Origin of the sequence: Saccharothrix deserti (assembly GCF_009769385.1) — a bacterium.
GTDB classification, from domain to species: Bacteria; Actinomycetota; Actinomycetes; order Mycobacteriales; family Pseudonocardiaceae; genus Actinosynnema; species Actinosynnema deserti.
In genome coordinates this window covers 56648-113178 of sequence record NZ_ML775960.1, presented here as the reverse complement: position 1 = coordinate 113178, position 56531 = coordinate 56648, and the positions used below count along the sequence as shown (strand labels likewise).

55 protein-coding genes and 3 pseudogenes (2 of these 58 running past the window's edge) are annotated in these 56531 nt (G+C 70.4%); 32 read left to right on the top strand and 26 right to left on the bottom strand.

Features of this window, described 5'->3' with window-relative positions; translation table 11 throughout:
• The 6 genes from FM051_RS02705 to FM051_RS02680 all read left to right on the top strand — a co-directional run.
• On the top strand, positions 1-369 hold the 3' portion of the coding sequence (locus FM051_RS02705; protein WP_158840274.1) for an EcsC family protein. It extends 330 nt beyond the left edge of the window; 369 of the gene's 699 nt are visible here — the last part of the coding sequence; its start codon lies beyond the left edge, outside the window; the stop codon is at positions 367-369.
• A 390-nt stretch (positions 370-759) separates the two neighbouring features.
• Positions 760-1056, top strand: a complete 297-nt coding sequence (locus tag FM051_RS53630; protein WP_338019443.1) for a hypothetical protein — start codon at positions 760-762, stop codon at positions 1054-1056.
• A gap of 181 nt (positions 1057-1237) precedes the next feature.
• Positions 1238-1390, top strand: coding sequence for a hypothetical protein (locus tag FM051_RS02695; RefSeq protein WP_158840272.1), 153 nt, complete (start codon positions 1238-1240; stop codon positions 1388-1390).
• A 32-nt stretch (positions 1391-1422) separates the two neighbouring features.
• Positions 1423-1617, top strand: coding sequence for a hypothetical protein (locus tag FM051_RS02690; protein WP_158840270.1), 195 nt, complete (start codon positions 1423-1425; stop codon positions 1615-1617).
• Between the two features lie 294 nt (positions 1618-1911).
• Complete coding sequence (locus FM051_RS02685; RefSeq protein WP_158840268.1) at positions 1912-2148, top strand: hypothetical protein; 237 nt, start codon at positions 1912-1914, stop codon at positions 2146-2148.
• Between the two features lie 256 nt (positions 2149-2404).
• Complete coding sequence (locus FM051_RS02680) at positions 2405-2836, top strand: CBS domain-containing protein (protein ID WP_158840266.1); 432 nt, start codon at positions 2405-2407, stop codon at positions 2834-2836.
• A 51-nt stretch (positions 2837-2887) separates the two neighbouring features.
• On the opposite strand, the gene FM051_RS02675 is transcribed toward FM051_RS02680, so the two are convergent.
• Positions 2888-3445, bottom strand: a complete 558-nt coding sequence (locus FM051_RS02675) for a CGNR zinc finger domain-containing protein (RefSeq protein WP_158840264.1) — start codon at positions 3443-3445, stop codon at positions 2888-2890.
• 61 nt (positions 3446-3506) lie between these two features.
• On the opposite strand from FM051_RS02675, the gene FM051_RS02670 reads away from it, so the two are divergent.
• On the top strand, positions 3507-4157 hold the full coding sequence (locus tag FM051_RS02670; RefSeq protein ID WP_158840262.1) for a maleylpyruvate isomerase family mycothiol-dependent enzyme: 651 nt from the start codon (positions 3507-3509) through the stop codon (positions 4155-4157).
• A 3-nt stretch (positions 4158-4160) separates the two neighbouring features.
• Here FM051_RS02670 and FM051_RS02665 read toward each other — a convergent pair whose 3' ends face one another.
• The gene (locus FM051_RS02665; protein WP_158840260.1) at positions 4161-4931 is read right to left on the bottom strand and encodes an arylamine N-acetyltransferase family protein; all 771 of its coding nucleotides are present in this window, start codon (positions 4929-4931) and stop codon (positions 4161-4163) included.
• A gap of 156 nt (positions 4932-5087) precedes the next feature.
• On the opposite strand from FM051_RS02665, the gene FM051_RS02660 reads away from it, so the two are divergent.
• Together FM051_RS02660 and FM051_RS02655 are read left to right on the top strand one after the other, a co-directional pair.
• Positions 5088-6023, top strand: a complete 936-nt coding sequence (locus tag FM051_RS02660; protein ID WP_158840258.1) for a DUF3500 domain-containing protein — start codon at positions 5088-5090, stop codon at positions 6021-6023.
• A 66-nt stretch (positions 6024-6089) separates the two neighbouring features.
• Positions 6090-6722, top strand: coding sequence for an endonuclease V (locus FM051_RS02655; protein ID WP_158840256.1), 633 nt, complete (start codon positions 6090-6092; stop codon positions 6720-6722).
• Here the strand turns inward: FM051_RS02655 and FM051_RS02650 are convergent.
• Positions 6715-7128: pseudogene (locus tag FM051_RS02650) on the bottom strand (LysR family transcriptional regulator substrate-binding protein); the annotation flags it as partial. The gene FM051_RS02655 and the pseudogene FM051_RS02650 overlap by 8 nt on opposite strands.
• Between FM051_RS02650 and FM051_RS51475 the strand changes: the two are divergent.
• Positions 7127-7273: pseudogene (locus FM051_RS51475) on the top strand (MFS transporter); the annotation flags it as partial. The pseudogenes FM051_RS02650 and FM051_RS51475 sit on opposite strands and share 2 nt — an antisense overlap.
• Here the strand turns inward: FM051_RS51475 and add are convergent.
• On the bottom strand, positions 7230-8231 hold the full coding sequence (gene add / locus FM051_RS02640) for an adenosine deaminase (protein ID WP_158840254.1): 1002 nt from the start codon (positions 8229-8231) through the stop codon (positions 7230-7232). The pseudogene FM051_RS51475 and the gene add overlap by 44 nt on opposite strands.
• A gap of 161 nt (positions 8232-8392) precedes the next feature.
• On the opposite strand from add, the gene FM051_RS02635 reads away from it, so the two are divergent.
• The 3 genes from FM051_RS02635 (at position 8393) to FM051_RS02625 (ending at position 12239) form a co-directional block, all read left to right on the top strand.
• Complete coding sequence (locus FM051_RS02635) at positions 8393-10240, top strand: Xaa-Pro dipeptidyl-peptidase (RefSeq protein WP_158840252.1); 1848 nt, start codon at positions 8393-8395, stop codon at positions 10238-10240.
• 93 nt (positions 10241-10333) lie between these two features.
• The gene (locus FM051_RS02630; RefSeq protein ID WP_158840250.1) at positions 10334-11098 is read left to right on the top strand and encodes a peptidoglycan DD-metalloendopeptidase family protein; all 765 of its coding nucleotides are present in this window, start codon (positions 10334-10336) and stop codon (positions 11096-11098) included.
• A gap of 115 nt (positions 11099-11213) precedes the next feature.
• On the top strand, positions 11214-12239 hold the full coding sequence (locus tag FM051_RS02625) for a DUF4192 domain-containing protein (RefSeq protein WP_158840248.1): 1026 nt from the start codon (positions 11214-11216) through the stop codon (positions 12237-12239).
• Positions 12240-12355: 116 nt separating this feature from the next.
• On the opposite strand, the gene FM051_RS02620 is transcribed toward FM051_RS02625, so the two are convergent.
• Genes FM051_RS02620 through FM051_RS02605 form a run of 4 tightly spaced genes read right to left on the bottom strand, consistent with a single transcriptional unit; the run spans position 12356 to position 17270 of the window.
• Complete coding sequence (locus tag FM051_RS02620) at positions 12356-14410, bottom strand: alpha/beta hydrolase family protein (RefSeq protein ID WP_158840246.1); 2055 nt, start codon at positions 14408-14410, stop codon at positions 12356-12358.
• Positions 14410-15372, bottom strand: coding sequence for a UDP-glucose 4-epimerase GalE (gene galE / locus FM051_RS02615; protein WP_158840244.1), 963 nt, complete (start codon positions 15370-15372; stop codon positions 14410-14412). Before galE ends, FM051_RS02620 begins: the two co-directional genes overlap by 1 nt.
• Positions 15373-15420: 48 nt before the next feature.
• Entirely contained in the window at positions 15421-16581 is a 1161-nt protein-coding gene (gene galK, locus FM051_RS02610; RefSeq protein ID WP_158840242.1) for a galactokinase, read from the bottom strand.
• The gene (locus FM051_RS02605; RefSeq protein WP_158840240.1) at positions 16578-17270 is read right to left on the bottom strand and encodes an iron-dependent transcriptional repressor DtxR; all 693 of its coding nucleotides are present in this window, start codon (positions 17268-17270) and stop codon (positions 16578-16580) included. The genes galK and FM051_RS02605 overlap by 4 nt, the downstream gene beginning before the upstream one ends.
• Before the next feature lie 61 nt (positions 17271-17331).
• On the opposite strand from FM051_RS02605, the gene FM051_RS02600 reads away from it, so the two are divergent.
• Complete coding sequence (locus tag FM051_RS02600; protein WP_158840238.1) at positions 17332-18180, top strand: sulfurtransferase; 849 nt, start codon at positions 17332-17334, stop codon at positions 18178-18180.
• Positions 18181-18377: 197 nt separating this feature from the next.
• Here the strand turns inward: FM051_RS02600 and FM051_RS02595 are convergent, their stop codons facing one another.
• Complete coding sequence (locus FM051_RS02595) at positions 18378-18998, bottom strand: hypothetical protein (RefSeq protein ID WP_158840236.1); 621 nt, start codon at positions 18996-18998, stop codon at positions 18378-18380.
• A gap of 162 nt (positions 18999-19160) precedes the next feature.
• Between FM051_RS02595 and FM051_RS02590 the strand changes: the two genes are divergently transcribed.
• The 5 genes from FM051_RS02590 to FM051_RS02570 all read left to right on the top strand — a co-directional run bounded on the left by FM051_RS02590 (position 19161) and on the right by FM051_RS02570 (position 25456).
• A complete protein-coding gene (locus FM051_RS02590) occupies positions 19161-20336 on the top strand; it encodes an acetoin utilization protein AcuC (RefSeq protein ID WP_158840234.1) in 1176 nt (391 codons plus the stop codon).
• A 2-nt stretch (positions 20337-20338) separates the two neighbouring features.
• Complete coding sequence (locus FM051_RS02585) at positions 20339-23038, top strand: bifunctional acetate--CoA ligase family protein/GNAT family N-acetyltransferase (RefSeq protein ID WP_158840232.1); 2700 nt, start codon at positions 20339-20341, stop codon at positions 23036-23038.
• Positions 23039-23183: 145 nt separating this feature from the next.
• On the top strand, positions 23184-24017 hold the full coding sequence (locus FM051_RS02580; RefSeq protein WP_158840230.1) for a glutamate ABC transporter substrate-binding protein: 834 nt from the start codon (positions 23184-23186) through the stop codon (positions 24015-24017).
• Between the two features lie 58 nt (positions 24018-24075).
• A complete protein-coding gene (locus FM051_RS02575) occupies positions 24076-24849 on the top strand; it encodes a GntR family transcriptional regulator (RefSeq protein WP_158840228.1) in 774 nt (257 codons plus the stop codon).
• Between the two features lie 226 nt (positions 24850-25075).
• Complete coding sequence (locus FM051_RS02570) at positions 25076-25456, top strand: hypothetical protein (protein WP_238412092.1); 381 nt, start codon at positions 25076-25078, stop codon at positions 25454-25456.
• Positions 25457-25541: 85 nt separating this feature from the next.
• Here the strand turns inward: FM051_RS02570 and FM051_RS02565 are convergent, their stop codons facing one another.
• From FM051_RS02565 to FM051_RS02530, 8 genes and pseudogenes are all read right to left on the bottom strand, one after another.
• Positions 25542-25934 carry a hypothetical protein gene (locus FM051_RS02565; protein WP_158840226.1) on the bottom strand — a complete coding sequence of 131 codons (393 nt, stop codon included), beginning with the start codon at positions 25932-25934 and terminating at the stop codon, positions 25542-25544.
• Entirely contained in the window at positions 25934-26497 is a 564-nt protein-coding gene (locus FM051_RS02560; RefSeq protein ID WP_158840224.1) for a hypothetical protein, read from the bottom strand. The genes FM051_RS02565 and FM051_RS02560 overlap by 1 nt, the downstream gene beginning before the upstream one ends.
• Before the next feature lie 121 nt (positions 26498-26618).
• A pseudogene (locus tag FM051_RS53915) lies at positions 26619-26753 on the bottom strand (RtcB family protein); the annotation flags it as partial.
• 15 nt (positions 26754-26768) lie between these two features.
• A complete protein-coding gene (locus tag FM051_RS02550) occupies positions 26769-27572 on the bottom strand; it encodes an ABC transporter permease (RefSeq protein ID WP_158840222.1) in 804 nt (267 codons plus the stop codon).
• Positions 27569-28549 carry an ATP-binding cassette domain-containing protein gene (locus tag FM051_RS02545; protein WP_158840220.1) on the bottom strand — a complete coding sequence of 327 codons (981 nt, stop codon included), beginning with the start codon at positions 28547-28549 and terminating at the stop codon, positions 27569-27571. Before FM051_RS02545 ends, FM051_RS02550 begins: the two co-directional genes overlap by 4 nt.
• A 296-nt stretch (positions 28550-28845) precedes the next feature.
• The gene (locus tag FM051_RS02540) at positions 28846-29253 is read right to left on the bottom strand and encodes a heavy metal-responsive transcriptional regulator (protein WP_158840217.1); all 408 of its coding nucleotides are present in this window, start codon (positions 29251-29253) and stop codon (positions 28846-28848) included.
• 34 nt (positions 29254-29287) lie between these two features.
• Entirely contained in the window at positions 29288-30028 is a 741-nt protein-coding gene (locus FM051_RS02535; RefSeq protein WP_202918652.1) for an HNH endonuclease, read from the bottom strand.
• Positions 30025-31359, bottom strand: coding sequence for an AAA family ATPase (locus tag FM051_RS02530; protein ID WP_158840215.1), 1335 nt, complete (start codon positions 31357-31359; stop codon positions 30025-30027). The genes FM051_RS02535 and FM051_RS02530 overlap by 4 nt, the downstream gene beginning before the upstream one ends.
• A gap of 256 nt (positions 31360-31615) precedes the next feature.
• Here FM051_RS02530 and FM051_RS02525 point away from each other — a divergent pair, with 256 nt between their 5' ends.
• Positions 31616-32470 (top strand): helix-turn-helix domain-containing protein, encoded by an 855-nt coding sequence (locus tag FM051_RS02525; protein WP_158840213.1) that lies wholly within the window; start codon positions 31616-31618, stop codon positions 32468-32470.
• A complete protein-coding gene (locus tag FM051_RS02520) occupies positions 32467-32643 on the top strand; it encodes a DUF397 domain-containing protein (RefSeq protein WP_158840212.1) in 177 nt (58 codons plus the stop codon). The genes FM051_RS02525 and FM051_RS02520 overlap by 4 nt, the downstream gene beginning before the upstream one ends.
• On the opposite strand, the gene FM051_RS02515 is transcribed toward FM051_RS02520, so the two are convergent.
• Both FM051_RS02515 and FM051_RS02510 read right to left on the bottom strand, forming a co-directional pair.
• The gene (locus FM051_RS02515; protein WP_158840210.1) at positions 32621-33754 is read right to left on the bottom strand and encodes a sensor histidine kinase; all 1134 of its coding nucleotides are present in this window, start codon (positions 33752-33754) and stop codon (positions 32621-32623) included. The two genes, FM051_RS02520 and FM051_RS02515, sit on opposite strands and share 23 nt — an antisense overlap.
• Positions 33751-34407: a response regulator transcription factor gene (locus FM051_RS02510; RefSeq protein WP_202918651.1), complete on the bottom strand. Its 657-nt coding sequence runs from the start codon at positions 34405-34407 to the stop codon at positions 33751-33753. Before FM051_RS02510 ends, FM051_RS02515 begins: the two co-directional genes overlap by 4 nt.
• 105 nt (positions 34408-34512) lie before the next feature.
• Between FM051_RS02510 and FM051_RS02505 the strand changes: the two genes are divergently transcribed.
• The 4 genes from FM051_RS02505 to FM051_RS02490 are packed head-to-tail and all read left to right on the top strand — an operon-like array spanning position 34513 to position 37892.
• Positions 34513-34992, top strand: coding sequence for a hypothetical protein (locus FM051_RS02505; protein WP_158840208.1), 480 nt, complete (start codon positions 34513-34515; stop codon positions 34990-34992).
• The gene (locus tag FM051_RS02500) at positions 34989-36044 is read left to right on the top strand and encodes a peptidoglycan-binding protein (RefSeq protein WP_158840206.1); all 1056 of its coding nucleotides are present in this window, start codon (positions 34989-34991) and stop codon (positions 36042-36044) included. The genes FM051_RS02505 and FM051_RS02500 overlap by 4 nt, the downstream gene beginning before the upstream one ends.
• Complete coding sequence (locus FM051_RS02495; protein WP_158840204.1) at positions 36041-36706, top strand: ABC transporter ATP-binding protein; 666 nt, start codon at positions 36041-36043, stop codon at positions 36704-36706. The genes FM051_RS02500 and FM051_RS02495 overlap by 4 nt, the downstream gene beginning before the upstream one ends.
• Positions 36699-37892, top strand: a complete 1194-nt coding sequence (locus FM051_RS02490) for an ABC transporter permease (RefSeq protein ID WP_158840202.1) — start codon at positions 36699-36701, stop codon at positions 37890-37892. The genes FM051_RS02495 and FM051_RS02490 overlap by 8 nt, the downstream gene beginning before the upstream one ends.
• 58 nt (positions 37893-37950) lie before the next feature.
• Here FM051_RS02490 and FM051_RS02485 read toward each other — a convergent pair whose 3' ends face one another.
• Genes FM051_RS02485 through FM051_RS02465 form a run of 5 tightly spaced genes read right to left on the bottom strand, consistent with a single transcriptional unit; the run spans position 37951 to position 44203 of the window.
• Positions 37951-38166 (bottom strand): formate dehydrogenase subunit delta, encoded by a 216-nt coding sequence (locus FM051_RS02485; protein WP_158840200.1) that lies wholly within the window; start codon positions 38164-38166, stop codon positions 37951-37953.
• Positions 38167-38168: 2 nt separating this feature from the next.
• Complete coding sequence (gene fdhF, locus FM051_RS02480; RefSeq protein ID WP_158840198.1) at positions 38169-41000, bottom strand: formate dehydrogenase subunit alpha; 2832 nt, start codon at positions 40998-41000, stop codon at positions 38169-38171.
• Complete coding sequence (locus FM051_RS02475; protein ID WP_158840196.1) at positions 40997-42544, bottom strand: formate dehydrogenase beta subunit; 1548 nt, start codon at positions 42542-42544, stop codon at positions 40997-40999. Before FM051_RS02475 ends, fdhF begins: the two co-directional genes overlap by 4 nt.
• Positions 42541-43011 carry a formate dehydrogenase subunit gamma gene (locus FM051_RS02470; protein ID WP_158840194.1) on the bottom strand — a complete coding sequence of 157 codons (471 nt, stop codon included), beginning with the start codon at positions 43009-43011 and terminating at the stop codon, positions 42541-42543. The genes FM051_RS02475 and FM051_RS02470 overlap by 4 nt, the downstream gene beginning before the upstream one ends.
• Positions 43012-43048: 37 nt before the next feature.
• Complete coding sequence (locus FM051_RS02465) at positions 43049-44203, bottom strand: molybdopterin molybdotransferase MoeA (RefSeq protein ID WP_158840192.1); 1155 nt, start codon at positions 44201-44203, stop codon at positions 43049-43051.
• Positions 44204-44288: 85 nt separating this feature from the next.
• Here FM051_RS02465 and FM051_RS02460 point away from each other — a divergent pair, with 85 nt between their 5' ends.
• Together FM051_RS02460 and fdhD are read left to right on the top strand one after the other, a co-directional pair.
• Positions 44289-45599 (top strand): MFS transporter, encoded by a 1311-nt coding sequence (locus tag FM051_RS02460; RefSeq protein ID WP_158840190.1) that lies wholly within the window; start codon positions 44289-44291, stop codon positions 45597-45599.
• 417 nt (positions 45600-46016) lie between these two features.
• Entirely contained in the window at positions 46017-46838 is an 822-nt protein-coding gene (gene fdhD, locus FM051_RS02455; protein ID WP_158840188.1) for a formate dehydrogenase accessory sulfurtransferase FdhD, read from the top strand.
• A 164-nt stretch (positions 46839-47002) separates the two neighbouring features.
• Here the strand turns inward: fdhD and sucD are convergent, their stop codons facing one another.
• Together sucD and sucC are read right to left on the bottom strand one after the other, a co-directional pair.
• Complete coding sequence (sucD, locus tag FM051_RS02450) at positions 47003-47884, bottom strand: succinate--CoA ligase subunit alpha (RefSeq protein WP_158840186.1); 882 nt, start codon at positions 47882-47884, stop codon at positions 47003-47005.
• Position 47885: 1 nt separating this feature from the next.
• On the bottom strand, positions 47886-49046 hold the full coding sequence (gene sucC / locus FM051_RS02445; protein WP_158840184.1) for an ADP-forming succinate--CoA ligase subunit beta: 1161 nt from the start codon (positions 49044-49046) through the stop codon (positions 47886-47888).
• Positions 49047-49270: 224 nt separating this feature from the next.
• On the opposite strand from sucC, the gene FM051_RS02440 reads away from it, so the two are divergent.
• From FM051_RS02440 to FM051_RS02420, 5 genes are all read left to right on the top strand, one after another.
• Positions 49271-51007 carry a thiamine pyrophosphate-binding protein gene (locus tag FM051_RS02440; RefSeq protein ID WP_158840182.1) on the top strand — a complete coding sequence of 579 codons (1737 nt, stop codon included), beginning with the start codon at positions 49271-49273 and terminating at the stop codon, positions 51005-51007.
• 60 nt (positions 51008-51067) lie between these two features.
• Positions 51068-52297, top strand: a complete 1230-nt coding sequence (frc, locus tag FM051_RS02435; RefSeq protein WP_158840180.1) for a formyl-CoA transferase — start codon at positions 51068-51070, stop codon at positions 52295-52297.
• 73 nt (positions 52298-52370) lie between these two features.
• Complete coding sequence (locus FM051_RS02430) at positions 52371-54503, top strand: acetate--CoA ligase family protein (protein ID WP_158840179.1); 2133 nt, start codon at positions 52371-52373, stop codon at positions 54501-54503.
• A gap of 68 nt (positions 54504-54571) precedes the next feature.
• A complete protein-coding gene (locus FM051_RS02425) occupies positions 54572-56077 on the top strand; it encodes an Nramp family divalent metal transporter (protein WP_158840177.1) in 1506 nt (501 codons plus the stop codon).
• Positions 56077-56531, top strand: the 5' portion of a protein-coding gene (locus FM051_RS02420; protein ID WP_158840175.1) for a hypothetical protein. Its footprint extends 79 nt past the window's final position; the window shows 455 of its 534 coding nt (coding positions 1-455); it begins with the start codon at positions 56077-56079; its stop codon lies off the right edge, out of view. The genes FM051_RS02425 and FM051_RS02420 overlap by 1 nt, the downstream gene beginning before the upstream one ends.

The following is a 56531-nucleotide window of genomic DNA, read 5'->3' as shown; positions in this document are numbered from 1 at the left end:
GACGTGCAGACCGCGATCCTGGTGTGCCTGCTGGGCAACGCGGGGACCGAGCTGCTGAAGAAGGCGGGCATCAAGGTGGGGTCCAAGCTCACCATGAACCTGATCGAGCGAATCCCCGCGCAGCTCATCCGCGAGATCAACAAGCGGGTCGGCTTCACCCTGCTGGCCAAGTACGGCACCACCAGGGCGACCGTCACCCTGGCCAAGGGCGTGCCGCTGGTGGGAGGCGTCATCGGCGGAACGTTCGACGCCGTCACGACCCGCGCCGTAGGCGCCTTCGCCTCCCGCTTCTTCACCGAACGCGACGAGCCCCCGGCGGTCGTGGACGGCACCGTGATCGAGGGCGAGGTCCTGGAGATCCGAGAGTAATCGGCCCAACGGAACGCCCCGTGCTTGGACCTTAGCGTGGGCCAATCCGGCTCCTAGCGTGACGTCCCATGGGGACGACGAAGGTGCTCGCGGTCGCTCAGGTGGCCAACTCGGTCGGTGACGGGGCGTTCTACGTGTGCTCCGCGCTCTACTTCACCCGGATCGTGGGCTTGTCGGCCTCCCAGGTCGGCATCGCCTTGACGGTGGCCTGGGCGGTGGCCGGGGTGGGGTTCGGGCACCTCGCCGACCGGGTCGGGGCGCGGCGGGTCGCGGTGGGGTTGGCCGTGGTGACGGCGGGGGCGTTGGCGTCGTTCCTGGTGGTGCGGTCGTTCTGGGCGTTCGTGGTGGCGGCGTGCGTCTACACGTGCGGGCATCCAGGTCGTCGGCGAGATGCTGCACGGCGCGGGCTCGTGGGAGATCGGGTTCGGCCTCGCGCCGGCCGACAAGCAGGGCCAGTACCAGGGCTTTTACGGTACCGGCACGGCCGTCGCGCGCACCGTCGGCCCCCTGCTGCCGACCACGCTGGTGCTCGGCGGGGGAGTGGTGGGCTGGCTGCTGCTGGGCGCGCTGTTCCTGGCCGCCGCCCTCGCCATGACGCCCGCCGTGCGGTGGTCGCAGGAACGGCGGGCGTCTTTGCCCACCGGAAAAACGGCATCCACCGATAAAACAGTTGGCGCTTCGACGTGAAGCACGCTAACGTCATGACCATGTTCTTCCAGATCTACTTCTGAGGATCTCTTCCTCCAGCGCCGCACAGGCCTCGGGCCGTGCCGCGCCCTTCTCCTGGTGGCCCTAGCGGCTGTTTTCGCGACCCTGTCGAACCACGGGTCGTAGCCTTTGCACGCCTCGACATCGAGGAGGCGATCGCATGCCCACCATGCGCAACGAACCGCCACACGACGGTCAGCCGACCAACCGCGCCGCACGCCGCGGCGCACGCTCGTCCGGCGCGGTCCACCCGCGTTTCGGCGGCGGCCGAGCTGTCGTCAACCCGCGCCAGTACGCCATGCGGCGCCGCTGACCAGCGACTTCGCCACACCCCAGGAGGCAGAAATGACCAAGCAGGACGTTCCGCAGGGCGACGGCGAGCAGGAGCAGCAGGAGCAGGAACTGCCTGAGGCCCCGCTCAACCGCGCCGCCCGCCGCGGCCACGCCAACAAGAACGACAGCGTGAACAAGGTTCCCGGCCGGCCGCACCAGAACACGTTCGTGGGACGGCGCGTGTTCCGCCGCACCAGCGGCGGCTGACGGGCACCACCGCCGAGATCGGGCACCGTCGCGGGCGCGTTCGACAACGCGCCCGCGACGGTGCTCGTCGCGGTCCGACTGCGCGCGATCCTCGGCACCGAACCTGATCCGGTGTCGGCGCGCACGATTTTCCAGCGCAGTGAAGGCAATCCGCTGTCGGGCAGGCGCGTTTTCCGTGACCTGCCGGGAAATCGAGGACACGACCCCGCTTCAGTCCATTGTGGACGCGGGGATTCCCGTCGTGGACGGCGACGGCTGCGCACTCCGGCACGCGTCGTGCCATACCTGGCGTTGATGTCGCCGATCGCGGGCGTGATCGCGGACCGGTACGGGTACCGGGCGGTCGCGTCGGGGGACACGGCCGTGATCTTGATCGGTACCGTGCCGCTGCTCCAGGCGGGTGATGATCTGGGGGACCTGGCGTGGCGGTTGGCGGTGATCGGGATCGGGCACGGGCTGTTCGCCGGACCCGACGCGGCGACGGTTCCAGAGCGGACGCCGCCGGAGCTGATGGCACCTCCGGAGGCGTGATGATGCTGGTCCGGACGGTCGGCCTCTCCGTCGGACCGGCGTCGGGCGCGGCGCCGGGAGGTTCCGCCGGACGGCGGTGGTGATCGTCGTGGTGACCGCGCCGGGGTGCTCGCGACAGCGTCTCAACCGCGTCTCGACTGAGGTCCGACTCGACGGAGAATGGTCTTATCGGGCGCGTGATCTGCCGATCACGTGCTCGGAGAACTAGCCTGAACTGGGTAGCAACCGGGTCTGACGTAGATCGGGAGGCGCCCCAATGAGGATCGCTGACGTGTTGCGGAACAAAGGCTCGGCCGTGGCCACGGTCGAGTCGAGAGCGTCGGTAGCGGATCTCGTCGCCGCGCTGGCCGAGCACAACGTGGGCGCGATGGTCGTGATCGGGCCCGAGGGCGGTATCGCCGGGATCGTGTCGGAACGGGACGTCGTGCGGAAGCTGCACGACCGGGGCGGCGAGCTGTTGGCCGCGCCGGTGTCGGAGATCATGACCAGCGAGCTGTTCACCTGCTCGCCGCGCGATTCGGTCGACAGCCTCACGGTGTTGATGACCGAGCAGCGCATCCGCCACGTGCCGGTGGTCGACGGTGACCGGTTGGTCGGCATCGTCAGCATCGGCGACGTGGTGAAGAGCCGGATCAACCAGTTGCAAGAGGACCAGGACCAACTGACCGCCTACATCGTCCAGGGATAGTCACCGGCCGCGCGAGCGCCCTCGGGTGCTCGCGCGGCTTCCGGCGTGACCTCAGTCGTGTGCGCGGTGGTAGTGCCGGCTGACCCTGGCCCGGTTCCCGCACGACGGTTTGCACCACTCCTGCCGGGGGTGGGTTTTGACGAAGTACCGGATGCACCTGGGGGCGGGGCAGGCTCGTAGTTCCGCCCGCGTCCCGCTCGCCAGGAACTCGATCGCCGCCGTCGCCAACGTCGCGAGCAGGCGATCACCCGCGTCGGCCGAGTCCTCGTAACGCAACCGGGGTTGCTCGGTCCACTGCTCGGTCCACTCCAACCGCGCCGCCCTGGGCACCCGCGCGGCGGCATCGTTGACCGTCTTCAGCGCACGGTCGAAGTCCAGCAAGTGCGGCGTGTCCAAGCGCTCGTTCGCCCGCGCCGCGTGCGCGAACAGCGAACGCACGGCCCAGCGCAGCTCGATCACCCGCTGCCGCAGCGCTTCGTCCGGCTCGACCTCGCCCCCGACGCCGACCTCGACCCACGCCGCGAAGCCCTCCGGCGTGGACAGGTCGTCCGTGAGCCCGCCGTGTCCGTCGACCCGGACCGTGCTCGCGAACTCCAACGCCAGTGCCACCCGGGCCAGTCTAGTGTAGGTTCCCTAACGGACTTGACCTGACAAACCATTAGGGGGAGTTGTGACGATCCAGGCGAACGCGCTGGACGCCCACCGCAGGCTGGCCGTCCTGATCGAAGACCTCACCGACGAGCAGGTGGCCGAACCCTCGGCGCTGCCCGGCTGGACGCGCGGCCACGTGCTGGCCCACCTGGCCAACGTCACCGTCGCCATGGCGGGTCAGGCCGAGCACGAGGGCACGAAGGTCGAGGTGTACCCCGGCGGACGCCCCGCCCGCGACGCCGCGATCGAAGCCGGCGCCGGACGTTCGGCGGCGGAGCACCGGGCCGCGATCGCCGACGCCGTAGCCCGGCTCACCAAGGCCTGGGACGACGTCCGCGACTGGGACGCTCCCGTCTTCTACCGCGACGGCACGCTGACCGGCACCGCCTACGGCGTGTGGCGCGAGGTCGAGATCCACATCCGCGACCTCGACCTCGGCCCGGTCACGTGGTCGCCCGAGTTCTGCGACCACGTGGTCGAGTTCCTGTCGGTGCGCGTGCCCGACGGCGTCCGGCTCACCCTGCGGGCCGACGACCGCCGGTGGGTGATCGGCGAGGGTGACGACGTGGAGCTGACCGGCTCGCGCACCGATCTGGTCGCGTGGCTCGCCGGGCGCGAACCGGACGGTGGGATCACTGGCGACGAGCCCGAGCTCAAGCCCTGGCCGTAGCGCTCAGCCCGGCAGTTCCAGCCCGAACTGCTCGCGCAGCACGGTGGCCCGTTCGTCGACGGTCATGCCGCGCTTGACCACCTCGCCGTTCGGCCGCGTCTCGGTCAGCTCCAGGTCGGTGACGTTGTAGCGGGCGTGTTCGTCGGTGCGCTGCACCAGCAGCCTGCCGCGGAACTTCGACGCCGGGTGCGTGCACAGGTAGTGGCTGACGATGGCGTAGTCCGCGGGCACGGCCGGGGTCTCGGGGAAGTCGTACAGCGCCACCCACTCGCCGCCCTGGAACGACCGGAGCGTCCACGTGCCGTCGAGGTGGTCCAGCCGGAACGTCCAGTCGCCCTGCCGCGCGACCGCGCCGGCGGTCAACGGCAGCGGTTCCAGCAGCCCGCCGCCGCCGAAGCCGACGTCCACCACCCAGCGCCGGTCCACGCGCAGCAGGGCGTGCGTGCGCGGGAGGTCGGGGCCGGAGCGGTTGAGCAGGACGCGGGCGGCGAGGCCGGTCACCTCGTAGCCGAGCCGGTCGAGCACGGCGGCGAACAGCAGGTTCTGCTCGAAGCAGTACCCGCCGCGCCGCCGTGCCACCAGCTTGTCCTGCAACGACGGCACGTCCAGCGCGAGCGGCACGCCGTCGCGCACGTCGGCGTTCTCGAAGCTGATGGCCGCCAGGTGGGCGCGGTGCAGGCCGCGCAGCGTCGTCGCCCGGTCGGCGTCCGGGTCGAGGGTGAAGGCGACGCGGTCGAGGTACGCGTCCAAGTCGATGAGCTCCCCATTCCACACAACGCCAGAATGGCAGCCGGCGACCGGCCGTCACACCCGTAACCTTCGGCGCCCGCCCTGTCACACCGCCGGCGCCGACAGGTTGGGCGACACCTCGGGCTCACTCCAGGACTGCTACCTCCTGCTGCGCAACATGAAAGCGGATAAGTTCGAGTAATGCTGCATGAGATCGCTGAAGCCACACGGGGCTTCCTCAACCTGTTGGACGACGGACAACGCGCGGTCGCGGTGCGGAGCATGTCCGATGACGGGCTGCGCACGCGGTGGTCGTACCTGCCCGGTCGACGGCCGGGCCTCGTCTACGGCGACCTCACGCGCGATCAGCGCAAAGGCGTGCACCGGCTGCTCTCGTGCGTGCTCAGCCCGCACGCCTACGCGCAGGCCGCCGCGGTGATGGCGTTAGAGGACGTGCTGGACGACCGCGAAGGAGGCCGCCGGGACCGGAACCAGGGCGACTTCTGGACCGTGCTGCTCGGTGAGCCGGGTGACGAGCCGTGGGGCTGGCGGGTCGAGGGGCACCACCTCTCGGTGAGCGTGGTGGTGGCCGACGGACGCGTGTCGGCCACCCCCCTCTTCCTCGGCGCCCAGCCGGCCCGGACGACGTACCGGGGGCACACGGTGTTGCAGCCCTTGCGGTTGGAGGAGGAACTGGCCCGCGAACTGCTGGACCGCATGGGCCGCACGGCGCGCGGGTTGGCCGTGGTCTCCGACACCGCGCCGCCGGACATCCTGACCGGCAACTCGCCCCGCGTCGGCGACCTGGAACCCGCCGGGGTCACGCCCGCACAGCTCGACCGGGAGTCACGCGGGCTGCTGGTCGGGCTGGTGCGGTACTACCTCGACCGGCTGCACAGCGACCTGGCCGACGAGGAGTTCGACGCCCTGGACCTGGAACGACTGCACTTCGCCTGGCAGGGTTCGGCCAAGCGCGGTGAAGGGCACTACTACCGGATCCAGGGGCCGGAGTTGCTGATCGAGTACGACAACACGGCCTACAACGCCAACCATGCGCACGCGGTGTGGCGGCGGCGGTCCGGTGACTTCGGTGAGGACCTGCTCGCCGCGCACCGCGCCTCGGTCAGGCACGAGTGACCCCGAAGTGACGACCCCGAAGTGACGACCCCGAAGTGACGACCCCGAAGTGACGACCACGAAGTGATGACTCCCGAAGAAGCGATCGCGGAGCAGGAACGACTGCGGCCGCTGGTGTCGACGCGCACCGACCCCGGGCTGGTGGTGCGGCACGTCGCCGGGCTCGACGTGTCCTACGCCGACGACGACCGGTTGGCGGCGGCGGTCGTGGTGCTGGACGCGGAGTCGTTGGAGACGGTGGACTCGGCCGTGGTGACGGGCAAGGCGGATTTCCCTTACCTGCCGGGGCTGTTCGCGTTCCGGGAGCTGCCGTCGCTGCTGGAGGCGATGGAGAAGCTGACCGTGACGCCGGACCTGCTGGTGTGCGACGGGCAGGGGTTCGCGCATCCACGGCGGTTCGGGTTGGCCTGCCACCTGGGGGTGGTGACGGACATGCCGAGCGTGGGCGTGGCCAAGACGCCCATGGGGTCGTTCGCCATGCCTGACGACGTGCGTGGCGCCTACACCGACCTCGTGGACGACGGCGAGGTCGTGGGGCGGGCGTTGCGGACGAGGGAAGGCGTGAAGCCGGTGTTCGTGTCCGTGGGGCACCGCATCGACCTCGACCGGGCGTGCGCCGAGGTGCTGCGGTTGTGCGTGACGCGGCTTCCGGAGACGACCCGGCGTTCGGACTCGTTGGGCCGGGCCCGGCTCAAGTAGGTCGCCCCGCGAGCGTCCCCGCCTCGGCGAGCAACGTCACGAAGGCCGAGGTGAGCGGGTCGGGGGTCTTGTGCGCGTAGGCGACGAGGGTCCTTTGCACCGGCGGGTCCGTGCGGAGGACCGCCCCGTCGAACGTCTCGGGCAGGATGTTGCTGGGCACCAGCGCGGGACCCAGCCCGGACGCGGCCAGGACGGGTGCCGCCGCCGTCTGCTCGGTGCGCACGGCGGCGCGGGGTTGGAAACCCCGAGCCGCGCAGGCCGCGTCGACCAGGTCCGCCAGACCGTTGCCGGGCGCGTAGTGCACCCAACTGTCCTCGGCGAGTGCCCTCAGGTCGATCGGGGCGCGGTGGTGGGTGTCGGGCGGGAGGACGATCACGAACTCCTCCACGCCCAGGGGCTTCTGGGGCGCGTGGCTGGGCGGCGTGGCGATCGACGCCGGGTTCGGCTACACCGCGCCCAACTGGGTGGGCGCGGTGCTGGCGTTCGCCGGGCTCGGCGTGGCGGTGGTCAGTGGCCGAGCGCGTCGATCTCGGCCAGCAGTGACCGTTTGAGGTCGGGTGGGGCGAAACTGGCCCGTACTCCGGTGCGGGCCAGTTCGGCGAGTTCGGTCCGGCCGAGGCCGAACACCTCGTGGCACAGCAGGTACTCGCGGTCCAGGTCGGTGTGGAACATGCCGGGGTCGTCGGTGGCCAGGGTGACCGGCACGCCCGCGTCGAGCAGCCTCGGCAGCGGGTGGTCCTTCAGGTCCTTCACGGCGCCCGTGCGGATGTTGGAGGTCGGGCAGACCTCCAGGGTGATCCCCTCGGCGGCCAGTCGGCGCAGCAGTTCCGGGTCGGCCGCCGCGTTGATGCCGTGGCCGACGCGTTCGGCGTGCAGCTCGTCGAGCGCTTCCCGGACCTGGTCCGGACCGGTGGTCTCGCCCGCGTGCGGCACGCAGTGCAGGCCCGCGTCCCGGGCGAGGGTGAACGCCTCCCGGAACGCCCGGCGCGGCGCGTCCGCCTCGAACCCGCCGAGACCGAAGCCGACCGTGCCCGCCGGCCGGTGCGTGGTGGCGTACTTCGCGCTGGTGACGCCGAAGTCCCGGTCCCACAGGCCGGGGATGTCGAACACCCAGGCCAGCTCGACGCCGTGCTCCCGCCTGGCCCGTTCGCGGCTGGTGGTGAGGGCTTCGTCCAACTCCTCCGGCGCGATGCCCGCCCGCAGGTGGCTGGTCGCGCTGACGGTCACCTCGGCGTACCGGACGTTGCGGCGCGCCTGCTCCTCGGCCAGGCCCAGCACCAGCGCGGCGACGTCGTCGCCCGTGGTGACCAGGTCGTTCACCGCGGCGTAGACGTCGATGAAGTGGCCGAAACCGGTGAACTCGTAGAACCGGAGCAGCTCCGCCTCGTCGGTCGGGACGCCGTGTTGCCGGTGTCGGCGGGCGAGGGTGAGGACGGTGGCGGGGGAGGCTGACCCGACGAGGTGGACGTGCAACTCCACTTTGGGCAGCGCGGCAATGAAATCACGCATGGCCCGAGCGAGTCTGCACATGTCTCCGTCGCTGGTCAAGGGGCCGATCGTCGGGTCTTCACCGGTCTGTCCATTGTGGACTTCGGGCACCCTTGACAGGTGTTGTGGTGCCCGGAAGGGTCAGCCCGAAAACCTGTCCTGCACATGATGGGGGTTCGGTCGTGAAGGGTGCACGGAGAGCCGCGGTGCTCGCCGCTCTGGTCACGTTGCCGCTGGGGTTGACGCCCGCGGTGGCCGGTGCCGCGCCGGAGGGCCCGGTGTTCCGCGACGGCGAGGCGCAACCCGTCTTCGACGTGGCGGACGTGGTGCGCGAGAGCGTGTGGGTGCGCGCGCCGGTCGACAGCGACCGCGACGGGCACGACGACGAGGTCTACGCCGAGGTGGTGCGCCAGAAGGCCACCGACCGCGGGTTGAAGGTCCCGGTCGTGTTCTTCAACAGCCCGTACTTCTCCGGCGGCAACGACGTGGCCAACCACGACGTCGACGTGGAGCTGTACGAGCCGAACCACCGCGGTGGGTACGACAAGCGCGACGGGTCGGTGCTGAAGGCCGAGGCGGACGAGCGGATCGCCGCGGCCGTCGGGCCCAACCCGGCGCCGATCCGGTCCGGGCGTTACGAGGACTACTTCATCTCGCGCGGCTTCGCCATGGTGTACGCCGAATCGCTGGGCACCGGCAAGTCGTCCGGCTGCCCCACGTCGGGCGGGCGCAACGAGACCATCGGCTCGAAGTCCGTGGTCGACTGGCTCAACGGCCGCACCACCGCGCGTGACGCCGCCGGCGCTGCGGTCGAGGCCGACTGGACCACCGGCAAGGTCGGCATGATGGGCGTGTCGTACAACGGCACCCTGCCGAACGCCGTCGCGGCGACCGGGGTCGAGGGCCTGGAGGCCATCGTGCCCATCGCGGCCATCTCCAGCTGGTACGACTACTACCGGGCCGACGGCGCGGTGGTGGCTCCCGGCACGTTCCAGGGCGAGGACCTGGATGTGTTGGCGGAGTACGTCTACACGCGCGCGGACCGGGAGATCTGCAAGCCGGTGATCGCCGACGTGGCCGCCCGGCAGGACCGGGTTACCGGCGACTACAGCCCGTTCTGGGACGAGCGGAACTACGTGAAGGACGCCGCCAAGGTGCAAGCCGCGGTGCTGGCCGTGCACGGGTTGAGCGACTGGAACGTCAAGGTCAAGCACGTCGCGCAGTGGTACGAGGCGTTGCGGCGGCACGGGGTGGAGCACAAGATCTGGCTGCACCGGGCCGCGCACACCGACCCCGACACGCTGCGGTCGGTCGAGTGGCGGCGCACGGTCAACCGGTGGTTCAGCCACTACCTGTACGGGATCGACAACGGCATCGAGCGCGAGCCGAAGGCGACGATCCAGCGCGAGGACAAGACCACCTGGGTGGACGAGGCCGACTGGCCCGCTCCCGGCACGTCGCCTGCCCGCGTGTACCCGTGGGCGGGTGGGTCGGCCAAGGGCGCGTTGCGGTTCGAGTCGGTGCCCGGCCGGTCGGTGGTGGAGTCGTTGCGCGACGACTCGTCGAAGTTGGCCGAGGACCTGATCGACCTGCCCGCCTCGGGCAACCGCCTGCTGTACGCGACGAGGCCGGCCACCGCGCCGCTCCGGTTCTCCGGCACCGCGCGGGTCGGCCTGGCGGTCTCGTTCGACCGGCAGGCGGCGAACGTGACGGCGCTGCTGGTGGACCGGGCGCCGGACGGCACTTCGCACGTGATCACGCGGGGGTGGACGGACCCGCAGAACCGGGTGTCGCCGTCGCGGACCAAGCCGATCGAGCCCGGCAGGCAGTACCGGGTGGAGGTCGAGCTGGAGCCGAACGACTACGTCGTGCCGGCCGGGCACTCGGTGGAGTTCGTGGTGATCTCCAGCGACTACGACTACACGTTGCGCCCGAAGCCGGGCGCCGGGCTGTCGATCGACCTGAACGCCACCGTGGTCGAACTGCCCGTGGTGGGTGGCGTAGCGGCGTTGCGCCGTTCGGTTGGTTAGGAAGTAATTCACGAAGCGAATACCTGGTAACTCTTCCACCAAGGCGGCTGGGCGTGGTCGGATCACCACACCCAGTCGTCATGGAGGTGGCAGATGAGCCGACGCGTGTTCGTCATGGCCTTGATGGCACCGCTGATCGGTCTAGTCCTCACGCAGGGCGAGGCCTCGGCGGCGCCGAATTTCCAGATGCCGTTCCCCTGCAACCAGGTGTGGGAAGGGCAGACGCGCACCGGGCACAGTCCCCCGAACTCGGTCGACTTCAACCGCACGAACGACGACGGCGACCCGGTGGTCGCGTCGGCCGCGGGGACCGTCACGCGGGTGGCGAACGAGGGCAGCACCAGCTACGGGCGGTGGGTCGAGATCGACCACGGTTCCGGTTGGCGGACCCGGTACGCGCACCTGTCCGTGCAGTCCGTGTCCGTCGGGCAGTCCGTGCGGCTCGGCCAGCGGATCGGCAACGTCGGCAACACCGGCGGGTCGACCGGGGCGCACCTGCACTACGAGCAGAGGCTCAACGGGGCCGACCAGAAGATCACGTTCAACGGGTCGCAGATCTTCTACTGGGGCACGCGCAGCTACACCAGTCGCAACTCCTGCACCAGCGGGGGAGTGACCGGGACGGTCGGGACCGACAGCGGTGCGGCGGTGACCATCCGTTCGGGCCCCGGGACGTCCTACGCGGCCGTGGGATCGGTCGCCAACGGCGCGACGGTGACGATCAGCTGCCAGGCGCAGGGTGAGACGATCACCGGCAAGTACGGCACCACCAACCTGTGGGACAAGATCGGGTCGGGTTACATCTCCGATGCGTTCGTGTACACAGGTTCGGACGGTCAGGTAGCACCGAACTGCTGAGTTTCCGCAGCTGACGGGGCCGCTCCCAGTTCGCTGGGAGCGGCCCTTTTCGAGTTGTCCACAGATTCCACTTCGCCCGTGGGCCTTCGCGCCGACTTCCGCCAGAGTCGGCCCCATGACGAAACTCCTCCCCAGGACCCGACTCCACGACCCGGGCGACCTGATCGCCGCCGTGCCGCACCTCATCGGCTTCCACCCGACCGATTCGATGGTCGTGCTGGTGGTGCAGGACGACGACATAGCCATGACCCTGCGCATCGACCTGCCACCTCCCGGCGTGCCGCACCGCGTGGCCGACCAGTTGACGGCCCCGCTGTCGCGGTGTCGTTCCGCCAACGCGGTGATCGTCGTGATCGGCGGGGGTTCCGGCGACCCACCCGAAGACCTGCCGCACGACGCGTTGGTCGACGAGGTGGACGACGCCCTGCACGCCGCACGCGTGCCGCTCCTGTTGGCGGTGTGGACACGTGCGACGGCGAAGGGCGAGTCCTGGTTCGACTACCACGACGTGGGCACATCCGGCACGGTCCCGGACCCGACGAGCACGACGCTGGCCGCCACCACGGCGGCCGAGGGCCACATCACCTACGCCAGCCGCGAGGCCATGGCCGAACTCCTGGCGGCGGACCCACCGGAAGCGCTGTCCCGCCGAGCCACCCTGCTCAACCGACGGGCGGCCGACACCCCACACCGACTGGACGGCACCATCCCACCCCGGCACCAGGAACTGATCCACGCCGAGGTGGTCCGGGCCGCGACCCGAAAACGCCCGCTCACCGACGAGGAAGTAGCCGACCTGGCCCACGCCCTGTCGAACCCGTGGGTCCGCGATTCCAGCCTCGGGTACTGCGTAGGCGAACACGCCCAGAGCGCCGAGGCCCTGTGGACAGAACTGACCCGAGCCTGTCCCGCACCGGAACGAGCCGAACCGGCCACCCTCCTGGCGTTCTCGGCCTACATCAAGGGCTTGGGCACCCTGGCGTCCCTGGCCCTGGACCGAGCCGAACAAGCCCACCCGGGCCACCGCCTGTCGGAACTGCTCAGAGCGGCCCTGGACACCGGCCTGTCCCCGGACCACCTACGACAACTGGCCGAACGCGCGGCGGAAACGGACTGGACCACCCCACCCAACCCGCCCTGACGCCCACCCGTCGATGACGTCATCGGTCGGCAAGGGCTCGACGTCGTGCACGCGCGAGCCCTCGCCGACCGGTTCGACCGCCGGAAGAGTGCCGGCCGCTAGAGGAGTTCCGGCCGCTAGAGGAGTTCCGGCCGCTGCCAGGGCTCGCCCAGCACGTGCTCGGCCAGGAACGCGAAGATCGTCTCGTACCAGATCTTGGCGTTACCGGGCGTCAGGATCCAGTGGTTCTCGTTCGGGTAGTACAGGAACTTCGCCGGCACACCGTGCCGCACGAGGTCGAAGTACAGCCGTTGCCCCTCACCGATGGGAACCCGGTAGTCCTTGTCGCCGTGGATCACCAGCATGGGCGTCTTGATGTCCGCTACCCGCAGGTGCGGCGAGTTCGCCCGCACCTGCTCCTGCTGCCGCAGCGGGTCGCCCATCTCGCGGATCCAGTAGTACGAGTCGTCCGTGCTCCCGGTGAACGCGTCCAGGTGCCACAACGACGCGTGCGTCACGATCGCCTTGAACCGGTCGGTCTGCGTGGCGATCCAGTTCGCCATGTACCCGCCGAACGACCCGCCCATCGCCGCCGTGCGCGAGTCGTCGATGTCGTCCCGCCGCACCGCCACATCGGTGATCGACATCAGGTCCGTGTACGGCTTCGCGCCCCACGAAGCCCACCCGGCGCGCACGAAGTCGTGCCCGTACCCGGTGGACAGCGCCGGGTCCGGCAGCAGCACCGCGTACCCCCGCGCGGCCATCAGCCACGGGTTCCAGCGCCAGCTCCACCCGCTCCAGCTCATCACCGGACCGCCGTGCACCCACAGCAGCAACGGCGCGGGCTGCTCCGCCGACGCACCGGCAGGCAGCACCAGCCACGCCCGCACGGTCCGCCCGTCCTCGACCACCGTGTCGATCTCGGTCAACGTCCCCGGCAGCGACTCGACCGCACCGGGCGCGGGCAGCGGCACGGCCTGCTGGTCCACCCCGGACGCCGACAGCCGCACCGGCCGCGGCGGCTGGTCGACGGCGTTGCGCAGCGCGTACACCGAAGCACCGTCCGGGCTCACCCGGACATCGGTGTACGCACCGGACGCGGTCAGCTTCACCACCGCGCCGGACGCCAGGTCGAGCTTCCAGATCGGCTGGTGCCCCCGGTGGCTGCTGGTGAAGTACACCGCGTCACCGGTCGGGCTCACCACCGGGTGGTCCGGCTCCTCGGTGAAGTCCGCCGCCAACTCCTCGACCGCACCCGACTCCAGGTCGATGCGCACCAACGTGTTGATCCACGGGCTGTCCATCGTCGAGTCGAACGCCCGCACCGCGATCACACCCGACGAGTCGGGCAGGAACGCCGGCTGCAGGAACGAATGCCCTTCCTGGTCGGCCAGCACGCGGTCCGTGGCGCCGTCCGCCGACTTCAGCCGCAGCCGGACCCGGTGCCCGTAGGACGGGCTCACCGCGACGTTCTCGGCGTGCACCACCCACCGCCCGTCCGGGCTGATGGCGGGCGAGTCCTCCAGCCGCGCGGCGGCGTTGGGCATCAGGTCCACCAGGCCCCCGGCCTGGTCGATGCGCCCGCTGTCCACGTCGACCGGCGCGGTGGTCGCCAGCAGCCGGGGGAAGCTCGGGCCGAGGTCCGAATCCCAGTACCGGATCGGGTAGGACTCGTGCAGGATCGCGGTCACCCCGGCGTCCTCACGGGCCTTGCGGTGCTCCTCGTCCTGCTCGCCGAACTCCACCGTCGGGTGCGCACCCGCCGCGAGCAGCACCGTGCCCGCCTGCCGCGCCACCACGAACTCCGACACGCCACCGGCGGGCCGGTACAGCTCGCGCGCCTCGCCGACGGGAGGCAGCAGCCACAGCGCAGCCTTGTCCTTGGCCGCCTTGCCGTCCGCCGGCTTGGCCTCCTGGTCCGGCCGCGCCGAGACGAACAGCAACGCGCCGTCCGGCGTGAACGCGGGCGCCGACTCGCCCTTCGCACCGCGCGTCAACCGCCGCGCGGGACGCTCGCCGGCGGGATCGACCTCCCACAGCGCCCCCTGCCACGTCTTGCCGTCCGGCGACAACGTCGCCACCACGGTGACCAGCCGCGTCCCGTCCGGCGACAACGCCAACGACGAGATCCGCGGCATCTCGGTGAACGAGGTCAGGTCCCCGAACCCGGCCTCGGTGATCTTGCCTTCCATCACGCCCCCTGTAGTGACCGGGTGAACTCCCACGCGTCGCGCACGATGCCGGCCAGGTCCACCCGCTCGGGCTTCCAGCCCAGCTCGGTGCGGGCCCGCTCACTGGAGGCCACCAGCACCGCCGGGTCACCCGCCCGGCGCGGCGCGACGTCGGCCGGGATCGGGTGCCCGGTCACCTCACGGCACGCGTCGACGACCTGCCGGACCGAGAAACCCAACCCGTTGCCCAGGTTGTAGATCCGGTGCTCGCCGGTCGCCGCGTGCTCCAGCGCCCGCAGGTGCGCGTCGGCCAGGTCCACGACGTGGATGTAGTCGCGGACGCACGTGCCGTCGTCGGTCGGCCAGTCGTCGCCGTACACCTGCACCTGCTCGCGCTTGCCCAGCGCGACCTGCAACACGATCGGGATCAGGTGCGTCTCCACACCGTGCCGCTCGCCGAACCGCCCGTACGCGCCCGCCACGTTGAAGTAGCGCAGCGACACGGCGGCCAGGCCGTGCGCGGCGGCGTACGAGGTGATCGCGTGGTCGATCGCGAGCTTCGTCGCGCCGTAGGTGTTGGTGGGCCGGGTCGGCGCGGTCTCCGCGATCGGCACCTGCTCCGGCTCGCCGTAGGTCGCGGCGGTGGAGGAGAACACCAGCCTGGGCGTGCCGTGCTCGCGCATCGCGTCCAGCAGCCGCAGCGACGTCACCACGTTGCCGTGCCAGTACTTCGCCGGGTCCTGCATGGACTCGCCGACCAGCGACTTGGCCGCGAAGTGCAGCACGCCGTCGAAGCCCTCCGCGAGGACACCGCCGATCGCCTCGTCGATGCCCGCCTCGACCAGCCGGACGCCGTCGGGCACGGCGTCCGCGTGCCCGGTGGACAGGTCGTCCAGCACGACCACCTCGTGCCCGGACTCGACCAGCCTGGCCGCGCAGACGCTGCCCACGTACCCGGCACCGCCCGTGACGAGCAACTTCACCTGCAACCCCGCTTTCAGTGTTCGATCAGATCAGCATTCGTCCGGACATCATTCATCCCGGCCGGCGCCCGCCGAGGGCACGGCCGTGAAAGTCCTCGGTGTCGTCCAGCCGTGCTCCGCGAACGCGGCGAGCACCTGCCGCACCACCTCGTCGTGCCGCTCCACCGGCACCAGCGCGATCGCCGACCCGCCGAAACCGCCGCCGATCATCCGGGCGCCCAGCGCGCCCGCCGCCTTCGCCGCGTCCACGGCCACGTCCAGCTCCGGCGCGGACACCTTGTAGTCGTCGCGCAGGCTCGCGTGCGACGCGTCGAGCAACGGCCCCAGCTCGGCCAGCCGGCCGGTGCGCAGCAGCTCCACCGACTCCAGCACCCGCTCGTTCTCCGTCACCACGTGCCGCGCCAGCGGGCGCAGCTCCTCGGGCAGCCGGGCCAACGCGCCGTCCAGCTCGCTCACGTCCACGTCCCGCAGCGCGGGAACACCCAGGATCGAGGCCGCCTGCTCACAGCCCGCACGACGCGCGCCGTAGCCGCCGTCGGTGTGCGAGTGACTGGCCCGCGTGTCGATGACCAGCACTTCGAGGCCGTGCTCGGCGGCGTCGAACGGCACCTGCTCGGCCTTGAACGAGCGCACGTCGAGGAACAGCACGTGCGCCTCGGTGCAGCACAGCGACGCGGTCTGGTCGAGCAGTCCGGTGGGCGCGCCGACGAAGTCGTTCTCCGCGCGCTGCACCCAGCGCGCGATCTGCGGCAGGTCGTCGGCGGGGCGGTCGGCGAGCCCGAGCAGCGCGAGCGCCACCGCGCACTCCAGCGCGTGCGACGAGGACAGGCCCGCGCCCGCCGGCACGTCACCGGCGATCACCAGGTTCGCCCCGCCGGTCACGCCCTGGTCGCGCAGCACCCACGCCACGCCCGTCGGGTACGCGGCCCAGCCCCGGACGACGCCGGGTTCGAGGTCCGCGACGGTGACCGGTGAGGTGTGCTGCACGGTGCCGTCGTCACCGACGGTGGCCACGTGCAACTGGCCGTCGTCACGCGGTGACGCGGCCACCGCGGTCCGGTGCGGCAACGCGAACGGCAGCACGAAGCCGTCGTTGTAGTCGGTGTGTTCCCCGATCAGGTTCACCCGGCCGGGTGCGGACCAGACGCCTTGCGGCGCGGTGCCGTGCAGCCGGGTGAACGCGGCGACCGCACGCCGCGCCGGGCTCACCGCGCCTGCACCAGCACGGCGTGCGCCACCGCTGGGTCCAACTCGGCGACCGTGCCGTTGCCGCGCACCTGGATGAGCTTCGCGCCGCCGAGCGAGTCGATCTCGACCGTGCCGCCCGGCACCACGCCGACGGCCTTCAACTCGGCCATCAGGTCCTCGTCGAGCTGCACGTGCTCGGCGATCCGGCGCACCTCGACGCGACCGCCGCCGCGCCGGGCCACCTCGTCGACGCGCACCAGGTCCGCCTCGGCGGGCGGCGCGGGCTCGCCGTCGCCCAGCTTGTCCAGACCGGGGATGGGGTTGCCGTAGGGGGACGTGGTGGGGTTGCCGAGGAGCTTGACCAGCTTGCGCTCGACGGCCTCGCTCATGACGTGCTCCCAGCGGCACGCCTCGCTGTGCACGTGCTCCCACTCCAGGCCGATGATGTCGACCAGGAGGCGCTCGGCGAGCCGGTGTTTGCGCATGACCGCGATGGCCAGGTTGCGGCCCTGCTCGGTCAGCTCCAGGTGGCGGTCGTCGGCCACGATGACGAGGCCGTCGCGCTCCATCCGGCCGACGGTCTGGCTGACCGTCGGACCGCTCTGCGCCAAGCGCTCGGCGATCCGTGCGCGGAGAGGCACTACGCCCTCTTCTTCGAGTTCGTAGATCGTGCGCAAGTACATCTCGGTGGTGTCGATGAGCTCGTTCACACCCGCTCCCCTTCGTATGGCGTCAATGCTAGTCGGCCGGTCACGGGTGCAGGATGGTGCCGTGCATCCACTGATCAGCACCGAAGCCCTGGCCTCCGCGCTGAACGGCGCCGAACCCCCGGTCGTGCTCGACGTCCGCTGGCGACTTGGCGGACCACCGGGACGCCAAGACTACGAGGTCGGGCACGTTCCCGGTGCGGTCTACGTCGACCTGGACACCGAGCTGTCGTCGGAGCCCGGCGCCGGTGGCCGCCACCCCCTGCCTGATCCGGCCGCGCTGCAGGCCGTGCTGCGGGCCGCGGGGGTCCGTGAAGGTCACCCGGTCGTGGCGTACGACGGTGGTGACGGCTCGGTCGCGGCGCGTGCATGGTGGCTCTTGCGGTGGGCTGGTCACCCGGAAGTGTCGGTTCTGGACGGTGGTTTCGCGGCGTGGTCCGCCGAGGCTCGTCCCGTTAACGCGGACACGCCGACGCCTATTCCCGGGGACGTCGTGGTGCGCCCCGGCGCCATGCCCGTGCTCGACGCCGACGAGGCCGCCGCCTTCGCCCGTGAGGGCACGCTGCTCGACGCCCGCGCCCCCGAGCGCTACCGCGGCGAGACGGAGCCGGTCGACCCGCGCGCCGGCCACATCCCCGGCGCCCTCAACGCACCGACCTCCGGCCACACCGCCGACGGCCGCTGGCTCCCGGCCCCGGCACTCGCGGAGCGCTTCCAGGCCATCGGCGTCTCACCCGACCGCCCGGTCGCCGCCTACTGCGGGTCGGGCGTCACGGCATCTTCGGTGGTCCTGGCCCTGGAAGTGGCCGGCCTCACCACACCGGACGCCCCCGCCCCGCTCTACGCCGGCTCCTGGTCGCAGTGGTCGTCGGACCCCACCCGCCCCGCCGCCACCGGCCCGAACCCCGACTGACCCCACCCCACCGCCACCGGCCCCAACCGGACCACCACGCGAGGTCGCGTCGGTCGTTCGCGCCTCATTTTCCGGCGATCACGCTCTTCGATCGTCGGAAAATCAGGCGCGAGCGGCCGACTTCCAGGCGACCTCGCCCGCGACGCCGGAGGCGGCGCAATCCAACACAGTCTGCGGAGCAGCGGCAATCAAACACTTCAAGCGTTGGGGATCTTTTCGAAGCCCTTGGTCGCGAGCTTGAGCGCGATCGCGCACGGGTCGAAGTCGTCGATCGGCGTCACGGTGGCCTGGAACGCGGGGGTGATCTCGTCCGGGTCGTCGGTCAGCATGACGAGGACCGTGCAGTCGCCGCCCTTCTCCTTCACCTCGTACGCGGTGTTGCCGCCGATCTCGATGGGGCGCGCCTCGCCCTCGTACTCGGCGAACGTGACCATGAACAGCACGACCGAGAACGGGTCCTCCGTGCTCTGCACGCAGCCCTTCTCGCCGCCCTTCGCCGCACCGACCGCCGCGGCCACCTCCTCGGGGGTGAGGAGGTCGCAGTCCTCGTAGCCCTCGGTCTTCTTCTTCGTCGTGATCTTGACGTCGCCGGCCGGCTTGTCCGAGCCGGTCGGGTCCGCCGCGGGCGTGCTGGTCTTGTTGGACGTCTTGTTGGAGGTCTTCGTCGAGGACGGCTTGCCGGAGGTGGTCTTCTCACCGCTCGACCCACCCGCCGCGGCGACCGGGCTGCCGACGACCTTGGTGGCGCAGGCCGTGAGGCCGAGCGTGAGCGCCAAGGCCAGCACAGTGGTCAGGGCGGAGACTCGTCGCAGGTGCATGTCCTCTATGACCCCGTTCCGACGTGCGGGGTTCCATCCTCGATGGCCGCAATCCTGGCCCGCCTCGTCTCGGCAGACTCTAAGTCCACGCAGGACCCACGAGGCGCACGGCGACCAAGCTGTGATCACGCCATCGCCCGGTCGGTGGGTTAGGTTGCCGACATGGGCAAGGCAGCCGCTGTCGTCTGGGACGAGTCCTTCCTCGGTTACGACCTGGGCGGGGACCACCCGCTCAACCCGGTCCGCTTGGACCTGACCATCCGGCTGGCGACCGCGCTGGGTGTGCTGGACGGCGTCGACCTCGTCGCGCCCGAACCGGCGCCGGACGCCGAGATCGAACGCGTCCACGAGCCGTCGTACCTCAACGCCGTGCAGGCCGCGCCGATGGCCGGCTGGGACGTCGGCCACGGTCTCGGCACCGCGGACAACCCGGTGTTCACCCGGATGCACGAGGCATCGGCGCTGGTCGTGGGCGGTTCGCTGGCCGCCGCACGGCGGATCGCGTCCGGTGACGTGGACCGGGCGGTGAACATCGCGGGCGGGCTGCACCACGCCATGCGCGACCACGCGGCCGGGTTCTGCGTCTACAACGACTGCGCGGTGGCCATCTCCTGGCTGCTCGACAACGGCTTCGACCGGATCGCCTACGTCGACACCGACGTGCACCACGGCGACGGCGTGCAGACCGCCTTCTACGACGACCCGCGCGTGCTCACGGTGTCGGTGCACCAGAGCCCGCTGAGCCTGTGGCCGGGCACCGGACGGGCGGCCGAACTGGGTGGCGCGGGCGCGGAGGGCACGAGCGTGAACCTGGCCCTGCCGCCCGGCACCGGCGACCAGGCCTGGCTGCGCGCGTTCGACGCCACCGTCCCGTCCCTGCTCCGGGCCTTCCGGCCGCAGCTGCTGGTCACGCAGTGCGGCGTGGACACGCACCGCGAGGACCCGCTGGCCGACCTCGCGCTCACCGTGGACGGCCACCGTGCGATCTACCGCCGCCTGCGCGACCTGGCGGAGGAGACCGCGAACGGCCGGTGGCTGGCCCTCGGCGGCGGCGGGTACGAGCTGCTGCGCGTCGTCCCGCGCAGTTGGACGCACCTGCTGGCCACCGTGCTCGACCGGGACGTCGACCCGAACACCCCGCTGCCCGCGGACTGGGTCGCCCACGCGTCCACCCTGGCGCCGAACTGGCCGTTGCCGATCGCCATGACCGACGGCGCCGACACGGCGTTCGAACCGTGGGGCGGCCAGGTGGACACCCCGGTCGACCTGGCGATCCGGGAGACCCGACGGGCGTTGTTCCCGCTGCACGGCCTGGACCCCGACGATCCGAGGGACTGAACGTGGACCCGTTCGACTACCCGAGACACTGGGAGGCCGACGTCGTGCTCAGCGACGGCGGCACGGTCCACCTGCGCCCCATCACGCCCGACGACGCGGAGAAGCTGCTCGCGTTCCACGGCCGGCTGTCCGAGCGCACCCGCTACTTCCGGTACTTCGGCCCCTACCCGCGGATGCCGAAACGGGACCTCGAACGCTTCAGCACCGTCGACCACGCCGACCGGGTCGCGTTCACCGCGCTGCTCGGCGACGACATCGTGGCCGTCGGCCGCTACGACCGCCTCGGCGGCCCTGCCGGGTCTCCCGGCTCCGCCGCCCTGAGTGGCTCAGCCGAGGTCGCGTTCGTGGTCGAGGACGCCCACCAGGGCAGGGGCCTCGGCTCGATCCTGCTGGAACACCTCGCCGCCGCCGCCCGGGAACGCGGCCTGAGCCGGTTCACCGCCGAAGTCCTCGCCGAGAACGGCCAGATGGTGCGGATCTTCCGGGACGCCGGCTACGGCGTGAGCCGCGCGTTCGAGGAGGGAGTCGTGCACTTGGAGTTCGACATCGACCCCACCGAGGAGTCGGTGGAGGTGGCCCGCGCACGCGAGCAGGCCGCCGAGGCGCGCAGCGTGCACAACCTGCTGCACCCCAAGTCGATCGCGGTCATCGGCGCGTCCACCGACCAGACCAAGATCGGTCACGCGGTGCTGACGCACCTGCTCGCGGCCGATTTCGCGGGTCCGGTGTACCCGGTGAACGCCGAGCACCGCTCCGTGCGCGGGGTGCGCGCCTACCCGTCGGTGCTGGAGATCCCGGACGACGTGGACCTCGCCGTGGTCGCGGTGCCCGCCGCCGGGGTGGACGAGGTCATGGACGCCTGCCTGGCCAAGGGCGTGAAAGCGCTGGTCGTGGTCACGTCCGGGTTCGGTGAGACCGGACCTGGCGGGTTGAGCGCGGAACGCAGGCTCGCCGCCGAGGCGCGCGCGCACGGCATGCGGGTGGTCGGCCCGAACGCGCTGGGCGTGCTGAACACCGACGCGGGCGTGCGCCTCAACGCCACCCTCGCGCCGAAGCTCCCGGCCCGCGGCCGCACCGGCTTCTTCTGCCAGTCCGGCGCCCTGGGCACGGCGATCCTGGCCACCGCCGCCGAACGCGGCCTGGGCCTGTCCACGTTCGTCTCCGCCGGCAACCGCTCCGACGTGTCCGGCAACGACCTGCTCCAGTACTGGGAGACCGACCCGGCCACCGACGTGGTGCTGCTGTACCTGGAGTCGTTCGGCAACCCGCGCAAGTTCGCCCGGCTCGCCCGCAGGCTCGGCCGCACCAAGCCGATCGTGGCGGTGAAGTCCGGCAGGCACGCGGTCACGCCCGCGCTCGCGGCCACCTCGGTGGCGGTGGACGAGTCGAGCGTGCAGGCGCTGTTCGAGCAGGCCGGCGTGATCCGGGTGGAGTCGCTGGCGCAGCTGTTCGACACCGCCCTGCTGCTGGCGCACCAGCCGCTGCCCGCGGGGCCGCGCGTCGCCGTGGTCGGCAACTCGACCGCGATCGGGCTGCTGGCCGCCGACACCGCGCTGGCCCAGGGGCTGGAGCTGGCGGGCGAGCCGGTGGACGTGGGCGCGCAGGCCGGGCCGGAGGTGTTCGCGGCGGCCGTGAAGGACGCGTTGGAGAACCCGGACGCGGACGCGCTCGTGGTCGTGTTCGTGCCGCCGCTGGCGGTGCCCGGCACGTCGTTCGCCCGCGCGTTGCGCGAGGTCGTGGAGCAGGGCGGGCGGACCAAGCCGATCGCGTCGACGTTCCTCGCGGTGGAGGGTGTGCCCGCCGAGTTGGCCGTGCCCGGTCCCGGTGGTGCGCCCGGACGTGGCTCCGTGCCGTCGTACCCGAGCCCGGAGCGCGCTGTGCTCGCGTTGGCCCGGGTGACCCGTTACGCACGGTGGCGGTCCGCGCCGCAGGGCACGTTCATCCGGCCCGACGGCATCGACACGGACGCCGCGCACGCCATCGTCGAGTCCCAGAAGCTGGACGAGACCGGCGAACGGCGGCTGGACGACGACACCGCCGTGCGCCTGCTCGCGTGTTACGGCGTGGAGGTCGTGCCGTTCCGCGTGGTGACGTCGGCGGACGAGGCGGTGCGCGCGGCGGGGGAGTTGGGCTACCCGGTGGCGATGAAGTCCACCGACGACCGGCTGCGGCACCGCACCGACCTGGTCGGCGTGCGGCTCGACCTGTCCGGTGAGGAGGCCGTGCGCACCGCGTACGAGATGCTCGCCGAGGTGTCCGACCGGGCCGACGTGTACGTGCAGCGCATGGCGCCCAAGGGGATCTCCTGCGTGCTCGGCCTCCAGGACGACCCGTCGTTCGGCACGTTGGTGTCGTTCGGGTTGTCGGGCCTGGTCAGCGACCTGCTGGGGGACCGGGCGTACCGGGCGGTCCCGCTGACCGACGCGGACGCGGCGGCGCTGGTGCGCGCGCCCAAGGCGGCGCCGTTGCTGGCGGGTTACCAAGGTGACGAACCCGCGGACCTGCCCGCGTTGCAGGAGTTGGTGTTGCGGCTCGCCGCACTGGCCGAGGACCTGCCCGAGGTGCGGGAGCTGTCGCTGGAACCCGTGCTGGCCAGCGCCGCCGGCGCGTACGTCAGCAGCGCCAGGGTGATGCTCGGTCCGCCGCCTTCGAAACACGACACCGGTCCCAGGCGACTGCGTTCTCCCGGCGGCGCGCGTTAGCGACGTCACAATCCCGGTCACGGTTTTGACACCACCGTCACGCTTGAACGATCAGGTGTCCCCTATCTTCCCCCTGGCTATGGACCAAATCCGCAAGGCCGCTTAGGTTTCCGGCGTCCCGAGGAAGCTCCCGAAAAGGGGAAGAATGGCTCTGGCACCGCTTCGCGCCCTCGTCCTGGCGTGTTCCGCCGCGTTTGTCCTCACTTCGTGCTCCAGCGGTGACGAAACCACCGTCGTCGGCAAGGCGGGCGGTTCCGACGAGTTGACCATCGCCGTGGCGTACGACCAGCCGGGGCTCGGTTTGCGCCGGTTGGACGGCACGTACCGCGGCTTCGACATCGACGTGGCCCGTTATGTGGCCAAGGAACTTGGTGTCGAGGAATCCGGCGTCAAATTCACCGAAGCGACCCCGTCGGAGCGTGAGAAGTTGCTCATCAACGGCGGCGCGGACCTGGTCGTGTCCAGCTATTCGATCACGGACAAGCGCAAGGAAGTGATCGACTTCGTCGGCCCGTACTTCGTGGCCGGCCAGGACCTGCTGGTCCGATACACCGACGAGCGGATCACCGGCCCGGAATCGCTCAACACGAGTGGTGTGAAGCTGTGTTCGGTGGCGAACACGACCTCGGCGCAGTACGTGAAGGACCAGTACGCGCAGTCCGTGGAGCTTGTGGAATACCCCAACTTCAGCGACTGCGTCACCGCGCTGCTGGCCGAGCAGGTGGACGCCATGACGACCGACGACGTGATCCTCGCCGGCTACGCCGCGCAGAACCCCGAGCTGCTGCGGGTCGTCAACAAGCCGTTCAGCAAGGAGGAGTACGGCATCGGCATGCGCAAGGACGATCCCACCAGCAAGGCGAAGATCACCGCAGCCGTTCAGAAGATGATCGACTCGGGCGAGTGGCGGAGGTCGCTGGAGGCCAACGTGGGTGGTTCCGGTTACGCCATCCCGGAGCCGCCCAAGATCGTTCCGTGATCTGCGACCCACTCCGATAGCGGTCTGACCGGCGCGGACGGGCCCGTAGGCTCGGCTTGTGCATGCTTCGCATTACGTGCCCCAGTACCGCGCGGACGGGCCGGTCCGCGCCGGTATCCCCGAACACGGTCGCATCCCCCGCTACTACGCGGTGAAGACCGAACTGCTGTGGCTCATCGACGCGCTCGGCGAGGGCGCGGCGCTCCCGTCGGAGCGGGAGCTGGCCGAGCGGTTCTCGGTGTCGCGGGTGACGCTGCGGCAGGCCGTCGGCGAACTGGTGCTCGAAGGCAAGCTGCAACGCCGCCAGGGCAGCGGCACCTACGTCGCGCCGCCCAAGCTGGTGCAGCCGCTGTCGCTGGTCAGCTACACCGAGGGCATGCGACGGCAGGGCGTCGACCCGGCGCGCAGCGTCATCACCGTCGAGCACCTGCCCGCGGACGAGGTGCTGTCGCACGACCTGCGGATCGGGCGGGGCGATTCGGTCATCCACCTGGAGCGGGTGCTGCTGGCCGACGAGGAGCGGGTCGGGCTGGAGTCGATCTACCTGTCGGCGGCGCGGTTCCCGACGCTGCTGGAGGTCTTCGACCCCACCACGTCGCTGTACGCGTGCCTGCGGGACCGGCTGGGCGTGGTGTTCACCGAGGCCGAGGAACGCGTGGAGACCGTGCTGGCCACGCCTCGCGAGGCGTTGCTGATCGGCACGAACCCGGCGCTGCCGATGCTCCTGCTGCACCGCTTGTCCCATGACAACGATGGCGAACCGGTCGAACGCGTCCGTTCGCTCTACCGGGGGGACAGGTTCAGCTTCATGGCCCGTCTCCGTTCGGAGTGACGACGAGGCCGCGGGACTTTTCAGTCCACTTCGGACGGATCGGGCGCACCCGGTGATCGTGCGGCCGTTCACGTTCGGTGTCGTACCGGCGGCGCAGCGGCGCGTTGACACGCCGCCGGTAATCGCGGTGGCGGGGAGTGCGGGCGCTCGTCGTTAGCGAATCTTGCCCTGGAACCGCCCATTGGCAGTAAGTTCCGCATGTCCCGGCGGAGGTACCGTTGGTGCCATGGGACGTGAGTCCTCCTCACCCGCGACGCTGCGGGGGAAGCGGGGGTGCGCCGTGACGTTCAAAGAGGAGTTCCTGACGGAACTCGAAGACTGCCTGCGGGGGTACGGCGCGGTGCCGGTGAGCAACCCGGACGCGCTGGCCCGGTTCATCGACTACGTCCGCCGGTTGCCGGACGGTGACTCGCGGTTGCGCTGCCTCGAAGGCGTCGACCAGGGCTCCGGGTCGTTCTGGAACAACCCGGCGGTGTGGTGGGAGCAGGTGCCCCGGTTCGGCGTCGGGTCGTCGGACTGCTCAGAGCTGCTCGACCGGATGCTGGACGAGGCGATCAGCGACGAGATCGACGTCCTGGAGATGGAGATCCGGGAACTGCCGGGCTGAACAACCGCAGGGCTGACAACCGCAGGGCTGACGCCGTGAAACACCCGTTGTGCACCTGGGTCGCCAGACGCACAACGGGGAGCTGTTACACGGACAGCAACCGGTCGAAGAACGTGCGGTAGCGCTTCAGGGCCTGCCGCAACTCCTCGGTCTCGACCTGGTCGCCCTGCTGCCACTGTTCCTCCAGAGCACGCTTGTGCTCGGCGAACGTGTCGGTGAGGGACCGCATCACCTCGGCGACGAGTTCGTCGGCCCGCTGCACCGCTTCGCGCGGGTCGTCCACGAACTCGGACTGCAGCGCGCGCCACTCGACTTGGAAGTTCTCCGTGTCGTCCGTGGAGAACAGCGGAGAGTCACCGGCCGTCGTGGAGACGGGGTACAGCTCGACCGGCTCCTGCTCTGCGGTGGGCTGGTCTGTGGCGGTGGGCTGGTCTGCGGTGGTGGGCTGGTCTTCGGCGGTGGTGCCTTGGCTGACCATCACCGCGCTCCTTCCCGGCGTTCGCCCTCGCGGGGATCGCCCAGCAGGTCCTCGAACAGGCTGCGGTAGTGGACCATCGCGACGCGAAGATCCTCGGTGGATGCCTCGCCGCGGTCCTGGCGCTCGGTGATCGCGTGCGCCTCGCGGTAGTGGTCGAGCGTGCGGGCGTGGTCGACGGACAGCATCGACGCCTTCTGCTCGTACCCCTGGGTGGGGTAACCGCGTTCCGCCATGAGGTCGGTCACCAAGCGGTCCGCTTGGCCTACGGCGGTGGTCGGCGCGTCGACGAACTGCTCCTGCACACGCGTCCAGTTCCGCGCGTAGCTCTCGCGCGAGACGGGGCTCAGCGGGCGCAGCTCCAACTTCGAGTGCTCGCGCTCCCGTGCCACGAGTTCGCGCTCCGCCGCCATCCGGCTGTCGCTGCGCTCCACGACGCGCTCGTACTCGGGGCCGAACTTCGCGCGCAACCTCCTGCGCTGCAAGACAACCCTGAGCAACACCGCGGCCACGGCCAGTACGACCAGCACGACGACGATCACGCCGATGGTGGTGCCGGTGGACATCTCGGCCTCCTTGGCTGGATCTCCCTAGGCTGTGATGCCACCGGATTACCCATTGTGAAGAGGATTCGAAACCTGCCGTGTGATCACGTCGTCCAAATCCTTGTGTGCAGCCGAAACCTCGCCGCCCACACCCGCGCCCACTGCCGACGTCGTGCGGATCGGATTCGAGCGAATCCGGGTTTCCCAGTCCCCGCAAGGTGTCCGAGCCCGTGCCCGTCGAACCTGGGATGATCCCAAGCTCCCCTGCGCGTGCCCGTGCCCGGATCCGGGATTACCGGGCCACGGCCTTCCGGTACTGCCGGATGGCGAGCGGCACGAAGACCAACAGGAACACCGCGACCCAGATGAGGGTCATCAGCACCGGGTGCTGCAACGACCACACGTCCGGTACCGGCGCCTCCGGGTTGGTGTTGCCGAACAGTTCGCGCGCCGCGGCCGTCACCGCGGACACCGGGTTCCACTCGGCGAACGTCTTCAGCGGTCCCGGCAGCCTGCTCTCCTGCACGAAGGTGTTCGCGATGAACGTCAGCGGGAAGATCGCGATGAACGAGGCGTTGTTGAACACCTCGGGGCTGCGCACCATCAGGCCGACGATCGCCATGCCCCACGACAGCGCGTAGGCGAACAGCAGCAGCAGGGCGAACCCGGCCAACGCCTCCAGGAACGACGAGTGGATCCGCCAGCCGACGATCAGGCCCGTCAGGGACATCACCACGATGACGATGACGTTGTTCGCCAGGTCGCTGGTGGTCCGCCCGATCAGCACCGCCGACCGCGCCATGGGCAACGACCGGAACCGGTCGATCACGCCCTTCTGGATGTCCTCGGCCAGGCCCGCGCCGGTGATCGTCGCACCGAACACCACGGTCTGCGCGAAGATGCCCGCCATCAGGAACTCGCGGTAGTCCATGCCGGGGATGGCGATCGATCCGCCGAACACGTACGCGAACAGCAGCACGAACATGATCGGCGACAGCGTCGAGAACACGATCAGGTCCGGGACCCGCTTGATCTTGATGAGGTTGCGCTTGGCGACGACCGCGCCGTCACCCAGTGCCTCAACGAACGCGCTCATTCTCCCCGTTCCCCCTGCTTCTCCTCGGTGCCGTTCTCCCCGGTTGCGTGTCCGGTCAGCGTGAGGAACACGTCGTCCAGCGTCGGCCTGCGCAGCCCGATGTCGAGCACCTTGATCGACTCGGCGTCCAGCCGCCGGATACCGTCCACCAGCACGTCGGCCCCGCCGGACACCGGCACGGTCAGCCGGTGGCTGCGGTCGTCCAGCGTGATCTCGGCGATCGCCAACGGGCTCAGCGCGGCCTTCGCCGTCGCCGCGTCGTGCGCCGAGCCGACGGTCAGCTCCAGCCGTTCACCGCCGACCTGGTCCTTCAGCTCGTTCGCCGTGCCCAGCGCGATGACCTTGCCGTGGTCGATGACCGCGATCTTGTCGGCCAGCCGGTCGGCCTCTTCCAGGTACTGCGTGGTGAGCAGCAGCGTGGTGCCGCCGGCCACCAGTTCCGAGATCACGTCCCACATCCCCAGTCGGCTGCGCGGGTCGAGCCCCGTGGTCGGCTCGTCGAGGAACAGCACCATCGGTGTGGCCACCAGCGCGCCCGCCAGGTCGAGCCGGCGGCGCATACCTCCCGAGTAGCCCTTCACCGGCCGGTCCGCGGCCTCCACCAGGTCGAACCGCTCCAGCAGTTCGCGTGCCCGGTCACGGCTCTTCTTCTTGCCCAGGTGGTAGAGCCTGCCCACCATGTCCAGGTTCTCGAAGCCGGTCAGGTTCTCGTCCACGGCCGCGTACTGGCCGGACAGCCCGATCCTGCGGCGCAGCTCCTTCGCGTCGGCCACGACGTCCAGCCCGGTGACGGTCGCCTTGCCCTCATCGCACTCGAGCAGTGTGGTGAGCACCCGCACCGTTGTGGTCTTGCCCGCGCCGTTCGGCCCGAGCAGGCCCATGACGGTCCCCTCCGGCACCACGAGGTCGAGGCCGTCGAGAGCGACCACCGATCCGTAGCGCTTGACCAGCCCTTCGGCCACGATTGCGTCTGCCATGGGGGCCATGATGGACCTGGGGTCCGACAATTTCAGGTGGATTTCGAGGACTCGGCTCAAAGCCGACACCACAAGGGCGCATCGTTAGGTTGCCGAAGGTTTCTCGAAGTGGACTACGCACAGCGCTCGGTCAACACGGCGGATCCTCGCGTAGCCACAGTGGACTCCACGGCCCGGACACGCGGGCCGGGAGCGGGTCGGCGGGCGCCTCGCCGACCTCGTTCAGCTCAGCAGCAGCCCGAGCCGCACTCGCAATCGCACTCGCAATCCATCGCCTGTCACCTCCTCTCCTGACGTCAGGTCGTCGGCTCCGCCGACGCCGGTGGGCACCACGTGCCCGGCTCGATGTCCGGGCAGCGCCCGGTGGGCAGACCGCGCACCATCTCGGTCAGCTCGTCCCGCAGCGCCGACAGCCGCGCCACCTCGGCGTCCAGCTCGGCGATGTGCCGGTGCAGCAGTTCCTCGGCGGGCTCGCACGGGCACACGCCGGTGTCGCGGACGGCCAGCAGGTCGGCGATCTCGCGCAGCTTCAGCCCCAGCCGCTGACAGCCCCGCACGAACCGGATCCGCTCGACCGCGTCCTCCTGGTAGACCCGGTACCCGGACGCGGTGCGCGGCGGCGGGCTCAGCAGCCCGGCCCGCTCGTAGTACCGGACCGTGTCCGGTCGCACCCCCACCGCGTCGGCCAGCTCAGCAACACGCATGACCCGACGGTAAACCCTGGACCGCACTCCAAGGTCAAGCCATCAGCTCGTCTCGCAGCTCCTCGTCCCTCAGCACGCCCAACGCCCACGGCGTCTCCTCGAACACCCGCTCCGCGCCGGGGGACAGCGCCAGCCGCAGCATCGCCTGGCACACGTCGGCGAACGGCTGGCCCTGGACGGTCAGCACGGCCTCGCGCATCTCGTCCCGGGCGTCCCGCGCCCGCCCGGCCGTCCACCGCGCCAGGCACATCAGCACCACCCGTCGCGCGTGCACCCGCCCCTGCGTGAGCACCGGCCGGTTGAGCCCGCACACGTCGATGGTGGCCGCGCCCTTCTCCGTGCGCGCCACGTACACGCCCAGTGACAGCGTGAGCAGCAGGTGGTCGAACGGGTCCTCGGTGGTGGGGTCGACCAGCAGCGGCGTGCCGTCCTCGGCCAGCGGGAACCGGTCCCGTTTGAGGTTGCTGTTGCAGGTCGAGCAGGCCAGCAGGTGGTTGAGCCAGTCGAACGTGCGCAGCGGGTTGCGCGACAGCGGCTCGTAGTGGTCGATGTCCGTGCCCTGGCTGTCGCCGCAGTACATGCACCGCTGGAAGCCCGGCGCCATGCCCTCCAAGAGCCGCCTCAACGGCGCGTGCACGTTCCGTCGCACGACAGCGCGCTTCCACAACGCACGCGCGGTGCGCGTCCGCTGTCCGGACTCCTCGATCTCCGCGGTCAGCTCGGGCAGCCGGTCCGCGAGCGCGGCGGGCAGCGCGGGCCGGACGAGTCGGATCACGTCTCGTCGCGTTCCATCCGCGCGGTCACCTCACGCGTGCGGGCCACCGGTGAGCTGGTCAGCAGCGCCCGCAGCTTCTCGTACCGGCGCACCGCGCGGTCGTCCGCCGTGCCGCCGATCACCGCGACCTCGAGTTCCACCAGCTCGGCGCGCAGCTGCTGCGCCCGTTCGGAGTAGGGCGTGTCGAGGCCGAACAGCTCCGACAGCACCGCGTCGTCGCCGCTGCCGTAGACGATCCGCTCGTAGAGGTCCTGGTCGACCACCCGCGGCGGCTCCTGCTGGTCCGGGCCGGGCAGCCGGATCAGCCCGCCGGGGTCGGCGGCCTGGCACAGGTAGGGGCTGTGCGTGGTGACGATGAACTGGATGTTCGGGAAGTGCTCCTTGAGCCAGCCGCCGATGCGCTTCTGCCACGACACGTGCAGGTGCGCGTCCACCTCGTCGATGATCACCACGCCGGGTGCGGTCAACGCCATGCCGTGCTCGGTGGGGGTGTGTTCGAGGGTGCCGTACGACTCCTGGATCTGCTTGATCAGGTCCACCACGAGCGCCGCGACCGTCCGGTAGCCGTCGCTCATCTCGCGCAGCGGGAACCGGTGCCCGCCGCTGACCACCCACAGGCCGTCGGAGTCGACGCCCTCGATCCGGTAGTCGTCGGGCAGCAGGCCGTCCGACAGCACGCCCAGCGCGACCGTCTTCAGGTCCTCCGCTCCGGGCCTGCGCTCCAGCGACCTGAGGTGCTGCTCGATCAGCCAGCCGACGCCCTCGGCCAGCGACGCGTCCTCGTGGAACAGGCTCGCCAGCCGCGACACCGGGCCGGGGCTCAGCATCAGCCGCTGCGCGTCGCCCGCGCCGCCGACGAGCCGCCGGAACGGGCCGTACGCCGCGCAGAACCACCCCGTGGGGTTGTCCTGCCACGGGCCGCGGGCGGCGGCGGTCTTGCTGCCCTCCAGCTTCTCCTTGAGCGACGGTTGCAGGCCGCGGTAGGTGCGCCGGCTCTCCTCCTCGGGCATCGTCCAGCCGAGGCCCGCCCACAGCCTGCCCTCCGGCGGGCGGCCCTTGCCGAACCTCTCCACCCGGCGGTCGTGGGTGAACTGGACCTGGACGACACCCTCGCGCTGACCGGCGGTGACCCAGTTCTCGAAGTCGGGGACCAGGTTGCGGGCCACCGCGGGACCGCTGACGGCCAGCGCGATCGCCCGCAGCAGCGACGTCTTGCCCGACCCGTTGCGGCCCGCGATCACCGTCCAGCCGGGTGCGGTGAGCTTGAGATCCACTTCGCGGGCGCCGTGGAACCCCTTGACGTTCCGCAGTCGGACCTGCGAGATGTACATGTGGTCAGACTTTAGTCCGCGCTGATCAGGACTCGTCGCGTTCGTCGGGCACGTCGCACAGCGTGCCCGACACCGCCAACGGCACCACCGGACGGCGGCCGGCGAGCGAGCCTGCCTGGCTCCGTTCCCTCGGGTCGGCGGGCTCATGTTATTGGGGCGTATATGCACCTTATATGCGCTCGATCGAGTGAAACTGGGCAGGACGCGGAACCGCACTAGGGTGTTCGCAGTTCTTTTCCAGCGAGGAGAGATCCGCATGGCAGCCGTCCAAACCCGACGCAAGCGCAAGCTTGGTCAGTTCCTCAACGCTTTGCGCAAACGTGCGGGCAAGACCGAGATCGACTACCACGCGCTGACGCGGAAGACGCAGTCGACGCTGTCGCGGATGGAGAACGGGTACATCAGTCCGAGTTGGACCGAACTGGGCGCGCTGCTCGGGCTCTACGGGGCGACCGATGCCGAGCGGCGCGAGGCGGAGGCGTTGTGGGAGGACGCGAAGCAGGACGGCACCCGCCTGGTGTACGCCGCGGCGTACACACCGGAAGCACGCACCTACGCCCGGCAGGAGGCGGACGCCACGGAAGTGCGCACCATCGAGATGATCGTCATCCCCGGCCTGCTCCAGACCCCTGCCTACGCGGCGGCGATCAGGCTCGCGGGCCGGCGGTTCATGGACGCCTCGGTGTCCGTGGAACAGGTGGCCGCGGCACTGGCGAACCGGCAGCGTCGGCTGCCCGGCTTACGCCTCCACGCGGTGATCGACGAGGCGGCCCTGCACCGGGTCGTCGGTGGCGCCGGCGTGATGAGTGAGCAGTTGTCGCATTTGCTCGAGAAGGGGAGGCAGGACAACATCACCATCCAGGTGGTCCCGTTCGGCGCCGGTGCCCACGGGACCATGTCCGGTGGTGGCGCGACCGCTCTCCGCTTCGAGGACAGTGATCCTTCGGCCGTGTACCTGGAGTACGCGGGTGGTGGCAAGTGGGTGGACAACCGCGCGGACGTGCAGAAGTACCTGTTGCACTTCGAGGAAATCGTGAGCGAGGTCGCCCTGTCGCCCAAGGAGTCGGCTTCGTTGATCAGAAAACTGGCAACCGCACTGAAGGACACATGAACATCGACAAGGCGTGGCGCAAGAGCTCGTACTCCGGCGCGGGGAACAACTGCGTCGAGCTGGCCGTGGGACCGAGCACGACCAGCGTCAGGGACAGCAAACGGCCAGGACCCAGATTGACCTTTGCGGACCGTCGTTTCCGTGCGTTCCTCACGTCTCTCCGGCAAACCTGACCGTCACCGCCAACCCGCCGTCCGCCCCCGGTGTCGCGGTCACCGTCGCACCGTGGGCGGCGGCGATGGCCCGGACGATCGACAGCCCCAGGCCCAGGCCGCGGTCTCCCGTCGTGGTGGCGACCCGGTCGAGCCTGCGGAACGGCCGGAACAGCCCCTCCACCTCGTACGGCTCGATCTTCGGGCCGGTGTTGGCCACGACCAGGACCCCTGGTCCGGCGTCCACGTCCACCCAGCCGCCCCGGTGGTTGTGCCTGATCGCGTTGTCGACCAGGTTGCGCACCAGGCGCTCCAGCAGCACCGGGTCGCCGACCACCTCGCACGGCGCCATGTCGTGGTGCAGGTCCACGCCCGCCTGGTCGGCGGTGGCCTTCGACTGCCACAGCACGTGCTCGGCTATGTCGGAGACGGAGGTGCGGCTGCGCTCGGTCAGCTCGTTCTCGCTGTCGGCCAACGTGAGCAGGCCGTCGATGAGCCGTTCGTGTCGGGCGTTGACCTCCAGCAGTTCCGCGCCCAACTGCTTGGCGTCCGCCGATGCGCCCGGTCGGGTGATGGAAACCTCGATGAGCGCTCGTTTCACGGCCAGCGGGGTGCGCATCTCGTGCGAGGCGTCGGCGACGAACCGGCGTTGGCCGTCGAAGGCCCGGTCGAGCCGGTCCAACATGGCGTTGAACGTCTCGGCCAGTTCGGCGACCTCGTCGCGCGGGCCCGTCGGCGGGATCCGCTCGTGCAGGCCGTGGCCCGCCGCGATCCGGCGGGCGGCCTCGGTGATGCGGTGCAGCGGCTGCAGCGCGCTGCGCGCCAAGAGCCACCCGAACGCCACCGCGATCAGCGCCACGCACAGCAATGCGAGGCTTCCTCGGGTGACCAGGGATTCCACCACGTCGTCGCGGTAGTCGACCTGGGCGGCGCGGATGGAGGCGATCACGTCCTCGGGGGACGCGGTGCGCAGCTCGCGCAGGTTCATCGAGTCGCCGAACGGCTGGAGCCGGCCGTTGAGGCTCTGCCACACCAGCAGGTAGGTGACGGCGAGCAGGGCGCCGCCGGCGAGCACGAACAGCCCGCCGTAGAGCGCGGTCAGCCGCCCCCGGACGCTCCACCGGCCGATCACGGGATCCGGTATCCCACACCGGGCACGGTCTCGATCACCGGCGGCTCACCGAGCTTGCGGCGCAGTTTCATCATGGTCACCCGCACCGCGTTGGTGAACGGGTCGATGTGCTCGTCCCACACCTTCTCCAGCAGGTGTTCGGAGGTCACGACGGCGCCGCCCGCCCGGACCAGTTCGGTCAGCAGGGCGAATTCCCTGTTGGCCAATGGAATGAACTCACCCGCACGGGTGACTTGACGGCGGGCCGGATCAACCCGTAGATCCGCCCGTTCGAGCACCGGCGGGTTCGGCGGCCGGACTCTGCGCAGCAGCGCGTGGACGCGCGCGGACAGCTCCACGAACGCGAACGGCTTGGGCAGGTAGTCGTCCGCACCGAGGGCCAACCCCGCGACCCGGTCGCGCACCGCGGCGGCCGCGGTGAGCATGAGTATCCGCGTCTCGGCGCCCGAGTCGGCCACCCGGCGGCACACGACATCGCCGTGCACGCGGGGTATGTCGCGGTCGAGCACGAGGACGTCGTAGGCGTTGACCGACAGGCGCTCCAGCGCGGAGTCGCCGTCGTGCACCACGTCGACGGCGAACGCCTCGCGCCGCAGCCACTCGGCGATGGTCGCCGCGAGCGTCGTTTCGTCTTCGACCACGAGGATGCGCATGCGGACCATCGTCCGCCGGTGCCCATAACCTCCGCATAAGCAGTTTCGGTTACGCGCTGGTTATGGCCTCGCTGGTCGACTGTCCCCACCGATGAAGGAGGGGACATGCGATGCAGGATCGTGCCGGCCGCACTGGCGCTGGCACTGTCGCTCGCGGCGTGCGGCACGGGCGGCGCGGAGGTGGCGGCGCCGTCGTCGAGCGCGGAGACGAGCCAGGAGGACCGGTCCCGCGAGTTCGCGCGGTGCATGCGCGACAACGGCGTGGACGTGCCGGACCCGGACCCGGCCGGCGGCAAGTGGGGCGGCTTGGGCAAGGTGGACCGCACCGACCCGGATGTCGAGAAGGCCATCGAGGCGTGCCGGGAGTTCATGCCGGGCGGCGGGGATCTGTCCAAGTTGGACCCGGAGATGATGGACCGGCTGCGCGAGTTCACGCAGTGCCTGCGGGACAACGGGGTCGAAGTGTCCGACCCGGATCCGAACGGCGGCAAACTGAGCGGCCTTGGTCAGGTCGACCGCGACAGTCCCGCGTTCCAGGCGGCGATGAAGGCGTGCCAGGACAAGCTCCCGGTGCTGGGCCGATGAGCAGGCGTTCGCGGATCGCCCTGGGAGCCGGTGCCCTGGTCGTGCTCGGGGCGGGAGGTGTCGCCGCGGTCGGGTTCGGCGGCGCCGATCCGACGCCCGCCAACGCGGCGAACCTGCCACCAGCCACGGCGGAGGTGGCGGCGACGACGTTGACCCGCACCGAACGGGTCACCGGCACGCTCGGCCACGGCGCGGCCACACCCGTGCCCGTCGGCGCGCCGGGCACCATCACCTGGTTGCCCGCGCCCGGCGCGGTCATCGGGCGCGGCCAGGCGGTCTACGAGGTGGACGACAGGCCGGTTCCGCTGCTGTTCGGCGCGACACCGGCGTACCGGTCGCTGTCGTCGGGTGTCACGGGGCAGGACGTCCGCCAGCTGGAGGAGAACCTCCAGGTGCTCGGCTACGGCGGCTTCACCGTGGACGACTCCTACACCTCCGCCACGGCCACGGCGGTGCGCGCGTGGCAGAAGGCGTTGGGTGTGCCGGAGACGGGGGCGGTGCAGCCGACGGACGTCGTGGTCACGGGCGGTGACGTGCGGGTGGCCGAGTTGAAGGCCCAGCCCGGCAGCCGCGCCACCGGGCCGGTTCTCACCTACACGGGCACCACGCGGGTGGTGGTCGTGCCGCTGGACGTGGGCAAGCAGCACCTGGTGGCCGAAGGTGTGGCGGCGACCGTCGCCCTGCCGGACGGCAAGTCGGTCGAGGGCAAGGTCGAGTCTGTGGGCACCGCCGCCACCACCAGCCCGACCCAGCAGGGCGCGACCGCGACGACCACGGTGGAGGTGGTGGTGTCGGTGGCCGACCAGGCGGCGTTGGGCCGGCTCGCCTCGGCGCCGGTGGACGTCATGCTCGTGTCGGAGCGCAAGGAGAACGTCCTCGCGGTCCCGGTGGGCGCCCTGGTGTCCCTCGGTGAGGGCGAGTACGGCGTCCAGGTCGTCGAAGGCGACGCGACGCGTTACGTGCCGGTGGAGACGGGCCTGTTCGCCGCCGGTCAGGTGGAGGTCGCAGGCGAGGGCATCGCCGAAGGCGTCGAGGTGGGGGTGCCCCGATGACACCGGTGGTGGAGCTGCGCGATGTCGGCCGCGAGTACCAGGGGGTGGTCGCCTTACGGGACGTGTCGCTCACCGTGGAGCACGGTGAGCTGGTGGGCATCGTGGGCCCGTCCGGGTCCGGCAAGTCGACGATGCTCAACCTCATCGGCACCCTCGACCGCCCTTCGCACGGCGAGGTGCGCATCGACGGGCACGCCGTCCGCGAGCTGTCGGACCGGGCGCTGTCCGCGTTGCGGGCGAGCATGATCGGCTTCGTGTTCCAACAGTTCCACCTCACCGCTGGCGTGTCCACAGTGGACAATGTCGCCGATGGCCTGCTCTACGCGGGTGTGGGCCTGAAGCAGCGCCGCCAACGCGCGGTGGAGGCGTTGGAGACCGTGGGGCTCGGGCACCGGCTCACGCACCGCCCGCACGAGCTGTCCGGCGGTGAGCGGCAGCGGGTGGCGATCGCCCGCGCGGTGGTGGGTCGGCCCGCGCTGCTGCTCGCCGACGAGCCGACCGGGAACCTCGACTCGAAGTCGGGCGACGGGGTGCTGAGGCTGCTGCGCTCCCTCAACGAGGCGGGCACCACGGTCCTGGTCATCACCCACGACCAGGAGGTGGCCGCGACCCTGCCCCGCCGGGTGGACGTGCGCGACGGGCGGGTGGTGGGTGATGGCTGACCTGCGACCGGCCCGCCTCTCACCGGCCGACGTGCTGCGCGTGGGCGGCGCGGGCCTGCGCGCCAGGCCGACGCGGGTGGTGCTGTCCGCGTTGGGCATCGCCATCGGCATCGCGGCGATGATCTCGGTGGTGGGCATCTCGACGTCCAGTCGCGAAGACCTCGACCGCCGCCTCGCCGCGCTTGGCACGAACCTGCTGACCGTCGGCCCCGGTCAGACCCTGTTCGGCGAGCAGACCCACCTGCCGACCGAGTCGGTGGGCATGATCGGCCGGATGGACCCGGTCACGTCCACCACCGCGACGGGCAAGGTGGTCGACGCGAAGGTCTACCGCAACGACCACGTGCCCGAGACCCAGTCCGGCGGCATCGGCGTGCTGGCCGCCAGAACCGATCTCTTGGACACCGTCGGCGCGACCGTCGCCAAGGGCGTCTTCCTCAACGACGCCACCGCCCGCTACCCGGCCGTCGTCCTGGGCCACAAAGCCGCCGAACGCCTGGGCGTCGCCGCCCCGAACGAACCCGTCCACCTGGGCGGCGAGTGGTTCACCGTCGTGGGCGTCCTGCACCCCGTGCCCCTGGCGCCCGAACTCGACACCGCCGCCCTGGTCGGCTGGTCCGTGGCGGAGGAGGAACTCGGCTTCGACGGCTACCCGACCACGGTCTACGCCAGATCCAGGGACGACGCCGTGCACGGCGTCCAAGCGAACCTGGCCGCGACCGCGAACCCCGAACACCCCGACGAAGTGGAGGTGTCCAGACCCTCGGACGCCCTGGCGGCCAAACAGGCCACCGACGAAACCCTGAACGCACTCCTCCTCGGCCTGGGCGCGGTAGCGCTCCTGGTAGGCGGCGTAGGGGTGGCCAACACGATGGTCATATCCGTCCTGGAACGCCGAGCCGAGATCGGCCTCCGAAGATCCCTGGGCGCCACCCAAGGCCAGATCCGCACCCAGTTCCTGGCCGAATCACTCCTCCTGTCCGCCCTGGGAGGCGCCGCCGGAACAGTCCTGGGCGTCCTGGTGACCACGGCCTACGCCACCTACCAGGACTGGCCCTCGGTGGTCCCCGCCTGGGCGACACTGGGCGGCATGGCCGCGACCGTGGTCATCGGCGCACTAGCCGGCCTCTACCCGGCGATCAGAGCCAGCCGCCTCGCACCCACCGAGGCCCTGGCGATCCCGTAGCCCGCGCTGTCCGGTGACCGGCGCCCGGTGGACGGGTGCCGGTCACCCCGGACAGCGGTCAGGAGCCGACCAGTTTGGCTGCCGCCAGGGCCACCGGGTCCAGGGATTCCGGGGCGGTGGTGGCGTGGTGTTGCAGGTCGGTTCGCATTCTGGGGTCCCAGAAGCGTTCGATGTGGTTGGCGATGGCGGCGGCTGCTGTGTCGGGTGGCTGGTGGTGGAACTGGCGGGCGATTTCGTTGGCCAGTCGGACCGTGGGTGGGGTTGTGGCGCTCATGGTCAGTCGATCACCGCCCGCTCACGGGCCGGGGCGAGCTCGTCGGTGGCCTCGGTGGCGTCGGCAGCGTCCACCGGCTGGGCGCGGAGGGCCACTTGGACCGCGGTGACCTTGTACTCCGGGCAGTTGGTCGCCCAGTCCGAGTTCTCCGTGGTCACCACGTTCGCACCGGTCACGGGGTGGTGGAACGTCGTGTAGACGACGCCGACCGGCATCCGGTCGGAGAGGACCGCGCGCAGCGAGGTCGCCCCGACCCGGCTCGCCAACGTCACCGAATCGCCGTCGCTGATCCCGCGCACGTCGGCGTCGTGCGGGTGGATCTCCAGCACGTCCTCCGGGTGCCAGGCGATGTTGGCCGTCCGCCGGGTCTGCGCGCCCACGTTGTACTGGCTCAGAATCCGCCCGGTGGTGAGGATGAGCGGGAACTTGCGGGTCGTGCGCTCGCTGGTCGGCACGAACGACGTCGGCACGAACTTGCCCTTGCCGCGCACGAACGAGTCCACGTGCATGGTCGGCGTGCCGGTCGGCGCGTTCTCGTTGCACGGCCACTGGATGCTGCCCAACCGGTCGAGGGCCGCGAACGACACGCCGGCGAACGTCGGCGTGAGAGCCGCGATCTCGTCCATGATCTCGCGCGGGTGGGTGTACGGCATGTCGTAGCCCAGCGCCGCCGCCAGCTCGCACACGATCCGCCACTCGTGCTTGCCGGTCTTCGGCGCCATCACCGGCCGCACCCGGTTGATGCGCCGCTCGGCGTTGGTGAACGTGCCGTCCTTCTCCAGGAACGACGTGCCCGGCAGGAACACGTGCGCGAACTTCGACGTCTCGTTCAGGAACAGGTCCTGCACCACCACCAGGTCCATCGCCGTCAACGCCGCCGTCACGTGCGCGGTGTTCGGGTCGGACTGCGCGATGTCCTCACCCTGCACGAACAGCCCGCGGAACGTGCCCGCGATCGCCGAGTCGAACATGTTGGGGATGCGCAGACCGGGCGTCGGCAGGATGCTGCGCCCCCACACCCCTTCGAACACCGTCCGCACGGCGTCGTCCGACACGTGCCGGTAGCCCGGCAGCTCGTGCGGGAACGACCCCATGTCGCACGAACCCTGCACGTTGTTCTGCCCGCGCAACGGGTTCACACCCACACCGTCACGGCCGACGTTGCCGGTGGCCATGGCCAGGTTCGCCATGCCCATCACCATCGTCGAACCCTGGCTGTGCTCGGTCACGCCCAGCCCGTAGTAGATCGCGGCGTTCCCAGCCGTCGCGTAGAGCCGAGCCGCCGCACGGATCTCCGCCGCCGGCACCCCCGTGATCGACTCGACCACCTCGGGGCTGTTCTCCGGCTGCGCGATGAACGCCGCCCACTCCTCGTACCCCTCGCAGCGCGACGCCACGAACGCCTCGTCCACCAGCCCTTCAGTCACCACGACGTGCGCGAACGCGTTCACCACGGCCACGTTGGTGCCGGGCTGCAACTGCAGGTGGTGGGTGGCCTCGACGTGCGGCGACCGCACGAGGTCGATCCGGCGCGGGTCGATCACGACGAGCTTCGCGCCCTCCCGCAGCCGCCGCTTCATCCGCGACGCGAACACCGGGTGGCCGTCGGTCGGGTTGGCCCCGATCACCACGATCACGTCCGCCGCCGCGACCGACCGGAAGTCCTGGGTGCCCGCCGACTCGCCGAACGTCTGCTTCAGCCCGTACCCGGTGGGGGAGTGGCACACCCGCGCGCACGTGTCGACGTTGTTGTTCCCGAACGCCGCGCGCACGAGCTTCTGCACGACGTACACCTCTTCGTTGGTGCACCGGGACGACGTGATGCCACCGATCGAGCCGACCCCATGACCGGCCTGGATCTCCCGCATCCGTGACGCCGTGTAGGAGATCGCCTCCTCCCACGACACCTCCCGCCACGGATCGGTGATCTTCTCCCGGATCATCGGGCTCAACACCCGGTCCGGGTGCGTGGCGTAGCCGAACGCGAACCGGCCCTTCACGCACGAGTGACCCTCGTTCGCGCCACCGTCCTTGTAAGGCACCATCCGCACCAACTCGTCACCGCGCAACTCGGCCTTGAACGAGCAGCCGACACCGCAGTACGCGCACGTGGTCAACACAGTCCGGCTGGGCATCCCCAGCTGCACCACGGACTTCTCCTGCAACGTCGCCGTCGGGCACGCCTGCACGCACGCGCCGCACGACACGCACTCGGAATCCATGAACGACAAGCCACCAGGGGACACCTTCGACTCGAAGCCGCGCCCCTCGATGGTCAACGCGAACGTGCCCTGCGTCTCCCCGCACGCCCGCACGCACCGCGAGCACGAGATGCACTTGGACGGCTCGAAGTCGAAGTACGGGTTGCTGGTGTCCTTCTCCAGCGACAGGTGGTTCTCGCCCTCGTACCCGTACCGCACCTGCCGCAGCCCGACCGCGCCGGACATGTCCTGCAACTCGCAGTCACCGTTGGCCGAACACGTCAGGCAGTCCAACGGGTGGTCGGAGATGTACAGCTCCATCACACCCTGCCGCAGCTTCTCCAGCCTCGGCGTCTGCGTGCGCACCTTCATCCCGTCCGCCACCGGCGTGGTGCACGACGCGGGCGTGCCGCGCCGGCCGTCGATCTCCACCAGGCACAACCGGCACGACCCGAACGGCTCCAGGCTGTCCGTCGCGCACAACTTGGGGATGTCGATGCCGCTCGTCGCGGCGGCGCGCATGACCGACGTGCCCTCCGGCACGGTCACCGGGATGCCGTCGACCTCCACCGTCACCGAAGTCGAGGACGTCGACGCCGGTGTGCCGAAGTCCGGTTCCTTCAAGATCGTCACGGGGTGACCCTCCTTGGCGTGAAGTCGTCGGCGAAGTGCTGGAGCGCGCTCCGCACCGGGTTGGGCGTCAGACCGCCCATCGCGCACAACGACCCGTCGGTCATCAGCTCGCACAGATCGCCCAGCAGGGCCAGGTTGTCGTCGACGTCCTCGCCGCCGACGATGCGGTCGATCACCTCGACCCCGCGCACCGCCCCCACCCGGCACGGCGTGCACTTGCCGCAGGACTCCTCCGCGCAGAACGAGAACGCGAAACGCGCCATCGAAGCCATGTCCACGGTGTCGTCGAACACCACGATCCCGCCGTGCCCGAGCATCGCGCCCGCCTCGGCGAACGCCTCGTAGTCCATCGCCAGGTCCAGCCCGGACGCCGGCAGGTACGCCCCGAGCGGCCCGCCGACCTGCACCGCGCGCACCGGCCGGCCGGACAACGTGCCACCGCCGTGCTCCTCGACCAGGTCCCGCAGCGAGATGCCGAACGCGGTCTCGAACACACCGCCGCGCGCGATGTTGCCCGCGAGCTGGAACACCTGCGTGCCACGCGACCGCTGCACGCCCAGCGCCTGGTAGGCCGCACCGCCGTCGGCCAGGATCGCGGGCACGGAGGCCAGCGTCAGCACGTTGTTCACCACGGTCGGCTTGCCGAACAGGCCGGTGATCGCGGGGATCGGCGGCTTGGCCCGCACCACGCCCCGCTTGCCCTCCAGGCTTTCCAGCATGGAGGTCTCCTCGCCGCAGATGTACGCGCCCGCGCCGACCCGCACCATCAGGTCGAACCTCAGCCCGGACCCGAGCACGTCGTCCCCGAGCCAGCCCTGCGCGTAGGCGATGTCGATGGCCCGGCGGAACGTCCGCACCGCTTCGGGGTACTCCGACCGTATGTAGATGTAGCCCTCGGTGGCGCCGACCGCGAACGCCGCGATGGTCATTCCCTCGATCAGGCAGAACGGGTCGCCTTCGATGAGCATCCGGTCGGCGAACGTGCCGCTGTCGCCCTCGTCCGCGTTGCAGCACACGAACTTCAGTTCACCGGGCGTGTCCGCGACCGTCTTCCACTTGATGCCCGCCGGGAACCCCGCGCCACCGCGTCCGCGCAACCCGGAGTCGGTCACCTCCGCGACCGTGGCCGCCGGACCGATCTCCAACGCCCGGCGCAGCCCAGTCAACCCGCCGTGCGCGCGGTAGTCCTCTGGCGACAACGGATCCGTGACGCCGACGCGTGCGAAGCACAGCCGGTTCTGCGCCCGGAACCACGGCAGCTCCTCCACGACACCGACCCGCAGCTCGTGATCACCGCCGTCCAGCATCCCGTTCGCGATCAACGACGGCACCGCCTCGGCGGTCACCGGCCCGTACCCGATCCGACCGGCCTCGGTGACCACCTCGACCAGCGTTTCCAGCCACAACATGCCGCGCGAGCCGTTGCGCACGACGCGGACGGCCCGACCCGCGAGCGCGGCTTCCCGGGTGATCGCGGCGGCCACGGCGTCCGCGCCGACCGAGAGGGCGGCGGCGTCACGTGGGACGTACACGGTGGTGGTCATGACGTCCTCGCCTCATATTCCGCGTTGATCACACCGTCCAGCCGGGCGGGGTCGAGCCGTCCGTGCAGCCGCCCGTTGACCTGGGCGGCGGGTCCGAGGGCGCAGTTGCCCAGGCAGAACACCTGGGCCAGGGTGACCACGCCGTCCGCGCCGGTCTGGCCCACCTTCACGCCGTACGCGGCCTCGGCGTGCTCGACCAGGCGCTCCGAGCCGACCGCCTGGCACGCCTCCGCCCGGCACAGCTGCACGGTGACACGGCCCGGGGGCTCGCTGCGGAAGTCGCTGTAGAAGGTGACGACGCCGTGCACGTCGGCCCGGGACAGGTTCAGCTCCTTGGCCACCAGCGGGATCACCGACTGGTCGACGTAGCCGAACTCGGCCTGGATGCCGTGCAGGATCGGGAGCAACGCGCCCCGGTCGCCGCGGTGCGCCTCGATCACGGCGAGCACCCGTTCCACCACGGTCATGTGGCCTCCATTGTAGGCGGCAGACTGTATACCGTATTCAAAACCCTACGCCTCTAAGAGCGCCCGCGACAGGCAGCACTTCGACCTCGCCACTGCGGAACCCCGGCGGCACCACCGCCAGCCCGTCCGCCAACGCCGCGCCCCACAACGTGCCGGGCTGGTCGTGCCCCACCGGCAACCCGACCGACCCGGACACCACCACCGGCACCAACCGGGTGTCGTGCCCGTGCGACGGCGCCACCACCTCGACCATCCGCGCCGGGCCGGGCTCGCGTCCGGACAACACCTCCAGCAGCGGAACCAGCAACGTGAGACCGGCGGCCAACGCGGCGAACGGGTTGCCCGGCAGCCCGACCACGAACCGGCCGTCCGGCAGCACCGCCAGCACCTGCGGGTGACCGGGGCGGCACGCGACACCGTCCACCCGAACGTCCGCGTGCAGCACGCGCAGCGCCTCGTGCAGGTGATCGGCCGGGCCGACCGACGTCGCGCCACCGACCACGAGCACGTCCGCGTCGACCTCCCACAGCGCCTCGACCAGCGCGCCGGGGTAGTCGGCGAGGTGTGTGATCCCGACGGACTCCGCGCCCGCCGCGTGCACCAGCCCCGGCAGCACCGGCCCGATCGCGTCACGCACCCGACCGATCCCCGGCACGCCTTCGGTCACCACCTCGTCGCCCGTCAGCACCGCCGCCACGCGGGGACGACGGTGCACGGCAACGGTGTCGTGGCCGACGCTCGCCGCCAGGCCGAGCACCGCGGGCGTCACCACCGCGCCAGTCGGGAGCAGCAGTTCACCCTCCGGGCAGCTCTCGCCGACCCGACGGATGTGCCGACCGGGCTGCACGTCACCCATGACGAGCGCGCCCGCCGTCTGGGCGTGTTCCACCGGCAGCACGGCGTCCGCACCGCACGGCACGGGTGCGCCGGTCGCGATCTCGACCGCCTGACCGTCCCGCAACGAGCCCGCCACCCCGCCCGCGCGCACCCGGCCGACGACCGTCCACGGTCCGCGTCCGGCCACGGCGTAGCCGTCCATCGCGGAGTTGTCGAACGACGGGACGGCCGCCAAGGCGCGCAACGGGCTCGCCAGCACCGCGCCCAACGCCTGCGACAACGGCAACTCCACGACGTCCAGCGGCTTGCCCGCCTGTCGTGCGGCTTGCCTCGCCTCGGTCCAGGGGATGCGCATGTCGCCCGCCTGAGGGTGTTCAGGAATGCATACAAGGTAGTAGGCTACTCAATACTGTATACAATCTGCAAGGAGGGTGAGCCTCATGCAGGTGCGTGAAGTCCTCGACGTCTACGGCCGCCGCTACCGCATCGGCGAGTCGGACCACGAACTGCTGGGCCGGCCACGAAGCCGGATCGCCTGGCTGAGCGGTATCGCCATGCTCGTCACCGGCACCGGCCAGTACGGGTTCGGCGCCCTCGTGCCCACCCTCGAACAGCGGTGGAGCCTGGTCGAGCTGTGCTGGGCGTTCGCGCTCTGGACGGCGTGCCAGGCCGGCATCGCCTTCCCCGCCGCGTGGCTGCGCGAACGCGGCCTGCTGCCACCGCGCAACGCCGTCGTGCTCGGCGCCGTGCTCAGCGCTCTGGGTCTGCTCACCCTCGGGTTCGCCGAGAACCTGCTCGTCGTCTACCTCGGCTACTCGCTGACCGGCGGCATCGGCACCGGCCTCGTCTACGCGACGTGCGTCGGTAACGTCATCCGCTGGTTCCCGGACCGGGTCACCGGCCGGATCGCCCTGATCACCGGCGCGTTCGCGCTCGGTGGCGTGCCGTTCGCACTGGCTGCCGGAGTGTGGTTCGACCTGGGCAACCGGGCCGTGTTCCTGTCCGCGGCGGCCTTGGTGGTGCTCGTGGTCGTGACCGCGTGCGGCCTGCCGTTGCGCGACCCGCCACGCAACTGGTGGCCCGCCGACATCGACCCGCGTCGCCGTGAAACCCGCACGCACCGCAGCAACCGGCCCGCCATCCGCCACTTCAAGCCGGGGGAGGCGCTGCGCAGCGGTGTCCTCGTGCCGATGTACGTGACGGTGGTGTTCGCGGCGGCGGTGTCGTTGTTCGACCTGGTGTTCCTCGCTGTGTTCGTGGACGGGACAGTGTTCGCGGCGGTGGCGTTGGCGGTGCTGGCCGCGTCGGCGGGCGCGGGTCGGCTGCTCGCCGGGCGGATCTCCGAGGCCATCGGTCGTCGGCTCACGTTGCGGCTGGCGATGGCGACCGGCGGCCTGGCCCAACTCGTGCTGCTGTTCGGCGGACAACGGCAGGACGCCGTGGCGCTGCTGATCGGCGCGGGCGTCGCCGGTCTGGGCACGAGCTGCTGCTACTCGCTGCTGGTCGGACTCGTGCGCGAGTACTTCGGCGAGGACACCGCGCCGCTCAACTTCGCGATCATCTACAGCGCCAAGGCACTCGGTGGTGTCGTGGGTGTCGGCCTGGCGTCACTGGTCGTCGTGGCGCACGGCTACCCGAGCACGTTCCTCACCGCCGCCGTCCTCGGTGTGGCGGGTGCGGCGCTGGGTGGGCGGTTCGGCCACCCCGGACGCCCTGCCCGACTGCTGCCGCACCCGCGTGAGGCGTCGTGACCACCCGGCTGCCCCGGTTGGCGCCGGGACGGCACGTCACCCCCGCACACGGCTGCTGCCTGCTGGAGTTGGTGTCCACGTTGGCCGACGAGGAGTGGACCGACCGGCCCGCGACCGTGCACCCCGTGCTCGCGGCCGTGGCCCGGTGCGTGAACGACTCGTGCACGGCCGCCGGGAGACATGCGCTGCTCCAGTTCGCCGTGCCGTTGTTGGGCACTTCCGGAGCGCGCTGCACCCAGGCGATCGTCGAGCACTGCCTCAAAGCCGCCGACCGGGAACCGGCGTGGTGGACGAGGCGGTGGCCGACGTCGGCGGTCCACCGGGCGACCAGGACCGTGGCGGATCGAGCGGGGGACGAGGGACTGCGTCGGCTGCTGGCCGAGTGCATCGCGCTGTGCGAGACGAGGGAGTGTCCACATGGGACGAGTGACGAGCAGGCGGCGGGTCGTGCGGGTCGTGGACGGCGTCGCCGACGCCCGCGCGGACACGCTCACGGTCGAAGAGCCGCTGGAGATCCGGGTCGCCGGCAAGGCGTTGTCCGTGACCATGCGCACGCCGGGTGACGACTTCGACCTGGCGGCCGGGTTCCTGGTGAGCGAGGGCGTGGTGCGCAGCGCCGAGCACGTCACCACGATCCGCTACTGCGCGGGCGCGACCGCCGACGGCGCCAACACGTTCAACGTGCTGGACGTCGGCCTGGCGGAGGGCGTGCCGCTGCCGGATCCGTCGATCGAACGCAACTTCTACATGACGTCGTCGTGCGGCCTGTGCGGCAAGGCGAGCCTCGACGCGGTGCGCACCAGCGCGACCTGGCCGGTGGCCGACGACCCGCTCACCATCGACGCCGACGCACTGGCCGTGCTGCCGGACGAACTCCGTGCCGCGCAACGCGTCTTCGACCGCACGGGCGGCCTGCACGCGGCGGGCCTGTTCGACGCGGAGGGCCGGCTGCTGTGCCTGAGGGAGGACGTCGGCAGGCACAACGCCGTGGACAAGGTCGTCGGCTGGGCCATGAAGAACCGCGGCCTACCGCTCACCTCCACCGTGCTGGTGGTCAGCGGCCGGGCGTCGTTCGAACTGGTGCAGAAGGCGGCGATGGCCGGGATCCCGTTCCTGGCCGCCGTGTCCGCACCGTCGTCCCTGGCGGTCGACCTGGCCGCCGAGGTGGGCATGACCCTGGTCGGCTTCCTGCGCGGCACGTCGATGAACGTCTACGCGGGTCGTCACCGCCTCGGCTGACCGCTCACCGGAGATCTCCGTGGACGGCCGTGGAGAAGTGGGTGCCGCCGTCGATCGAGATGCGGTAGGTGTCCGTCACTGCCGGCCGTCCCCGTCCTGGTGGTTGAAAATCTTCCACAAGGACGGGGTGAGCGGCGGTTCGGTTCCACCGGAACGGACGATCCTCAGGCCAGCAGGTCCCGCAGCAGTCGGGCCGTTTCGCTCGGCGTCTTGCCGACCCGCACGCCCGCCGCCTCCAGAGCCTCCTTCTTGGCCTGAGCCGTCCCCGCCGAACCGGAGACGATGGCGCCCGCGTGTCCCATGGTCTTGCCTTCAGGCGCGGTGAAACCCGCGACATACCCGACCACCGGCTTGGTCACGTGTGAACGGATGTAGTCGGCGGCACGTTCCTCCGCGTCACCGCCGATCTCACCGATCATCACGATCGCCTCGGTCTCCGGATCGGCCTCGAACGCCGCCAGCGCGTCGATGTGCGTCGTGCCGATGATCGGATCGCCGCCGATCCCGACCGCTGTCGTGAAACCGATGTCCCGAAGCTCGTACATGAGCTGATAGGTCAACGTCCCCGACTTCGACACCAGGCCGATCGGGCCCGGCCCGCAGATGTCGTCCGGGATGATCCCCGCGTTCGACCGACCCGGGCTGATCACGCCGGGGCAGTTCGGGCCGATGATCCGGGTCCGCCCACCCGAAGAGACTGCGTGCGACCAGAACGCCGCCGTGTCGTGCACGGGCACGCCTTCCGTGATCACGACGGCCAACCCGATACCGGCGTCGACAGCCTCGATCACCGCGTCCTTCGTGAACGCGGGCGGCACGAAGACGACCGTCACGTCCGCGCCCGTCGCCTCCACAGCCGACGAAACGCTGCCGAACACCGGCAGCACGTGACCGTCGAAGTCGACCACCTCCCCGGCCTTGCGCGGGTTCACGCCGCCGACGATCCGGGTCCCGGACTTGAGCATCCGCTTGGTGTGCTTGGCTCCCTCGGCTCCGGTCATGCCCTGCACGATCACCCGGCTGTGCTCGGTGATGAAGACGGCCATCTCAAACCCCCACGGCAGCGAGTCGCGCGGCCTGGTCGGCCGCGTCGTCCATCGTGTCCACCACGGTCACCAACGGGTGCGCGGCCTCGGCGAGGATCCGCCTGCCCTCCTCCACGTTGTTGCCGTCCAACCGCACCACCAACGGTTTGGTGGCCGCGTCGCCGAGCATCCCGAGCGCCGCCACGATCCCGTCCGCCACCGCGTCGCACGCCGTGATGCCGCCGAAGACGTTGACGAACACCGACCGCACGTCCGGGTCGTTGAGGATGATGTCCAGCCCGTCCGCCATCACCTGCGCCGACGCACCGCCGCCGATGTCGAGGAAGTTCGCGGGCCGCACGCCGCCGTGCCGCGAACCCGCGTACGCGACGACGTCCAACGTGGACATCACCAGCCCGGCGCCGTTGCCGATCACGCCGACCTGGCCGTCCAGCTTCACGTAGTTGAGACCACGGGCACGAGCCGCCGCCTCCAGCGGGTCCTCGGCCGTGACGTCCGCCAACGCCGCGTGCGCAGGGTGCCGGAACGCCGCGTTGTCGTCCAACGTGATCTTGCCGTCCACCGCGAGGACCGAGCCGGAACGGGTGCACACCAACGGGTTCACCTCGACCAGCGTGGCGTCCTCCGCCACGAACGTCTCCCACAGCCGCACGATCACGTCGGCCACCTGGTCGGCCACCGAGGGCGGGAAGTCGGCCGCCGTCACGATCTCGTGCGCCTTCGCCGGATCCACCTCGGTCACCGGCACGAGGGCCAGCGCGTGGGGCCGATGTGCCGCGACCTCCTCGATGTCCATGCCGCCCTCGACGGACGCCATCGCGAGGAACGTCCGGTTCGCCCGGTCCAGCAGGAACGAGAAGTAGTACTCCGAAACGATGTCGCTGGCCTCCACGACCAGCACTTCGCGCACGACGTGGCCCTTGATGTCCATCCCGAGGATGTCCGAGGCCACCTCCCGTGCCTCGGTGGGCGAGTGCGCGAGCTTCACACCGCCCGCCTTGCCCCGGCCGCCGGTCTTCACCTGCGCCTTCACCACGACGGTGCCGCCGATGGACGTCGCCGCGGCGTGCGCCTCGTCCGGTGTCACGGCGAGCACGCCGTGCGGCACCGGGACGGCGTGCGCCGCGAACAGATCCCTGGCCTGGTGTTCGTGCAGATCCACGGCAGAAGTCCTCTCCGCGCGGTGGGGCGCCGACGGCGAGCGGTGTGGAGCGGCGGGAGTCCCGCGGAACTTCCCGTGTTCCCGGCTCTGGACATCGGCGCGAACAAGGCGTAACTATATGGCTACCCCATACGGTATGCAATCTACAACTGGGCCGGTTCCAGGGTCGGAACCCACTCCTGAGAGGGGCGGATCCGACCGCGATCGAAGGAGTTGACCAGCACATGGCGCGGACAGCGACCGAAGCTGCGACGGGCAACAGCGCGGGGCCGGCTGACGTTCCCGACGCGGGGCCGGAACTGATCTCCGGCGGACACCTGGTGGCCAAGGCACTCAAGGCCGAGGGCATCGACACGATCTTCACCCTCTGCGGCGGCCACATCATCGACATCTACGACGGCTGCGTCGACGAGGGCATCGCCGTGATCGACGTGCGGCACGAGCAGGTGGCCGCGCACGCCGCGGACGCCTACGCCCGCGTCACCGGCAAACCGGGCTGCGCCGTGGTGACCGCCGGACCCGGCACCACCGACGCGGTCACCGGCGTGGCCAACGCGTTCCGGGCGGAGAGCCCGATGCTGCTGATCGGCGGCCAGGGGGCGTTGAGCCAGCACAAGATGGGCTCACTGCAGGACCTGCCGCACGTCGACATGATGACCCCGATCACCAAGTTCGCCGCGACCGTGCCGTCCACCGCGCGGATCGCCGACCTGGTGTCCATGGCGTTCCGCGAGGCCTACAACGGCGCGCCCGGCCCGTCGTTCCTGGAGATCCCGCGCGACGTGCTGGACGCCTCGGTGCGCGTGGACCAGGCGCGCATCCCGGAGGCGGGCCGCTACCGCGCGTCCACCCGCAACGCGGGCGACCCCACCTCGATCGAACGGCTCGCAGACCTGTTGGTGCACGCCAAGAAGCCGGTCGTGCTGTTCGGCAGCCAAGTGTGGACCACGCGTGCCACCGACTCGGCGGTCGAACTCGTCCGCGCGCTGAACATCCCCGCCTACATGAACGGCGCGGGCCGCGGCACGCTGCCGCCCGGCGACCCGCACCACTTCCAGCTGTCCCGGCGCTACGCGTTCGACAACGCCGACGTGATCGTCATCGTCGGCACCCCGTTCGACTTCCGGATGGGCTACGGCCGCCGGCTCTCGGCCAAGGCGACCGTGGTGCAGATCGACCTGGACTACCGCACGGTCGGCAAGAACCGGGACGTCGACCTGGGCATCGTCGGTGACGCCGACCTGGTGCTGAGCGCGGTGACCCAGGCGGCGTCCGGCCGCACGGACACCGGCGCGGTGGCGCGCAAGCCGTGGCTGGAGGAACTGCAGGCGGTGGAGGAGAAGGCGCGCGAGAAGCGGCTGCCGCAGCTGCACTCCGACGCCACCCCGATCCACCCGTACCGGCTGGTGCACGAGATCAACCAGTTCCTGACCGAGGACTCGATCTACATCGGCGACGGCGGCGACATCGTCACCTTCTCCGGCCAGGTCGTGCAGCCGAAGTCGCCCGGACACTGGATGGACCCCGGTCCGCTGGGCACGCTCGGCGTCGGCGTGCCGTTCGTGCTGGCCACCAAGCTGGCCCGGCCGGACAAGGAGGTCGTGGCCCTGTTCGGCGACGGCGCGTTCAGCCTCACCGGCTGGGACTTCGAGACCCTGGTCCGCTACAACCTGCCGTTCGTCGGCATCGTCGGCAACAACTCGTCGATGAACCAGATCCGCTACGGCCAGGCGCAGAAGTACGGCGTGGCGCGCGAACGGGTCGGCAACACGCTGGGCGACGTCCGCTACGACGAGTTCGCCCGGATGCTCGGCGGCCACGGCGAAGAGGTGCGCGACCCCAAGGACATCGCGCCCGCCCTCCAGCGTGCCCGGGAGTCCGGCCTGCCGTCGTTGATCAACGTCTGGGTGGACCCCGACGCGTACGCGCCGGGAACCATGAACCAGACCATGTACAAGTAACGCTCCCGTTATGCGGCAAGGAGTTTCCTCGATCCCAGCGAGCAAGAAGGAGGACGTGCAATGGGCAAGGCTCTCGACGGCGTCCGGGTCCTGGACCTGACGCATGTCCAATCGGGACCATCGGCGACGCAGATCCTGGCGTGGCTGGGCGCCGACGTGATCAAGGTGGAGGCTCCGGGCCGGGGCGACATCACCCGCGGGCAGCTGCGCGACCTGCCCGGCGTGGACAGCCTCTACTTCACCATGCTGAACGCGAACAAGCGCAGCATCACGCTCAACATGAAGAGCGACGAGGGCAAGGCGGTCTTCGGCCAGCTCGTCACGACGGCCGACGTGCTGGTGGAGAACTTCGGACCGGGCGTGGTGGACCGGTTCGGCTTCACCTGGGAACGGCTCCAGGAGCTCAACCCCGGCCTGGTGTACGCGTCGATCAAGGGCTTCGGCCCCGGCCGTTACGCCGATTTCAAGGCCTACGAGGTCATCGCGCAGGCCATGGGCGGCTCGATGAGCACCACCGGTTTCGAGGAGGGCCCGCCGCTGGCGACCGGCGCCCAGATCGGTGACTCGGGCACCGGCATCCACTTGGTGGCGGGCATCCTCGCGGCGTTGTTCCAGCGCACGTCCACCGGGCGCGGCCAACGCGTGCAGGTGGCCATGCAGGACGCGGTGCTCAACCTGTGCCGGGTGAAGCTGCGCGACCAGCAACGGCTCGCGCACGGCCCGCTGGTCGAGTACCCGAACGAGACCTTCGGCGCCGAGGTGCCGCGCTCGGGCAACGCGTCCGGCGGCGGGCAGCCCGGCTGGGCGGTGCGCTGCGCGCCCGGCGGACCCAACGACTACATCTACGTGATCATCCAGCCGGTCGGCTGGAAGCCGATCACCGAGCTGATCGGCAAGCCCGAGTTGGCCGAGGACCCGGCGTGGGCCACGCCCGAGGCCCGGCTGGACAAGCTCGACAAGGCGTTCGCGCTGATCGAGGAGTGGACCGAGCGGCACACCAAGTGGGAGGTCATGGACGCGCTCAACGCCCACGACATCCCGTGCGGCCCGATCCTGTCCACCCGTGAGCTGATCGAGGACGAGACGTTGGCCGAACTGGGCTCCGTCGTCGAGGTCGAGCACCCCGAGCGCGGCGCCTACAAGACCGTGGGCAGCCCGTTGAAGCTCTCCGACTCGCCCGTGGACGTCCAGCGGTCGCCGTTGCTCGGCGAGCACAACGGCGAGGTGCTGGCCGAACTCGGCTACCTCCCCGACCAGTTGCAGCGGCTCAAGGCCATCGGTGCCATCTGAACTCGGGCACATCCGAACTCGGGCACATCTGAACTCGGGCACATCCGACCGCTCGACATTCGAAGGAGACGTCATGCCGGACTACGACCGGGCAGCGGTCGAACGGATCATCGCGGCGGTCACCGCCGAGGGGCGCGACTCGCTGACCGCGCCCGAGGGCAGGCTGGTCTGCGAGGCCTACGGGATCGCGACCCCGGCCGAGGGCCTGGCCGCGTCACGGGACGAGGCGGTCGCGCTGGCAGGCGACATCGGCCTGCCGGTGGTGCTCAAGATCGTCTCGCCGGACATCCTGCACAAGACCGAGGCGGGCGGTGTGCTGGTGGGCCTGCGCACCGCCGAGGAGGTGGCGGCGGGCTTCGACACGATCATCGCCAACGCCGTCGCCTACAACGCCGACGCGGACATCGTGGGCGTCCAGGTGCAGCAGCTGATGACCTCCGGTCAGGAGGTGATCATCGGCGCGACCACGGACGACACGTTCGGCAAGATCGTCGCCTTCGGCCTGGGCGGCGTGCTGGTCGAGGTGCTGAAGGACGTCACGTTCCGCCTCGCGCCGACCACCGCGGCCGAGGCGATGTCCATGGTGGACGGCATCGCGGCGGCCGAGGTCCTGCGCGGGGTGCGCGGTGCGCCGCCCGCCGACCGGGACGCGCTCGCGGACCTGATCCGACGGGTCGGTGACCTGGTCACGGACTTCCCGGAACTCGCCGAGGTCGACCTCAACCCGGTGCTTGCCACACCGGACGGCGCGACCGCCGTCGACGTGCGCATCCTGGTCGACCAGGACGCCGCGCGCGAGCCGGTCCGGTTCAGCCAGGAGGAGATCCTGGCCTCGATGAACCGGATCATGAAACCCGCCGCCGTGGCGGTGATCGGGGCGTCCAACGAGACCGGCAAGATCGGCAACTCGGTGATGCGCAACCTGGTCAACGGCGGCTACCAGGGCGAGATCTACCCGATCAACCCCAAAGCGGACGAGATCATGGACCGCAAGGCGTTCCGCAGCATCGCCGACGTGCCCGGCGACGTGGACGTGGCGGTGTTCGCCATCCCGGCCAAGTTCGTGCCCGCCGCGTTGGAGGAGGTCGGCGCGAAGGGCGTGGCGGGCGCGATCCTCATCCCCTCCGGCTTCGGGGAGACCGGCAACCACGAGTTGCAGGACGAGGTGGTGACGATCGCGCGCAAGCACGGCGTGCGCATCCTCGGGCCGAACATCTACGGCTACTACTACACGCCTGAAAACCTTTCGGCTACGTTCTGCACCCCGTACGACGTGAAGGGCGGGGTCGCCCTGTCCTCGCAGAGCGGGGGCATCGGCATGGCGATCCTCGGGTTCAGCCGCTCCGCCCGGATGGGCGTGTCCTCCATCGTCGGCGTCGGCAACAAGGCCGACATCGACGAGGACGACCTGCTCACGTTCTTCGAGCAGGACGACAACACCCAGCTCATCGCCATGCACCTGGAAGACCTCAAGGACGGCCGCGCGTTCGCCGAAACCGCCAAACGGGTCTCCAAGCAGAAACCCGTCGTGGTGCTCAAAGCAGGCCGCACCGCACAGGGCGCGAAAGCCGCCAGCTCCCACACCGGCGCGCTCGCCGGCAACGACAAGGTCTACGACGACATCCTGCGGCAGAGCGGTGTCATCCGGGCACCCGGCCTCAACGACATGCTGGAGTACGCGCGCGGCGTGCCCCTGTTGCCCACCCCCGAGGGCGAGAACGTCGTCATCATCACCGGCGCGGGCGGCTCCGGTGTGCTGCTGTCCGACGCCTGCGTGGACAACGGCCTCGCCCTGATGGAGATCCCGTCCGACCTCGACGCGGCGTTCCGGGAGTTCATCCCGCCGTTCGGCGCGGCCGGCAACCCGGTCGACATCACCGGCGGCGAACCGCCGTCCACCTACCGCAACACCATCGCCCTCGGCCTGGAGGACGAGCGCGTGCACGCGCTGATCCTCGGCTACTGGCACACCATCGTCACCCCGCCGATGGTGTTCGCAGAACTCGTCGTCGAGGTCGTCCAGCACTACCGGGACAAGGGGATCCACAAGCCCGTCGTCGCCTCGCTGTCCGGCGACGTCGAAGTCGAAGAAGCCAGTGAACACCTGTACCGGCACGGGATCGTGGCCTACCCGTACACCACGGAGAAGCCGGTCGCCGTGCTGGGCGCCAAGTACCGCTGGGCCCGCTCCGCCGGACTGCTGTGAAGGGAACTGTGGTGAAGGGGGAAGGTCGCCGTACGCGGTAAACGCAGTAACTCACCGGGAGGTCCGTTGTGGATACACCCAACTCACCCGCCGAACCGCGGTCGGGCGCGGACGTCACCACACCTCCACCGGAGGAACGCGTGTGGCGGGCGGGGCGGCTGGAAGCGATGCCCATCAGGAAACTGCCCGACGCCCCGCCGTCCATCCACATCCTGGGCCCGACGGTGTTCCTCGTCGCGCTCGGCGTCGGCATGGGCGAGTCCTACATGTGGCCGCGGCTCGTGCTGCTGTTCGGCCCGGAGATCCGATGGCTGTTCCTCATCGGCGTGACGCTCCAGGCCGTCGTCATGCTGGAGATGGCCCGCTACGCGATGGCCACCGGTGAGAGCATCTTCTTCGGCGCGGCCCGCGTGTTCAAACCGATCATGTGGTTCTTCTTCACCGTCGCGATCCTGGTCTACATCTGGCCCGGACACCTCTCCGCGGGCGCGGCCGCGCTGGAGGAGCTGACCGGCATACCGTGGACGGTGTCGGCGTGCGTCGGCCTGATCCTCGTCGGCGTCGTGTTCAGCCTCGCCAAGGTGATCTACAACCTGCTGGAGAACGTGCTGTCCCTCCTCATCGGACTGCTCGTGGTCGGCACGGCCGTGGTCGCGTCGATGGTGGGCACGTGGGCGGATGTCGTGTCCACCATCACCGGCATGTTCCACTTCGGCTACCTGCCGCCGGAAGCGCTCAGCGCGGCCTGGTTCCCGATCATCGTCGGCTCCATCGCGTTCGCCGGACCGTCCGGCATGCAGCAGATGTGGTACACGCTGCACCTGCGCGACAGCGGCGCCGGCATGGGCGCGCACATCCCCCGCATCCGCGGTCTGCGGCACGCGGGGGAGGAGGAGGCCATGCCCGCCCGCGGGTTCATGTTCGACACCGCGGACCCGGACGAGATGGCCAAGTGGCGCGGCTGGCGGCGGTGGGTCACGTTCGACGCGCTGTTGTTGTTCTGGGGCGTCACGATGCTCGTCACGGTCTCGTTCACAGTGCTGGCGCAGGCGGCCAGCCGGGAGAGCCCGAACGTCAAGTCCCTGCTGGAGGCGGGCGAACGGGAAGCCGCGCTCAACGCGATGTCCGAGTCGTTCGCGGCGGCCGGCGGGCCCGTGCTGGGTGGGCTGTTCCTCGGGTTCATCGCTTTGATCGGCCTCAACGCCACGCTCGGCCTGTTCGACTCGTTCTCCCGCGGCCAGGCGGACATGACCTACCACTTCGTGCCCGGTGCGAAGCGGTTCCGCATGTCCCACCTGTACGCCGGGTTCCTGTGGGGCGTCATCGCGTTCGGCATCGTCATCCTGCTGTTCGGGCCCGCCGACGGACCCGGCGCGATCCTCGACATCCTCGCGTTCCTGTCGACGTTCGCCATGGGCGCCTACTGCGTGGTGCTGCTGCTGGTGAACAACCGGATGCTGCCCAAACCCATCCGGCCCAAGCTCCTCACCAACCTGATCATCGGCTTCGGCGCCGTGTTCTACCTCGGCATGCTGCTCTACAGCCTGCTCCGCTTCGGCGTGGTGGTCAGCTGATGGGCGCCGTGCGGGAGCGGTTGGAGCTGACGGTGCCGGGCGCGGTGGTCGGCGCGGTCGGCGGGCTCGTCGCGGGCGTGCTCGCGGCGTTCGTGGGCCAGCCCTACGGTTGGGCCGCCGCTACGGCGCTCGCCATGGCCGTGCCACTGGGGCTGCTCGGCGGCGGGTTCGGGCTGTTAGTGGGCACGGGCCGGTTCCGGCTCGGCGTGTTCGCGCCTGCGGCCCTGTACTGGCTGGCGGGTTTCCCGTTGGCCCGACTGGTGGCCGAGACGTCCACGGGATTCCTGCTCGGCGGCGGGTTCACACCGCCCGCCGACGTGCTGGGGTTCCTCGCCTACCAGGGGATCGTGAGCTTCGGATGGGCGATCGGGTTCCTCTGGCTGCACGAGCGGATCGCGCCACACTGGCTCGACAAGGTCCGCTCCGGCAACATGGTGGCGCAGCAGTGGTATGA

Excerpts from the sequence above, each read along its gene's own strand:
- FM051_RS02490 (WP_158840202.1), top strand. The coding sequence starts at position 36,699 with ATGGCTGACCTGCGACCGGCCCGCCTCTCACCGGCCGACGTGCTGCGC.
- FM051_RS02630 (WP_158840250.1), top strand. The coding sequence starts at position 10,334 with ATGAGCCGACGCGTGTTCGTCATGGCCTTGATGGCACCGCTGATCGGT.
- FM051_RS02625 (WP_158840248.1), top strand. The coding sequence starts at position 11,214 with ATGACGAAACTCCTCCCCAGGACCCGACTCCACGACCCGGGCGACCTG.
- FM051_RS02510 (WP_202918651.1), bottom strand. The coding sequence starts at position 34,407 with ATGCGCATCCTCGTGGTCGAAGACGAAACGACGCTCGCGGCGACCATC.
- FM051_RS02565 (WP_158840226.1), bottom strand. The coding sequence starts at position 25,934 with ATGGTCAGCCAAGGCACCACCGCCGAAGACCAGCCCACCACCGCAGAC.
- FM051_RS02430 (WP_158840179.1), top strand. The coding sequence starts at position 52,371 with ATGCCGGACTACGACCGGGCAGCGGTCGAACGGATCATCGCGGCGGTC.
- FM051_RS02475 (WP_158840196.1), bottom strand. The coding sequence starts at position 42,544 with ATGACCACCACCGTGTACGTCCCACGTGACGCCGCCGCCCTCTCGGTC.
- FM051_RS02485 (WP_158840200.1), bottom strand. The coding sequence starts at position 38,166 with ATGAGCGCCACAACCCCACCCACGGTCCGACTGGCCAACGAAATCGCC.
- FM051_RS02595 (WP_158840236.1), bottom strand. The coding sequence starts at position 18,998 with ATGCACCTGCGACGAGTCTCCGCCCTGACCACTGTGCTGGCCTTGGCG.
- FM051_RS02570 (WP_238412092.1), top strand. The coding sequence starts at position 25,076 with ATGGGACGTGAGTCCTCCTCACCCGCGACGCTGCGGGGGAAGCGGGGG.
- FM051_RS02440 (WP_158840182.1), top strand. The coding sequence starts at position 49,271 with ATGGCGCGGACAGCGACCGAAGCTGCGACGGGCAACAGCGCGGGGCCG.
- add (WP_158840254.1), bottom strand. The coding sequence starts at position 8,231 with ATGCGTGATTTCATTGCCGCGCTGCCCAAAGTGGAGTTGCACGTCCAC.
- FM051_RS02690 (WP_158840270.1), top strand. The coding sequence starts at position 1,423 with ATGACCAAGCAGGACGTTCCGCAGGGCGACGGCGAGCAGGAGCAGCAG.
- FM051_RS02520 (WP_158840212.1), top strand. The coding sequence starts at position 32,467 with ATGAACATCGACAAGGCGTGGCGCAAGAGCTCGTACTCCGGCGCGGGG.
- FM051_RS02580 (WP_158840230.1), top strand. The coding sequence starts at position 23,184 with ATGGCTCTGGCACCGCTTCGCGCCCTCGTCCTGGCGTGTTCCGCCGCG.
- FM051_RS02500 (WP_158840206.1), top strand. The coding sequence starts at position 34,989 with ATGAGCAGGCGTTCGCGGATCGCCCTGGGAGCCGGTGCCCTGGTCGTG.
- sucD (WP_158840186.1), bottom strand. The coding sequence starts at position 47,884 with ATGGCCGTCTTCATCACCGAGCACAGCCGGGTGATCGTGCAGGGCATG.
- FM051_RS02660 (WP_158840258.1), top strand. The coding sequence starts at position 5,088 with ATGCTGCATGAGATCGCTGAAGCCACACGGGGCTTCCTCAACCTGTTG.
- FM051_RS02525 (WP_158840213.1), top strand. The coding sequence starts at position 31,616 with ATGGCAGCCGTCCAAACCCGACGCAAGCGCAAGCTTGGTCAGTTCCTC.
- FM051_RS02590 (WP_158840234.1), top strand. The coding sequence starts at position 19,161 with ATGGGCAAGGCAGCCGCTGTCGTCTGGGACGAGTCCTTCCTCGGTTAC.
- FM051_RS02460 (WP_158840190.1), top strand. The coding sequence starts at position 44,289 with ATGCAGGTGCGTGAAGTCCTCGACGTCTACGGCCGCCGCTACCGCATC.
- FM051_RS02530 (WP_158840215.1), bottom strand. The coding sequence starts at position 31,359 with ATGTACATCTCGCAGGTCCGACTGCGGAACGTCAAGGGGTTCCACGGC.
- FM051_RS02495 (WP_158840204.1), top strand. The coding sequence starts at position 36,041 with ATGACACCGGTGGTGGAGCTGCGCGATGTCGGCCGCGAGTACCAGGGG.
- FM051_RS02505 (WP_158840208.1), top strand. The coding sequence starts at position 34,513 with ATGCGATGCAGGATCGTGCCGGCCGCACTGGCGCTGGCACTGTCGCTC.
- FM051_RS02470 (WP_158840194.1), bottom strand. The coding sequence starts at position 43,011 with ATGACCGTGGTGGAACGGGTGCTCGCCGTGATCGAGGCGCACCGCGGC.
- frc (WP_158840180.1), top strand. The coding sequence starts at position 51,068 with ATGGGCAAGGCTCTCGACGGCGTCCGGGTCCTGGACCTGACGCATGTC.
- FM051_RS02685 (WP_158840268.1), top strand. The coding sequence starts at position 1,912 with ATGTCGCCGATCGCGGGCGTGATCGCGGACCGGTACGGGTACCGGGCG.
- FM051_RS53630 (WP_338019443.1), top strand. The coding sequence starts at position 760 with ATGCTGCACGGCGCGGGCTCGTGGGAGATCGGGTTCGGCCTCGCGCCG.
- FM051_RS02550 (WP_158840222.1), bottom strand. The coding sequence starts at position 27,572 with ATGAGCGCGTTCGTTGAGGCACTGGGTGACGGCGCGGTCGTCGCCAAG.
- FM051_RS02465 (WP_158840192.1), bottom strand. The coding sequence starts at position 44,203 with ATGCGCATCCCCTGGACCGAGGCGAGGCAAGCCGCACGACAGGCGGGC.
- FM051_RS02655 (WP_158840256.1), top strand. The coding sequence starts at position 6,090 with ATGACTCCCGAAGAAGCGATCGCGGAGCAGGAACGACTGCGGCCGCTG.
- FM051_RS02695 (WP_158840272.1), top strand. The coding sequence starts at position 1,238 with ATGCCCACCATGCGCAACGAACCGCCACACGACGGTCAGCCGACCAAC.
- FM051_RS02680 (WP_158840266.1), top strand. The coding sequence starts at position 2,405 with ATGAGGATCGCTGACGTGTTGCGGAACAAAGGCTCGGCCGTGGCCACG.
- FM051_RS02540 (WP_158840217.1), bottom strand. The coding sequence starts at position 29,253 with ATGCGTGTTGCTGAGCTGGCCGACGCGGTGGGGGTGCGACCGGACACG.
- FM051_RS02545 (WP_158840220.1), bottom strand. The coding sequence starts at position 28,549 with ATGGCAGACGCAATCGTGGCCGAAGGGCTGGTCAAGCGCTACGGATCG.
- FM051_RS02560 (WP_158840224.1), bottom strand. The coding sequence starts at position 26,497 with ATGTCCACCGGCACCACCATCGGCGTGATCGTCGTCGTGCTGGTCGTA.
- fdhD (WP_158840188.1), top strand. The coding sequence starts at position 46,017 with ATGGGACGAGTGACGAGCAGGCGGCGGGTCGTGCGGGTCGTGGACGGC.
- FM051_RS02620 (WP_158840246.1), bottom strand. The coding sequence starts at position 14,410 with ATGGAAGGCAAGATCACCGAGGCCGGGTTCGGGGACCTGACCTCGTTC.